Here is a 57,671-nt window from a genome sequence, read left to right as displayed (position 1 = left end):
TTAATGTTTACGTGATCGACAGCCTCAATAGCCAGCATCGTTACAAAATCTGGGAACAAGAATACAAGAACGACCAACTGAATGGCGAATGGCGGCAGTATACCCTTCGCGGGACGCTGGCGATGCTGCGTACCTTTAAAAACGACAGCTTACACGGCATGGCCCGTGAATACAGGATCGACGGCAAGATCATAGAGGAGCAGGAATATCTGGGGAGTTCACGGGAGTATGTAGACCACATTCTCTATCCGAATGGCACACTCGAAAAAACGCTGCCCATACGAAATGGCCTGCTCAATGGTGTGGGGCGCCACTACTATCCCAATGGAAAAATCATGGAAGAAGTGACCTTCAAAGACGATGTTTTTCACGGCTCGAGAAAATATTTTCATCCCAATGGCCAACTCTGGATCGAGCAGATCTACAAAGACGGTCTTAGCTGGGAAGTAGTCTCCAACTTCACCGAGGATGGCAAACGCCGCGACGCCGGCACACTTCGAAATGGCAATGGCACCATCATTTCTTACAACGAGCACGGCAGCGTGCGAGAGGTTTCGACTTTTCGAAATGGCGTGGAGCAATAAACACTAGGCTTCCCGTAATCGCTCACGAGTTTGATTTTCTTTCAGGCCGTCTATTGATGAATTCGCTGCGGGAATTACAATTTCTTCTTCTTTTTGGCAAACTGCTCGTCGATCAGGGCGGCTTCGAATAACAGGGCCCGGACCTGTTGCTCATCGATGTCGTCCAGCTTTTTAAAATACATCATATAGACCTGTTTCCGTCCCTCGGCCAGCAACACCCCATCTTCATTGGCCATCAAATTTCCCTGGTTAAAACCGAGCGCCACACCTTTTGCCTTTCGCTTTTCCTGATTCGCGTTTGGTTCCCAAGCCGAAGACGGCGGCCAGATAAAACAGATGAGCCGGTTCCTGGTGTAGAACGGTAGGGCCTGGTCGTAGTATCCCTTTTCCGTTGCCTGGGGAATACATTCCGTGATGAGCGCACGCAGCCGCTTTACCAACACGGCCTCATCGCGTGGAAGGGTGGCGATCATTTGATCGATATCGGCGGTCCTTGCTGATCCCGGCATAGTATGTCAAATCTAGTGAGCCCTCCGGACATTTCGATTTGATCATTGGAATACTTGTCGTTAACTTGTACGTCACTGAATTCAAGTGCCTGATTATCAACAACGATCACCCGTCGTGTCGGGAAGTAAAAATTAATGCCATGAACTACCTATGATGTCAACGATCTTTCGAATCGCCTTGCGCCATGCGCGAAAATTCAAAACGTACACCTTGATCAACATCGGTGGGCTGGCGTTGGGACTTGCTTCGTCTATCGCCATCCTTCATTTTGTGGCGGAGGAATTTTCTTACGATAAATTTCATCGCGCTTCCGACAACGTTTATCGCCTCAACACGGTAACGCAAACCCCAACCGGAACACAAGTGCAGGCGGCGGGAACGCCCTTGCTCGCCCCCACCCTCATGGCGGATCTTCCGGAAGTGGAAGCTGCCGTCCGGTTGCGTCATGCGGATGATGTGTTGATTGAGATCGGTGATAGAAAATTCTACGAGACGAAAGTATTCTATGCGGACTCCAATTTTTTTAAGGTCTTGACTTTTCCACTCGCTCATGGGAATCCGAATACAGCGCTGAAAGAACTCAATACCGCGGTCATCACAACCGCCTTTGCCAAAAAGTATTTCGGCGACCAGGATCCAATAAATAAAACGATCAAAGTAGACAACCTGCTCGTGCAGGTCAGTGGCGTAACGCTTCCCGCCGGCAAATCGCATTTTGATTTCGACATGCTCATCTCGTTCGAGACATTTACGCCACCAAAACGCACTTTCGTCAGCCTCGCCAGCTGGGAGTGGACGTCCTTTCCAACGTATGTCAGATTGCGCGAGGGGTCAAACAAAGCTGAGGTGGAAGCAAAATTCCCGGCATTTATCCGGAAATACCGATCGCGTGAAGACGCCGGGAAAGTCAACTATCAATTGCAACCGATAAAAGACGTGTACCTGCATTCACGCAACATCCTGGAGCGCGACGGCATTTCCACGAAAGGAGACTACACCTACACGATCGGGCTGGCGGCAATCGCTTTTCTCATCATGGGCATCGCGGGTTTTAATTTCGCCAACTTATCCACGGCGCTCGCCGTCTACCGGGTAAAAGAAACCGGCATCAAGCGCTCCCTGGGTTCGAGTCGCATGGAAATTTTTTCTCAATTCATTTTCGAATCCATTTTTAACGCGGCGATCAGTCTTCTACTGGGAATGGTCATGCTTCAGGTGGGGATCGGCAAATTGGAAATCCTGTTTGGTACCGGCTTGTCCCTTACGATGGCCACGCACCGGGAATGGCTTCCCCTCTATATGGCTTTAGTCCTCGTCATCGGTTGTCTTGGCGGTTTACATCCAGCCATTTTTCTATCGGGATTGAAACCCCGGCTAGCGCTGAAAGGAACGAACGCATTTCACCAGCGAAGCGGCAGGCTCTCGTTTAAAAAATCGATCATCGTGTTCCAGTTCTTCGTGACGGCGGTGTTGATTGCCGGCAGCCTGAGCATTAAAAGGCAAATCGATTTTGTCCGGTCAAAAGATCTGGGCTATAACCAAGCGGGGATCATTGTTCTCCATGTTCCCGACGAGCAACTGCGAAAGCTTTACGCAACCTTGAGAGATAAACTCTCCGGGAATGCCAACGTGCTTGGCGTTTCCGCGAGCCGTGATCTTTTTGATGGCCAGCAAGGCATCACCGACGTTGAGGAAGTGGGGCGTTCGGAAGATCCGCGCATGATCAGTATGTTTCGAATGTATCCCAATTTCGTGGAGACCATGGGAATAGAGATGGCGATGGGAAGAACGTTCACCGAGCCGCTTCACGACAGCACTTCATTTATCCTGAATGAGGCTGCTGTGAAAATGTTCGGCTGGGATAAAAAAACGGTGATCGGGAAAAAGCTCTCGTCCTATGGCCAGACCGGTGAAGTCATTGGCGTGGTGAAAGACTTTCATTTCACCAGCCTTCATGCCGCGATTGCTCCGCTGATCTTGCTGGTCCCAAAAACAAAGGTCGAATATTTATACGTCAGAGTGGCCGCCGGCGACTTGAACAACACCCTCTCCTCTCTGGCGTCGGACTGGAAGGCCATTGCGCCCCATCTTCCTTTCGATTATCTGATGTTGGACGAACACGTGGGCCAGCTGTATCGCCAAGACGAAAGACTTTCCCAACTGATCTTTGTCTTTTGTGGATTGTCGGTTTTCCTGGCTTGTCTTGGACTCTATGGCGTGATGTCATTGATGGCGGAAGCGCGAACCAAGGAAATCGGGATCAGAAAAGTTCTTGGCGCCTCGGTATCGGCAATCACAGCTTTGTTGTCGGGAGAATTTATGGTGCTGGTCTTCATCGCCTCGCTCATCGCACTGCCCACCTCCTACTACTTTTTAGAGCAATGGCTCAATGCGTTTGCGTACAGGATTAGCCTTCCGATCGACCTCCTGATCCTTTCCGTGCTGTTATCGTCGGCCCTGGCTGGCCTGGCCGTGAGCTTCAGATCGATAAAAGCAGCCCGGGCAAATCCGGTTGATTCAATAAAGAGCGAGTAAGTTTGAATGTCAGGACCCAAATCCGTGAATTTGGTAGACAATCCAGTAATTTGTATAAGTCTCCAACCCTGGAACAGCCGCACCTTTGCAGTGTTAAAAGAACAAACAGGAATACGGCTATGAAACACAGAAAATTAGGAAAAAGCGGCTTGGAAGTGTCTGCCCTTGGTCTCGGTTGCATGGGGCTTAGTTTTGGGTATGGTCCGGCGACGGATAAGCAAGAAGCGATCAAATTGATACGACGCGCCTATGCGTTGGGTGTTAATTTCTTTGATACAGCAGAAGCCTATGGGCCCTTCCTCAACGAAGAAGTGCTTGGAGAAGCGGTTGCGCCCTTTCGGGACCAAGTCATACTGGCAACCAAATTCGGTTTTAAAGGAGGCATGCCAACAGTCGGCGTTGACAGCCGGCCAGAAAATATCAGGGCGGTCGCAGAGGCTTCGCTAAAGCGATTAAAAACAGATCGCATTGATTTGTTCTATCAACATCGCGTAGACCCGAATGTGCCGATGGAAGACGTTGCAGGCACCGTGAAAGAACTCATTGCCCAGGGAAAAGTGAAACATTTCGGCATGTCGGAGGCCGGCGTGCAAAGTATTCGCCGGGCTCATGCTGTGCAGCCCGTGGCAGCCCTTCAAAGTGAATATTCGTTGTGGTGGAGAGAACCTGAACAAGAAATATTGCCGACGCTGGAAGAGTTGGGCATTGGCTTTGTCCCGTTCAGCCCGCTGGGCAAGGGGTTCCTCACTGGCGCGATCAACGCCGATACAAAATTCGACAAGACAGATTTTCGCAGCATCGTGCCGCGCTTCGAAGAAGAGAATCGAAAAGCAAACCAGATCGTGGTCGATAAGGTCGGCGAGTTTGCAAAAAGAAAAGGCGCAACACCCGCCCAGGTGGCCCTGGCGTGGGTACTGGCCCAAAAGCCGTGGATTGTTCCCATCCCGGGCACAACGAAGATCCATCGCCTGGAGGAAAATTTGAAGGCGGAAGAGCTGGTCCTGTCCAGCGACGACTTGAAGGAGATCGGAAATGTATTTTCACAAATCCAGGTTCAGGGTGCGCGTTATCCGCAACACCTTCAGGCGCGTGTTGACCGGTAGGTCAGCATGATGTTGAAGCCGGTTCGATCATAACAAATACTGACTTGGAGAAGGCGACCCAATAGCGATTTTTACCCAACTAAACATGAGAAGCGCAGCGATTACCAAAATTTATCTCACTATTGTTTTCCTGTGGGCGCCATTTCTTCTCTCTGCACAGACGAGTAAACCGGGTGACCAGCCCCTGACACCACGGCAGCAAGCGATCGTGATGACTGCTGCCTTCACCGCGAACGGCGATCTGGATAGACTCAAAAGTGCATTGCATTCAGCCTTAGACGCAAAGCTTACGATCAATGAAACAAAGGAAGTTATTGTCCACGTTTATGCCTACGCTGGTTTCCCGCGAAGCATCAGAGGACTGCAAACATTAATGGCTGTTCTCGAAGAACGAAAGGCAAGCGGTATCAAAGATGACGTTGGCAAAGAAGTGACGCCCATTCCAAAGGGAGGCGATAAGTACGAAACCGGAAAGAAGACACTCGAGAAGTTAACGGGAAGACCCCAAGGTGAGTTAACTGGGTACAATGCCTTTAGCCCGGAGATCGACCGGTTTCTCAAGGAGCATTTGTTCGCCGATATTTTTAGCAGGGATCTTCTAACCTATGCTGAACGCGAACTGGCAACGGTAGCGGCGTTGATCAGCATCGGCGGCGTTGAGCCGATGCTTTCATCGCATATGCGTGTCGCGATCCGCCAGGGGATATCCGAAAATCAGCTCATAGAAATCATCTCTCTACTCGGCGAGTCGGTGGGTAAAACGGAAATTGAAACGGCAAGAAAAGTCTTTGGCGAAATATCGACCACCAAGCTACCGCCTGCCGCTGCGGACACAAAGGACCGTGAGCTCATCTTCCCCAAAGGTCAAACCGGTGTCAATCCCAACATGACCGGCACCGTTTGGGTTTACAACCTAGTGCGACAGGATTCGGTCATGACCAATAGCGTTGGGAATGTGACCTTCGAACCGGGCGCACGCACCCATTGGCATTCACACTACGCGGGTCAGATCCTGTTGGTGACCGACGGGGTGGGTTATCATCAACTAAAAGGAAAGCCCATTGAAATCATTCAGAAGGGCGATGTGATCAAATGTCCTCCAAATGTTGTGCATTGGCACGGCGCATCACCAACCCAATCCATGACGCATGTCGCCATTACGCAGAATACAGAAACTGGTCGCGTGGTGTGGCTTGAAAAAGTGACGGATGAGGAATACAACGCCGCGAACAAAAAGCAATAAACGCAAGAGCTCCAATTTATCTGAAAATCAATAAGTTACAATAAGCATCAAAACGTGGTGCCGGAATAGGGATGCCGTTACTTATAATTTTTTAACGTACCTTGCAACGTCTATACGTTTGCGAAGTTATGCGGTTAGCCCCCCTACTGTTATTGATTGCATTTCATGCTGTCGCCCAGAATAATCATGCGTTGCGGTTTATTGAGAACAAAGGCCAATGGAACAACGGCTCTGACTTTCAGGCGTTGGTTCCGGGTGGACGCTTAGGCGTCTCCGCCAAAGGTTTTTCGGTGTTGCTCCTCGACATGGAGGAAATCGAGCACCGGCACCTTGCTAATCACGAGGCTATCAATGAATCTGACGCACAATCGGCCAATGAGCCGATCGATGGACACTACTTCCAGATAAATTTTTTAGGATCGAACCCGCAATCCAAAGCCATTGTAGAAAACCCACTGAGTGGCTACTACAATTATTTCGTCGGCAAAGATGCCAACCGTTGGGCTAGTCATGCGCGGGCCTATGCCTCGATCCTGTATCCGGAGGTTTACGAGGGCATCGATTTCCGGGTCACGTCGGTTGGGAACAATTTAAAATACGATTTCATCGTCAAGCCCGGCGCCGACCCATCGCAAATCAGAATTGAATACAGTGGTGTCGACGGCATTGACAAATTTGATGACGAACTAAAGATCCGCACCCGGGTGGGTTCGCTGAACGAATTAAAACCATTTTCCTACCAGGGCAATGACACTAACAAACAGACCGTGCCCAGCGAATACCGGCTCCGCGACAACGTAGTTTCATTTTCCTTTCCTTCCGACTACGACACGCGCCAACCGCTGATCATTGATCCGCTCCTGATCTTTTCAACCTATTCGGGTTCCACCGCCGACAACTGGGGAAGTACGGCAACCCCGGGTGAACATGGCACCCTGTATTCCGCCGGCGTAACACGTCAGAACCTGGGAGGCTCGTTCCCGGCCACCGTGGGTGCGTTCCAGACCACCAACCACGGGAATTTTGACATGGCCGTCATCAAATATGATTCGGCAGGAACGAAATTTTTATATGCCACACACCTGGGCGGCGCAAACAACGACTCTCCTGAAAGCCTGGTGGTGGATAAAGCTACGGGCGATCTGATCGTGCTGGGCATTTCCAGTTCAACCGACTACCCAACCGCGGCCAGCGCCTTTGACAAAACGTTTAATTTCGGCACAACCATCTTTAATCGCGTGCTCGACACTAACGATCAGTGGGATCTTGTGATTACCCGTTTGTCGCCCACCGGCGATCGCCTGGTGGGGTCAACCTTCCTTGGCGGATCGGGCAACGACGGGCTGAACCAACCCAAACAATCGGGCGGTCCATTGGTCGTGAACTATGGCGATGAGATGCGGGGTGATGTGATCACGGATGAGACGGGGAATGTGTACATCAGTTCCGTCACGTCGTCCGCCGACTTTCCGATCGTGAACGGCTTCGACAATACTTTTAACAGCGGCACGACCGATGGGATCGTGGTCAAACTGGCCCCTGACCTGTCGTCCATTGTTTGGTCGAGCTACCTGGGAGGCTCCGGTTTTGATGCGGCCTATTCGATAAAATTTGACAATGACAAGAACCTTGTGCTGGCCGGAGGAACCACCAGCGTAGATTTTCCGGCCACAGTTGGCGCCTATCAAACGACCTTCAATGGCATCGTCGACGGCTGGATTGCGCGGCTCGCCGCCGACGGAAGCGCCATCATGCAGGCTACGTTCACGGGCACCGGTTCATTCGACCAGGTTTACTTTGTAGACCTCAATGCCAGTGGAAATGTGTTTTGTTATGGCCAGACCGCCGGCCACATGCCAATAACTCCCGGGGTATACAACAACCCCAACAGCGGCCAGTTTCTGCAAAAATTTTCATCCGATCTCAGCGCGTTGAAATTCTCTACCGTGTTTGGCTCGGGGTCTACCAACGGACTGGTCATCCCGAATATTTCTCCCACGGCATTCCTGGTGAACGACTGCGACAACATCTACATGGCAGGTTGGGGAGGTTTTGTGAATTCAAGCACCCAAACCGGTTTCTGGCAAAGCACCACCTTCGGGATGCCCATCACCAGCGACGCCTATCAGAAGAACACCTCGGGTTCTGATTTCTATTTCATGGTCTTGAACGGCGACGCCTCCACCCTGGTGTATTCGACTTACCTGGGTGGTAATTCTTCAAAAACGCACGTCGACGGCGGAACGTCGCGCTTCGATAAGTATGGCATCGTCTATCATGCCGTTTGCTCGGGCTGCGCCTTTGGAACGCCGAACGACTTGCCTGCTTCCGATTTTCCCACTTCGCCCAATGCCAAATCGCGACGGAACCTTAGCGCGAATTGCAATAATGCGGCCTTCAAGTTCGACTTGTCTTCGCTCAAGGCCATGTTCGATACGAACAATACTGCGCTGACCATGCCCGGGTTCAACAATGTTTGTTATCCCGATTCGATCGTCTTTCAAAATTTCAGCACCGGGGGAAAGACCATTGTCTGGAATTTTGACGACGGGACCATACTCAACCAGGTCGACACCGACCCCCGGAGTGTGATCCATCAATATCAACGGGCGGGTCAGTATAAAGTCAAACTGAAGATCACCGACCTGAGCACGTGTAGCCAGACCGATTCGACCACCAAGATCATCAACTATTTTAAAGACAACATTCAGGTAGAGGCCGACGGCCTGGTGTGTGAAGGGAACAGTTTTCAGCTCTCGGCAAGTGGGGGCGTTCAATACAACTGGGTCAGCGAAGATGGGACCTTCACTTCCGCTGACCGCGCTCCCGTGGTCCGGCCAACGAAGGCGACGACTTACTTTGTCAGGGTGGTGGATGCGAATGGTTGCTCCAAAAAAGATACACTAAACGTGGGCATCATCCCCAATGTTCATGCGTTTCTGGCAAACTTTGGCTCCGACAATGTTTGCTCTCCGGATGTTGTGCGGTTTAAAAACAAAAGTGTGAACGGCATTGATTTCACCTGGGATTTTGGTGATGGTTCAACGCCGATCCAGATCAGCGACACCGTTTCATTGATTCACGAATATCAACAGCCCGGCACCTACATCGTAAAATTGAAGGCCTCCAACGTGAACACCTGTAATAAGAATGATGCCGTCACAAAAACCATTCATTATTTCAGGGAACAAATTGAAGCCGGCGATGATGGTGAGATCTGCGCCGGCACGTCCTTCCATTTGATCGCCACCGGCGGAAGTGTGTATGCATGGTCTACGAAAGATCACAGCTATACTTCATCCGATCCTTCGCCATTTGTAAAACCCGCACAGACCACGCAATATTTTCTTTCCGCAACCGATCCACATGGCTGCGTCGGAAAAGACACCATAAACGTGACCGTGATCGACAGTGTTGCTTTGAAATGGCAGCATCGTCTCATCGACAATTGTGTTGATCGCCCATCCATTTATGTTCAAAACCTAAGCCCCCCGGAGGATGACGTAGTCTTTCGCTTCGACTTTGGTGATGGAACGAGTTCCACTGAAACCGAAGTGGAGCACCTCTATGAGAAAGATGGCATGTATTCGCTGAAATTCACGGCACAAAAGAGCATCTGTTTTTCCGAAGAAACGATAAAGCTGCCGGTGTACACGCTCATGGTCCCCAACGTGTTCACCCCGGATGGCTCACCCGGCTACAACGACAATTTCATGGTAAGCTTCGGCGCCGACAAGATCCCTCCCGGCGAGGTTGGTCTGCCCGTGCAATTGACCGTGGTCGACCGGTGGGGCAAAACGGTTTTCGAGTCATCCGATTACAAAAATGATTGGAATGGAAATAACCTGGCCACGGGCGTATATTATGTTCATCTCAAGATTGGAGACCTGGCTACTTGTAAAAATTGGGTGCACATCGTTAAGTGATATTTATGCATAGACTTCTACTCGTCATTTTCATCTGCTTTTTATCGGTTGGCCAGAGCATGGCACAGAAAAGCGCACGAACCACCCCTGCTTCCCTCGGGGTGTCGAACACTGGTACAGGCACCGCGTACTATGGCGGGCGGAACGAACCACCCCGCGCCATGGTGTTTAAGACGGGAACCGTTACGGCCTCGTCGTTCCTGGCTAACATCAATCAGTATTTCAACATACCAGCCGAATTCACGTTCGTGGAAGCCGAATCCAACACCGACGATCTCGGGATGCGGCATCGCCTTTTGCAACAGTATTATAAAGGCCTTTTGGTGGAAGGCATGGGCTACCGGTTGCATGAGAAAGGTGGCTTTGTAACGTCCGTCAACGGCAAAGCCGTTCGGAACATGAATCCCGACATGAACATCAGCCTCAACGAAGCGCAGGCTTTTCAACTCGCAACGAGATATCTCCAAACCAAGGACACCACCGTTAGAAGAGGTCAGAAGTTGATCGTCTCCAAAGACTTCACGCTCGCGCCCGAAAGTTTTGCCATCGCCTTCCAGTTCGACATCGATGTATCGCTCATCGAGCGTTGGAGGATCTCCATCGATGCGCGCAACGGGCAAGTGCTCAATAAAGTAAGCCTGGTAAACGCTTGCCGCGAAGACACCCCCCCTGAGCCCCCCCTGCCCTACATCACCGGAACGGGAATGACAAACTATTATGGACTTAAACCGATCCGGATCGAAAGCACCGGAAGCGGTTCGCAGATGGTCGGGCAAACTGCTCATGGGGGCATCATCGGAACGTACGATTTTGGAAACCGTTCCCTTCTGATATTACAACTGGGTATTCCGTTCAACCCGCCGGTATTCACTTCCTCGGGCACCGTCTATAACGATTACTATTCTCAACCCGCTGTATCGGCGCAATGGGCCGCCGAGCAAGCGTATGAATACTATTATACAAAGCACAACCGAAACAGTTTCGACAACCTTGGCGGTGCCATCAAGTCCTACGTACACGTCGATGTGGGTTGGGACAATGCCATGTGGACCGGCAGTCTGCTGGTTTTGGGAGACGGCAGCAACAACAACCCGTTGGTTGAACTGGATGTTGTGAGCCATGAACTGACGCACGGCGTGACGCAGTATGAAGCCAAGCTCCAATACAAAAATGAGTCTGGAGCGCTCAATGAATCGTTCTCCGATATTTTAGGGAAGGCCGTCGAGTTCAATGTCTTAGGCGGTGCCGCCACATGGCAAATCGGCCGGCATTTCCGTGATGGCGGTATTCGCGACATGAGTAACCCCAACGTTAAAAGTCAACCGGATACTTATTTCGGCGATATGTGGCAGACGGGTGCCGATGACTATGGCGGTGTGCACACCAATTCAGGCGTACAGAATTTTTGGTTTTATCTTTTAAGCAAGGGTGGCAGCGGCGTAAATGATCGCCAGGTAAACTATTCGGTCAATGCTATTGGCATGGACGCCGCAGTCAAAATTACGTATCGAAATCTGACGGAGTACCTGGCGCCCCAATCGGACTATCTCGATAGCCGGATAGGCTCCTTACTCGCCGCGACCGATTTGTATGGCAACAACTCCACGATCTATCAGGAAGTAGCCAATGCCTGGGATGCCGTTGGTGTGATCGACGAGCCTACGGTCACCAGCCTGGGTGTCTATGATATCACGGCCACCACCGTGAAGATCAACGGGAGCATGATCCCGAGGAGCAACGTTGCCACCTACCATTTTGAATACGGCACCACACCCGCTTATGGGAGCTCAACTGCAGAGTATCCCTACACGAATAAAGTGGAAGGGGTGATCACCGGGTTACAAAGTGAAACGAAGTACTACCTGAAACTGGTAGCCACCAACGAAAACGGCGTCTCGTCCGCTACAACCGAATTCACAACCATTTCGCTGGCACCACTCGTCAAACTCCTACGGAGGGTTGACATGACCGAAACAACGGCCACATGGTATGGCCAGATAAACCCCAACAGCCTTCCGACTTCATTTCATTTTGAGTATGGGCTAACGCCTGCTTTTGGATTGGTGACCCCCCCGACGTCTCTTCCCGGTGCCACGGAGTTCCTGGATGTTTCGGCAGCCCTCACAGGTCTTCAACCGCGGCAAACCTATTATTACAGACTTGTCGCCACCAACGGCTCGGCAACGTCGAAGAGCGAGTCGGCCAGTTTTTTCACGGGTGTGAGACCCGTTATCCTTTCTTACACGCCAACAACGGCCCCCATCGGCACCGAGGTGACGATTACCGGGCAGAACTTTAATGTAACACCTGAAAAGAACGTGGTGAGCTTTGGTGCCACCCGGGGCGCTGTGCTGTCTTCCAGTTCAACCGAAATAAAAGTTAAAGTACCCGCCGGAGCATCCCTTGGGCCGATCTCCGTGTGGGATGCCGAGTCGGGTCTGTCTGCCGAATCGGTAAAGGAATTTGTTCCCACGTTTTCGGGAGAGTTCAAAAAAGGCGACCTGCAACTCAAGATCGGTAGCACCGATTACATGTACCAGACCTTGGTGCAGGACATGGATGGCGACAACAGACCCGATATCGTTGTCCGCCACTATCTGGGTTTTTCGGTCTTTCAGAATGTAAACCAGGGTGGTGATATAACCGATGCCTCCTTTGTAAGAAACACATTCAACTCCGTCGATACGCCTCAGAAATTATTCCTGATCGATTTTGACGGCAACGGTCTTAAAGACATTGTAGGGAAGTACCAGGATGGTGTGCGGGTGTATCCGAACTTGTCTGTGCCGGGTTATATCTTCTTCGGGCCTCCCGTGAGTTTGTCCGTGGGCACTTCCTGGAATTTAGCCTTCAATGACTTGGATCAGGATGGCCGCGTGGATATTGCCGTGGCCGAAAATGTGGCGGGTATTGCTACGGTTAAAATATTCCGGAATCAGAATCCAAAAGGGCTCGTGTTGTCTGAAAATTTCGTCAATCAATTTTCAAAGTCGCTCGCCTATCCGGTAAACGACTTGTATAGCGAAGACCTGAACAACGATGGCAAGCCCGAATTGTGGGCCGATGCGAGCAATAAGATCTTTATTCCGATCCTCGTCAATAGCAGTCAGCCGGGTGTTTTTGCATTTGATGAATACACCGTTCAGGATGCCATGATCACCTATCCCAAATATGTTTCCCAGGATTTGAACCTGGACGGATGGAAAGATCTCGTTGCTTATTCGCCCTACCAGGGTGTGAACCTGGCCATCCTGGAAAACAAGAAAACCGCGCCCGGCGTCACCGTTGGAACGATGACCTCTGCCCTGACCGGCTATGAAGCATCCGTTGTTCAGCCCGCAGATCTCAATGGCGATGGCGCCGTCGATTTGCTGGTCGGCCTGGAAAATGGAAAGTTTTCGTTCTTAAAAAATAAAGGCGCTGCCAATACGCCTATCTCGGATGCCTCTTTTGACAAATCCCTGGAGTTTGGCGTGCTTAACGATGCCGTTGAGTCGATCCCCAATATGACCATCAATGATTTAAATGGAGATGGCCGGCCCGAAGTCATTAACATCATTTCTTACCACCAGTTTCCCCACGAAGGCTACCTGATGGAGATTTGGCAGAACTCGCCAAATAATTGTATTGATCCGTCGCAGGTAAGCGTCAGCGTATCGAGTTATGTGGCAACGATCACACTGCCGCCCAATACCACCCTGGATCAATTCGAGATCGACTATTCTTACGAAGGCACCTATTGGGGACGGGTTTCCTCGACCAGGCTGACCAACCTGTCGTATGGTCACACCTATCAGCTCAGGGCCCGGGCCAAATGCGGTCTTGGCTTCACCGATTACTATTATATCAACTTCACAACGGAGTGTATATACACCGATGGCTTCTCCATCGCCAGCATCGGCATCGATAACGCCACGCTCGATGAATCCGCCGGTCTTTATTATTTTGAAATGGCCTATTCCTTGGCCGGCAAAAACGAGTGGATCAATCAATATGGCAGTCAGATCAAAAATCTGTTGCCCGGCACCACCTACGACCTGCGTTACAGGGGACAGTGCAATCCACCCAGCAACTATAAGTATAAGCAGTTCACAACCCAGTGTCCTAAATTGGCTACGCTCACCGTCACGCCTTCATCCTACAACAGCGCCAACGTGCGCTGGACGAGCAACTACCCGGGCAATGCCGTTCTTGAATACAGCGCGGACAAAGTCACCTGGACATCGATCGGTGCCGACCTCACCTTGCATGCACTGGTTCTCGGAAAACAATATTTTGTAAGAGGAAGCATGGCCTGCACAAACCTCACTTCTGATTTTATGAACGCATCCTTTACGATGCCGTGTGCTAAAATCTCGAGGTTATCGGTCGATGCCGTTACGCCGTTCAGCGCGAAGGTAAATTGGGTGGACGAATCGGTGGCCGACAGCTATACCGTAGCGTATTCAGTTACCGGGGGCGCGGTAACCACCGTGACGACCAGCGCAACGTCTTTCATACTGGAGGGTCTCGCTCCTGGCACGCCCTATACCGTGACCGTTACCCCAAAATGTATGGCCACGGAAAACCCTTCCTCAACATCGTTTAGCACCTTTTGCTATGTGCCTTTTGATCTGTCCGCCGATGCCATAACACACACCACCGCGGAACTCTCGTGGAGCGATAATTTCGATGGCTATCCTTATGTGATTGACTACTCCATTTCGGGCAGCAAGGTCTGGCAGACGATAGAAACTGCCTCGACAAATTTATCGTTGACGGGACTGAGACCCGGCGCCGAATATGAAGTCAGGGTTCACATCCATTGTTCAAGCGAAACACTAGCCTTTGCCTCGCTGCGTTTCAAAACCGAACTCTACGACGAAACCACCTATTTCCCCAACCCGACAGATGGTGAAGTAACGATACATCCATCGAAAAACTTAATCGGGAATCGTTTCATCATTTGCGATAATGTGGGTAAAGTCGTTGCCAATGGTGAGCTTCCCGACTATACTATCGACTTGTCAATTTTAGCGCCAGGTATTTACACGTTGAAGATCGAAGGTGAAAATCTCTTGAAGATTGTTAAACGTTAAATGCATTTAATCCTATGAAATATCAGCGATCCTTAGCTTCCATTTCAATCTTCTCCCTTCCGTAATAATACGCCTTAGCGATAAACCAAAAAATAGCTATATGGAAGAAAACTCTGACCTTGAGCCAAATCCTGAGCAAACGCCGACGCCTACGCATGATGAAAGCGTGAAAAAAGAACAAGAAAAAGAATTGAAAAATTCCTTCATCAAGTGGAATGGTGAGATAAACTTCGGAAATGCATTGACGATCGTAACAATTTCTATTGCTGCAATAGCACTCTTCTATCAGAAAAAACTTGTAGACGCAAAAGTTGATGATTTGCAGATAGTTGTGAAAAATCTCGAAGATGAAAAACAAATCCGAGAGCTTCAAGATCTAAAACTTGAGGAAAAAAACCTTAACTCGTTCTCATCAAACCTCAGTTACACAACAAACCAGTTACGCGCATCTGATAAGCTCTACACATATGAATTTATCATGGTTCTATCAGAATTAAATAAACTCCTAAGCTTATCCCTCAAGCAAAAGGGAATATCAAATCTCGAAAAAGATAAGTTAAAAAAAATGATTAATCGCAATGCACTAAAAATTGAAATCTTTTCACATGGCGAAATTTATCAGAACAAAATAATTGAATTTGAAAAAAAATATAAGCCTTCTAAAGACAAATACAAAACAATTGATGACTATATCGTAGCGGAGAAAATTTACTCCGATACATTACAAAAGCACATTGAGATTTTACAACAGATACTCGATTCACTTCTTGCCGAGCCATCAAAAAAAATAAACCAATTGGGACTCGATTATTTAGAATATTCAAAAGAAAATAACTAGCAGCCAAAATACTTGGAATAGTTAGAATCGGATTGTCGATTAAAGTCCTGATTTTTTCTCAACTTTTGATCCCCTCCCATTAGTGACTCCCATGTATTCCAGGTAACGGGGTTCAGCCGTTAGTGTTTCTATTGTTCTTCTTCCAATTCTAAATGCTCTACGGGATCGCAAAAGCAAAATACCCTCCCTTGAAATTATTTTGCTGCTCGCCATTCACCGACACCACCACATACTGCTTGTTGCCAACGGCATAGGTAGACGGGATCGAGCTGGCCATGCCGGGCAACTGGTATTCCCATAGCACTTTGCCGGTCCGCTGATCAAACGCGCGAAGCATGTTGTCGTCTGTGGCGCCGATGAAGATCAGCCCGCCGGCGGTGGCAATGCCTCCCCCACGGTTGAACGTGCCGGAATTGGGGATGCCCATCTTTTTGAATCGCAGGTCTTCGCCGAGCGGCACCTGCCACACAATGGCGCCCGTGTTCAGGTCGATGGCGGTCATCGTACCGAACGGAGGGGCGATGGCCGGGTGGCCTTCGGGATCAAGATAAAAGTTGTATCCGTTGAAGCCATACGGTTCATTGTTTTCCGGAATGCCGGCGGTCTCGAAGGATGCTTGTGCGACGGTGTCCCTCACATAGGCGGAGATGGCCTCGATCTGTTGTTCGGACAAAAATTTAAACGAGGGCATGGGCGGAGCACCTTTCCTGAGGATGCTGGCAATCTGCGCGCTCTTGTAATTTTTCGCACGCGAGGTCAGATCGGGACCGGCGCCTCCTTTTTTATCCGCTCCATGACAACTGCTGCAGTAGGTCCTGTACAAGATCTCAGGATTGAGCTGGTTGGCTTCGCGGATTTTTTTCAGGTCGGTTAATTTCAGGATCCAGGGAATGTCGATGGCGTTGACGAATATTCTGTTCGTTTCCGGGTTGACGGTCGCTCCACCCCAGTTCGACCCGCCGTGGGCTGTGGGGAGAATGATCGATCCCTCCATGGAGGGCGGCTCGTAGATGCCGGTCTTGTATTTGTTTTTTGCGATCTCCGCTTTGATCCACGCAGCCGAACGGCCAAAGAACTTTTCCTCGTAGCCCTGGCGCGCAAAAGGCGGATTCACCGGGATGGGTTGTGTCGGCCACGGCTTCTCTCCCGGCATGCGGCTGACGGTGTCGACCGGTACTTCATTTACCTCAAAGAGCGATTCGCCTGTTTCGCGATCGAACAAAAACAGGAACCCCATCTTCGTGACGAGCGCCACGGCGTCGATTGCTTTTCCATCGCGCTTGATCGTCACCAGGTTGGGAGGAGAACCGTTGTCGCGGTCCCAAAGGTCGTGGTGGGTGGTCTGAAAATGCCAGATGCGCTTGCCCGTTTTTGCATCGAGCGCCAGCAGGCAGTTGGCAAAAAGATTTTGACCCGGGCGATCTGCTCCGTAAAAATCAAATGAGGGCGACGCTGTCGGCACGAAGACGATGCCTCGCTTTTCGTCCAACGCCATGCCGGCCCAGCAGTTAGCGCCGCCGTTGCGCTGGCGGGCGTTGGCGCTCCAGGTGTCGGCACCAAACTCGCCGGGTTTGGGGATCACATGGAAGACCCATTCCAACTTGCCGGTGTTGATATTGAACGCCCGGATATCCCCCGGTGTCGACGGAAGTTCATCTGGCACCTTACATCCCACGATAAAGAGATCGTTATACACCACGCCCGGTGCGTTGCTGGACACGGGCACCTGCGCACGCATGGCGTCGGGCACTTCCAGACCTTCATAGAAATCGACGCGGCCATTGTTGCCAAAGTCCTTCATGACGGCACCGGTCTCCGCGTTGATGGAATACAGCGTGCCCCCGGAAATGAGAAAGATCCGGTCAGGACTCCCGGCATGGTAGGTCATTCCCTTCGACCAGTTCGAGATGTCCGACGAGTCTGGAGCAAATTCCCACAACCGTTTTCCGGTAGCGGCATCCATGGCCACCAGTTTGTTGGACGGCATCAGACCGATGACGCGGTTGTCCATCATCACAGGGTTGAAATAGACCCCGCCCCCTTCGGTGCTGTCTTCAAAACGCCAGGCTTCCTTCAGCTGCGCGACATTCGAGGTGTCGATCGCGGTGAGCGCAGAGAATTTGGTGTTGGAAACATCGTGACCGAATGTGGGCCATGTGGCGTCGGTGTTTTGTTTGTCGGGAGAGCAACCCCAAAGCATGGCCCATACGAGGCAGCAGAGCAGTTGTTTTATGCGGGAATTCGTCATGGATCTTATAGCCGTTCAAATTTGCCGGTGCAGAACCTTCAAGGCTGGCATCAGCAAAAATCAAAGTAACGGAGATCGGGGCAGGATGGCTACATCTAATCTTTTCAAAACCGATACTTTTCTAACATCACGTTTTTGGTTGCATCGCCGTCTTCGAGTGGCGCTCATCCCAAATCAAGGCACCACCGTAACGATCACCCGTTTATACCGCGTCAGCGCAGGAGAACCTTTATCGGAAACCTTGAGGATGAAGTGAATCGTTTCGGGCTTGCTCACCACGGGGGCGGTCACGGGGAGTCGATATAAATTGGGGGCATAAGGTCTGAAGCTCACGGTACCCCTGTACGTTCCCGCTTCCGGATAGCAGAACCAGAGATAGCTCATGGAGTCACCATCCGGATCTTTCGAGCCTTTTGCGGAAAGGTAAAATTGCGCCCCTGATTTCACGGTGACTTTATCGCCGTGTTCGAGCTTGACTATGGGCGGATGATTGCATGCACTCCCTTCTTTGAACGTCCAGCACATCCTCGCGGCAAAATCGTTTTGATATTCATCCCGCCATCGCCAGATCGTTTCGCGGTTGCCGAAATGAACTTTCTGATCGATCTGAGAAAGCACAGAGTCGGAGGCGTTTGTCCAGATGGGACGGGTTTCGGGCTCATCCTTTGGCCAGTTGGCCCGTTTGAATGGGCCCGTGTTCGAGTCGACAAATGCGGGAAGATAATACTCGTAGCGTCCCCCCCAGCCTCCGAAATCCGGGTGCTCGGGATCGCTCAAACCATTGTCGATCAGGTTGAGAAATGCAGGCGTGTCGCCCTCCATGCCATAGGCCACATCGGGGTAGGCGGCGCCCAGCGGGCCATGGCCTTGTTGAATATTTGCGGCCAGCCACTTCGGGGAGGTGACTTCCGCGTTACTTCCCGGCGAAGGAAAGGCCATCCCAAGCCAAGTGGCATGGGTGTAATTGTATCCGGGTGTGACGACATAAAAAATATCGGGGAAATTCTTCCGGATCCACGGCCCGCTGTCGTCCTGATCCGAGATGGTATAGACACGGACTTTTTTGAAGATCCGCGAGGCCTCCGGGGACTTTTTCTCCGCTTTGATTTTCCAGAGCGCCTGCGCGAGCGTGTTGGGGCCGCCCCAAACCGAGAACCAAACGGGGTCGTTGTCTGGCCGCTCAAGCACTTTTACGATCCAGTCCGATCCGGGCGAATCCTTACCTTGCCCAACGCCCGCCATACCGTACACCGGCAGCCCGCTTTTTATCTTCGCGATCAGCGCCTCGTATGGCGGAAAGCCTGCCTCATGTTTTGTGAGATTGGGCTGCACTTGTTTGTAGACCTCCAGAACGGCTCCTATGGATTCGGGAGCGACGTATGTTTTTTGGTGGATGGACGTCGTGGCGATCAAGCCTTCAACATTCCATTGATTGGAATACAGGAGAAACCGGATCAGCGACTGCGTGTCATCGGGATCGGCTTCGATGTCGGTCAACACGATGACGTTGGCTTTCTTTTGGGGTTGCTGGCACCACGCGGTGTCAACCAAAAATAGCACAGACAGGCTCAGCAGCAGCGTAGTTTGCTTTCTCATAACACAGGGGCTTGATCCCAAAATAAGCAATTTGGGGCAGACTATCCGCGCCTTCCTGTGGGGGTCTTCGCTACGCGCTCAGAAGCCTGAAGCGATTTAATTCCTTCGATCGCGGTCTCTGATCTTCAAACCTTAACCGTCTTCCATTTTCCCTTGGAAAAAAGCCACAGCGTGAAGAGTCCAACCGAAGTCTCCGAAACGAACACGCCCCAGAACACGCCCGAATGTGCCCAATGAAGTTTGACGGCCAACAGGTAGCACAATGGGATCTGGATGAGCCAGAAGAACACGATGTTGATCTTGGTGGGTGTTTTCGTATCGCCCGCGCCGTTAAAGGCCTGCACGGAAACCATCCACCAGCCATAGACAAAATAAGAATAGGAAAGAATCCGCAGCCATTCCGCCCCGATGCTGATCACCTTGGGGTCGTCGGAGAAGATCTTCACCAATGGTTCGTTGTAAAAAAAGTAAACCGCCGACACGCACACCAGGAACACCATGTTATACCCGCCGATCTTCCAAACGGAAGACTCGGCTCGGTCGGCATGGCCGGCGCCCAGGTTCTGGCCCACGAGCGTTGCTGCCGCGTTGGACAAACCCCATGCGGGCATCAGCGTAAACATCATGATGCGCAGAGCGATCGTCGAACCCGCAACGGCCTCGCTACCGACATCCGAAAGGATCCGCATCAGGAAGATCCACGAGGTCATGCTGACGATCATCTGCCCTACGCCACCCAATGAAGTTTTTACAATGCCCAGCGCTACTTTCGCATCCCAGTAGACTTGTGAAAGTTTAACCTGGATATGTTTACCGCTACGAAAGAGCGCCCATAGCTGGATGATCACGCCCGTTCCACGACCAATGCTGGTGGCGATCGCTGCTCCTTGTATGCCCAGGGCAGGGAAAGGTCCAAGCCCGTTGATCAGGACGGGGACCAGGATAATATTGATACCGTTGGCAATCCAAAGCACGCGCATGGCAATCGCCGCATCTCCGCCACCGCGAAAGATGGCGTTGATCACAAACAACAACACGATGATGGCGTTGCCTCCCAGCATCCATTGCGTGTAGCGATACCCCTCTTCAATCGCCCATGCATCGCCTCCCATGAGTTTCAACAGATCTTTGGCAAAGAAAAGGCCCGCGATCGAAAAGGGCACCGAGCACAACACCGCCAGAAAGATGGATTGAACGGCAGACTTTCCCGCTTCCTCTTTATTCTTCTCTCCTATTCTCCGCGCAACGATGGCGGTAACGGCCATGGCCAGCCCCATGGCAATGGAATACAACAAGAACAAATAGGTCTCCGTGAGTCCTACAGTGGCAACGGCCGAAGCCCCCAGCTTGCCAACAAAATAGATATCCACCACAGCGAACGTAGATTCCATGACGAGTTCCAGGATCATGGGAACCGCCAGCAAGAGGATGGCTCGTTTAAGGGGAATGGCCGTATAGTCCGCCTCCGATCCCGCGACCGCATCTTTTAGTGCTGCCCAGAAAGACTGGGCGGGCGGCGGTGGCAATTCTGCGCTGATGTCCTTTTGCATTTCCATGGTGGCTCGAAATTAAGTCTACGATCTTTTATACAAACTTAGCCTCAAAAACCGAGTCGACGATGGGACGAATGCGACATTATGTGGGGGGATTGCGTCCGGGGATCTCTGATGGCACTAATCTTCTAATCCCTTACCCTTGAGAATTTGCGGCATATACTTTTCAATCCTTGCCTCCCGGGTTTTCGCTTGCTTGGCCGACGAAAAATAAAGCAGGTATCCTCTTTGCCGGCCGGGCGTGAGGGCATTGAATGCTTTCTTCAAGGCAGGGGTCTCATCCAAAACGTTTTTAAATTCTTCCGGCATTTTAAATTCCGAAGTCTTTTTTAAGGGCGCTTTCACACCGGCTTTTTCCAATTTAATGGCTTCCTTAATATAGGATTTCAAAGTAGACTCCAGGTGCACGATCTCTTCGAGATCGGTGAACCGGATCTGGCGCGCCACCTGCACGTTTTCTGTTTGTTGGATCAGAATGCCTTTGGCATCTTTTAACAACGCGCCCTTCATAAACAGCAGGGCACAGTATTCTTTAAATCCATGGATCAAAACGATATTGTTACCCTCGAGCGTGTAACAAGGGCAACCCCATTTCAATTCTTCGGTGAGCCCGCAGTCGAGCACAATGGTTCTTAGTCTATCAAATTCTTCCTGCCACTTTTTGGCTTTGTTAAAAAACCAGTCAACTTTAGGATTCATGTTTCCTTTTGCCATAGGATCGTGTTGTTTGTAGTGAAAAATTTAAACTCTTAACGCACCACGGAACCCCCGGGCGGCATAATAAGATTCGGCGCCGTTGTGATACAGGAATACCGTGTCGTAGCGGCGATCACAAAAAACAGCACCGCCGAGTTTTCTGATATCGGCAGGTGTCTTTATCCAGCTCGATGTTTTCGTATCGAAATCGCCAAGTTTCTGCAGATCGCGATACTGCTCTTCCGTTAAGATCTCGATGCCCAACTCGGCCGCCATCTGAATCGCGCTGTTGCCCGGTTTATGTTCTTTCCTGGACTCCAGGGCTTCGTGATCGTAACAAACACTTCTACGGCCTTTGGGACTTTCCGCTGCGCAATCATAAAAAATATACTCGCCCGTCTTTTTATCCTGGCCAACAACATCCGGTTCGCCGCCGGTTGTTTCCATTTCGTTGAGTGACCAAAGTTTTTCAGCATTCCCGTCCAGTTTTGCTTCTACCTTGGCCCACTCAAGACCCTTATGACGTTTCATGTTTTTTTCAAAACGCTCTCTCAAGGCCAAGAGTAGTTCTTCGCGTTCCTCGGATGACAACTTCTTTTTAGGGCTCTTCATTGGTTTATACTTTTAATATTATTGAACACGTACGCCAAGTTTTACTGTTGCTTTTGGTTTCACTTAAATATACACCAATCTTGGAAATCACTCCAGCGTCACCAGGATTTCGGTTGCATCGCGATCCATTGGTTGCCATCCGGGTCGTTAAAAGTAAGCCACTTGACCCCTGATCCGGGACCGTACAGATCATCATTGATCCCGCCCGCCAGCGTAACGCCTTTTTCCGTGAGTTGTTTGTGGGTCGCTTGAATATCCGGAGTGGAGAGATACAGCTTCATCGTCCCGGGCTTCATGTTTTCGTGAGCCGTGGTCAGGGTGATCGTCATTCCGCCACCTAAGTCGAGCGATACCCACCAATAGTTATCATTCTGGCGGTGGTCCGAAGTGATCTTGAATCCAAGTTTATCCGCATAAAAATCCCTGGCGGCGACCATGTCCTTTACCGCTACGCTGAACATGACAAGTTTATCAAATGTATGCATACCTTATATTTTTAAATTGTTTACGAATTAACTGAGGGCAACTTTTCTATCGGCAGGTCTGAAATACCACGACACCACCGTCAGGACGATCAGGAGCATCGGTCCAAAAAACTCCTTGCCCGCGCTTCCACTGGCGATGTGCGAAAAAACAGCGCCCGACATGGCAAAAAAGAATCCCGCATAGGCCCATTCTTTCACGACGGGAAATTTAGGGATCAGCACGGCCACCACACCCAACATTTTCCAGGTGCCCAGCAGGGTGAGAAAATAGACGGGATACCCCAGCGACTGGGTGACCTTCTCTACTTCTTCTTTTGATTTTAACAATTGTACAATTCCGGTAGCTATCATTCCCAACGAGAGCCAGAGTGTAGCAACCCAATAGATGATCTTATCTCTTTTTGACATAGTGTGTTATTTTTATGTGTTGACGATTTCTTATTTGTTGACGATTTTCAATTTGTTCAGGATGTCCTGGATCCGGTTGTGGGCCATGTTGATGCCTTGCGTGAAGGGCAACTTCAGCACCTGGTCTCTTTGCGCGACCGATTCATAGATGACGTGCATCTGGAGTCTGCAGGTGTCGTCGGTGAGGGCTTGAAACTCCAGGACCTCCAGTTGGACACCAAACGGCGTGTTCTCCATCTCGAACGTCCGCGTGATCTTTTGATTGGGAACAAAAGCATGAATGGTTCCATTGAATAAGTGTTTGTTTCCCTTCGGATCGGTCGTTTCAAATTGATAGCCACCGTGCTTTTTGTTTTCCAGTTTCAGCACCTTTGTTCCCATCCATTGCTCGACGATTTCGGGTTCGACATAGGCTCTGAAAAGCAATTCAAGGGGCAGCTCAAACTCCCGGGTGATCACCAACTCCTGTTTGCCGTCTTCGGCATGGACTTTTGTCTTTGTCTCCATGGTGTTTTTATTTGTTTGGTTTATACTTCTTCATGATGGCTTCCAATTTGTTAAATCGCTCGTCCCACATTTTGCGGAAGGGTTCGATGAACTCGGCTACTTCTTTCATTTTTTTTGCATTGATGAGGTAATAAATTTCCCGGCCGCTTTGCTCCTGTTCGAGCAGTTCGCATTCGGTAAGGATCTGTATGTGTTTTGAAATGGTTTGCCGCGACGATTTGAAATTGTCGGCAATCGCTCCAGGCGTTAAGGCCTGTACCGCAAGCAGTGTGAGAATGGCCCTCCGGGTGGGGTCTGCAATGGCTTGGAATACGTCTCTTCTCGATTTCATTGTGCAGTTATTTGACTGCAAATATATGTGCAGTTACTTGACTGCACAATACTTTTGTGATTTTTTTTATTCAAGCGCCAAATATCAAGGCAAGCTTTCCTTACCCGATGGCTTGAATTCCGGTGAGTATTCCAAAACACAACCTGATTAATTTGTTGATGTTCAGCTTGTTATAATCCATTCCATCAAAAATGCAGCACACCGTCCAGACCCCCATGCAACCTGTTGACCCGCTTCAGCGTCTAATGCATAAATCACTTATGTATTGATCTCATATGCATTCACCTGAACTGTTAAAAGGCACGCTTCAAACCATCGTACTGAAAGTCCTCAAGGACCATGGCAAGATGTATGGTTATGAAATCACCCAGCGGGTGAAGGAACTCTCCGACGGGCACATCCTCCTCACCGAAGGCGCCCTCTACCCTGCCCTTCACAAACTGGAAGCGGAAGGCTTGCTCAGCACCGAGACCGTCAGCATCGGGAAGCGGATCCGAAAATATTATGCGCTGACCTCCCCCGGCAAAGTCCAGGCAAAAGAGCGCGTCGCAGAATTTGTGGACTTTATTCAAACGATGGGCAGCGTGCTGCAAGTAAAGCTGAATTGACACCCCTCACCGTATGGCTGAGTTGACAAAAGACCATATCGATTATATCATCAAGGATCTCCACTACCGGGGCATCGTGCTGGAAGGTTTTGAGGACGAGATCATCGATCACATCTGTGCCGGCGTGGAAGAGCAGATGGCTTCGGGAAAAAAGTTCGTCGAAGCCTACGAAGCCACGGTGGGGTCTTTCGGCAACACCGATGGGCTACTGGAAACACAAAAAAAAGTCATTCAAATACGAACAAAAACATCGACTATGTTCAAGAGCTACTTCCTCCTCGCCTTGCGCAATCACATCCGGAACAAGTTCTACACCACCATTAACGTGGCAGGACTTGCCGTCGGCATTGCGTCGTGTATCGTCATCATGCTTTTTGTCAAGCACGAACTTAGCTATGACAACTTTAACGAAAAGGCCGATCGCATCTATCGCGTCAATACCGCGTTGCGTTTTGGTGCGGTGCAGAAGCGGCTTGCTTTGGGAGCGGCACAGCTGAACGACCTTTTCCACCAGAACTATCCGGAGATCGAATCCACTGCCAGGCTGTGGGATTGGGGACCGCGCACCGTTCGCCGTCCGGATCGCGACGACCACGTCCAGGAAAAGATCGCGTGGGCCGACAGCACCTTGTTCACGTTCTTCACCCTTCCCCTGCTGGAAGGCGACGCCCGGACTGCGCTCAAAGAACCAAACACCGTCGCCATCAGCCGTACGATGGCGGCGAAATATTTCCCCGAGGGGAATGCGGTGGGCAAGTCCCTGCTCATCGACGACAATGTGAACCATCGCGTCACCGCGGTCTTTGAAGACCTTCCCGAAAACAGTCACTTTCACTTCGACATGTTCCGGTCTTTGGTCGAGCTGCCCGAAGCCAAGAACATGAGTCTCATCGGCGGGGGTTGGATGAATCTCTACCTCCTGCTGCGTGAGGGCGCCGATCCGCACCAGCTCGAAGCCAAGTTTCCCACCTTCATCGAGAAGTATGTAGGGCCACAGTTGGCCGATGCCCTTCAGGGAGATTTCACCATGGACAAATTCAAGTCGCAGGGAAACTCGTGGTCCTACTGGCTCACGCCCCTCCGCGACATTCACCTTCACTCCGACCTGGAAGGCGATCTGGAGGCGAACGGGAACATCACGTATGTTTATCTCTTTTCGGCCATTGCCGCCTTCATCCTCATCGTGGCCTGCATCAATTTCATGAACCTCTCCACCGCGCGTTCGGCCAACCGCGCGCGTGAAGTGGGCATCCGCAAAGTGATGGGATCGCTGCGGACGCACCTGGTGCGTCAGTTCCTTACCGAGTCGTTTGTTCTCACCTTCATTTCCTTTGTGCTGGCCCTGGCCATCGTCTGGCTGTCGCTGCCGGTGTTCAATGACCTTGCGCTCAAAAAACTTTCCGTGCCCTTTGATCAACCGTCGTTCTACCTGGCGTTGGTTGCTGCGATCGTGATCGTCGGTTTTCTGGCCGGTTTGTATCCTTCGTTCTTTCTCTCGTCGTTCAAACCAGTCAACGTGCTGAAAGGAAAACTGGCGCTCGGCACCAAAAGCGGCATCGTGCGAAGCAGCCTGGTGGTGTTTCAATTTGTCATCTCCATATTCCTCATCGTGGGCACCATTGCCATCCAAAAGCAACTGCATTACGTGCAGCATAAAAAGATCGGGTTTCAAAAAGACCAGGTCATCATCGTGCACCGTGCCAGCTTCCTGAAGAATCACATCCAGGCCTTTAAGGACGAGCTTCTTCAGAATACGTCGATCACGGCGGGCACCATCACCGGCTACTTGCCCGTGACCGGCACATGGCGCAACAACAATACCTACTGGCCCGAGGGCAAAGTTCCCACCGGCGACGACGTTGAAGATATGGTGTCGATGGAGAGTTGGAACGTAGACTACGACTATGTGACTACCTTGGGCATGAACATAAAGATCGGCAGGAATTTTTCACGCGAGTTTTTATCCGATTCAACCGAAAGCGTTGTGCTGAACGAATCGGCCGTCGAAAAATTCGAGATGGGTCCGAACCCCCTGGGCAAGAAGATCAGTTCCTTTACTGCCAACCGGCCCGATGGATCGCCGGATCCCAACTCGATCAAGTCGCGGACCGTGGTCGGCGTGGTGGAAGATTTCCACTTTGCCAACATGCGTGAAAACATCGCGCCGCTGGCCTTGTTCCTGCAACGCTCCAACGGCTATGTAGCCTTCCGTTTCAAAAGCAAAAGCACACAGGCCGTGCTGGACAAGATCGAGACGCTTTGGAAAAAACTTGCTCCTGAAAACGCGTTTGAATATTCTTTCCTGGATGAAGACTATGGAAAAATGTATGACGCCGAAAAAAGACTCGCGAGCATCTTCGCGGTGTTTGCCGGTTTGGCCATTGTCATTGCCTGCCTGGGCTTGTTCGCGCTGGCGGCTTTCACGGCCGAACAACGCACCAAGGAAATCGGGATCCGGAAAACCCTGGGCGCGTCCGTCAACAGCATCGTGTTCCTGCTCTCGCGGGAATATGGCAAGCTGGTGCTCATCGCTTTTGTGTTGAGTACGCCGGTGGCATGGTATGGGGTGCAGTGGTGGATCCAGAGTTATTCTTACCGCGCCACCATTGGCGTGAGCGTTTATGCGCTCGCGGGAGGCATTGCCCTGGCGATTGCGCTGTTGACCATTGGCTACCAATGCATCCGCGCGGCGATGATGAATCCTGCGAAGTCGTTGCGCAGTGAGTAGTTGGGCCCGAACGGCAACGATACTATCTCCTTACACCACAAGCAAGGTGAACCGCTACGAATTTAAATCCATTCTTCAGGTACACCTTTTGTGCTGTATGGTTATTGAAATCCGTATCCAGCACCACGGCGTCTTTATTACTTGAGATGGCAATCGATTTGATATAGTCCAGCAGTTGGGAAGCCAGGCCCTTCCCTCTATGCGATTCCAGTGTGCAGAGATCGTCGATGTAAATTATATTGCCGCTGTGCAACGAGGTCATGGCGCGGTAGCCGGCAAAGGCTACAAATTTGTCGTCGTCCATAATGCCTGCGATACTGTATTTTTCATTTTGCATCATTTCCAAAATCATGGAGGACCAGTTGGCCTTCTTCAGGTGCGGTCGCAACAAAAAAGCAACTTCCCAACATTGTTGAATTTCCAATTCCGTCGTGACGATTTTAATCTGATATGCCCTATTCATACTTTTTTTAAACAAAATTAAGGTAACGACAGGGCGGCGAAATATCCCAGTTTCAAAATAAAGGGTAGTCCAGTAAACTCAGCGCACGACCTTCTTCAGGATCCCGAGCGCTTCCACCATTTTGTTTTCCTCCAGTGATGCAAAGCCCATTCTCAACGCGTTGGTAACAAACGACTCGTTCTTATAAAAACTTCCATTGGCGATATAAAGGCCTTTCCGGGAGGCGTTTTCTGACATCTTGAGCAAGTCGATCTTTTTATCAAAATTCGCCCACACCGCCAGTCCTCCTTCCGGGGTTTTGAATTCTATCACCTCATTAAAATCAGATTTGAGTATCTGACAAAAAATGTTTCTGCGCTGTTTATAAATTTTTAATGACTTCCGGAAATGTCGATCCATCTCGCCATTATTAAACAGCACGGCAAATGCCTCTTCCAGTGGGGTGTCGCCTTGTTTGTCGATCAGCTGTCTTAGTGAAGCGGCAGCTTCAACAAATGCCGGGGGGCCTGTCATAAAGCCGATGCGCAACGCTGGGGCGAAAGTTTTCGAAATCGAGCCAATATAAATTACGCTTTGATGGTGATCGATACTGGCCAAAGGCAGGTAGGGCTTATTCTCGTAGTGAAAATCAAAATCATAATCGTCTTCAATAATCGCAAAATGATATTCCTTGGCGAGATTTAATAGTTTTAACCTCCGCTCCATGCTCATGGTCACCGTTGTTGGAAAGTGATGGTGCGGCACGATGTACACCGCTTTTATTTTCTTGTGTCGCAACGCCTCTTCGAGATAGTCGACATCCATTCCTTTGCCATCCACGGGAATGCGCAAAAGATTTGCACCGGCATGTCTGAACGTGTCATCCGCAAAGCCATAGTTTGAAACGCCAACGGCGACGGTATCCGAAAGGTCAAGCAGCAGTTGCGCCGCCAGGTAGATTCCCATCTGGCTGCCTTTTGTGATGACCATATTTTCGGCAGCGACCCCCAGCCCTCTGCTCGTGGAAAGGTAGTTGCCAATGGATATGCGAAGATGTTCAGAGCCCTTGGCACTGCCGTATTTCAGAAAGTTTCTCCCATAAAATTTTCTGGAGAGACTTCGATACTCGCGCATGAGCTGATCGATCGGTGCCAGCCGCACATCGGGAAACCCATCATCGATCGCGAGAGTCGTTTTCTGAAGGTTTTCACTGGGCGTCGCATTTTTAAACTTATTGGTCCATCGGAAGGCCTCCCCGGAGTTATCGCTTTTGGGTTTGCTGGTTTCCGACGGTTTGGTTTTGGAAAGTGCCGGCAGCTTGGAAATGACAAACACGCCCTTGCGCCCAAGCGATTCGGCCCAGCCCTGACTGATCAATTCTTCATAGGCCAACTTCACGGTGTTTCGGTTAATCCCAATCAAGGTTGCCAGAACACGAGAGCTCGGCAAGAGATCCGAGGGCTGTAACATACCCTTCGTGATCAATGCAATAAAGACATTGCATACCTGGATGTAGAGCGTTACAGGCGACTTTCGATCGATCTGAATCAATGATTTGTAGGGCAACATCTGGGCTGTGGTCTTTATACAAACTGGTATACAAATATAGCCCAGGCACGGGATACTTTTGTATAAACAAAATCGAAATGAAAAAAGTATTGGTCATTAACTCAAGCGCCAGAACGCGGGTTTCGCTCAGCAGAAAACTTACCGACGTATTTGTCGATCACTGGAAAAGCATCCACACCAACCCGGTGATTCGTTTCCGCGAATTGGGGAATACAGACGTGCCCCACGTCAATGAAAATTGGATTGCTGCAGCGTTCAAACCCGAAGCAGCAAGGTCTGATGATGAAATTGAAACCTTGAAAATAAGCGATGCCTATATCTCCGAACTGCGGGAAGCCGATGTCATTGTGGTGGGTTCGCCCATGTACAACTGGTCGATTCCCAGTACGCTCAAAGCCTATCTCGACCAGGTTCTCCGGGTGAATGAAACATTTAAGGTCGACCCAACCGAGGTGCAAAATCCGTATGTCGGTCTGCTGAAAAACAAAACCGTATTTCTTCTGCTTTCGAGAGGTGAACAGGGCTATGAAAAAGGAGGCTATAACGAACACCTGGACTTCCAGAGTACCTATTTAAAGACCGTGTTTGCCATTATGGGTATCCGCCACATCCACGTGATTGCCATCAGCGGAAAATCGCCCGATGCGGAGAAACTTAAACAGTCCATTGACACTGCACACCAAAGTATAAGAGATCTGGTGGAGATGGAATTGGCGGATACCCTACAGCCATGAAAAAAAATATCGTTAAAGGAAGCATTTTTGTTGCGCTGGGAGCCTCCAGTTATGGGTTGCTGGCCACCTTTGTAAAGATGGCCTACCGTGAAGGATTCACTACGGCGGAAGTAACGCTCTCGCAGTTCGGTCTTGGATTTGCCGGGCTCTGTATTTTAGTCCTGATCCGTAAACCGGAGTCGGAGCCCAGACCAAAAACAACGGGTATAAAAAGCATTGTTAAGCTCATTGCTGCGGGAACATCCCTGGGATTAACCAGCATTTTCTATTACATGGCGGTCCAATATATCCCGGTAAGTGTTGGCATTGTGTTGTTGATGCAAACGGTATGGATGGGCGTCATCCTCGAATCGATTTCGCGTAGAAAGGCACCGGGTCCCGGCAAGATCGTGTCGGTTTTCATCATCCTGGCCGGGACCATACTCGCCACCAATTTGCTTGGCCAATCCACAAGCCTCCCTTGGGCTGGATTGGGTTGGGGAATGATGGCTGCGCTCTCTTACACGGCATCTATGCACGCATCGAGCAGTCTTGAACTTCATTTTCCCCCATTGAAAAGAAGTCTTTATTTGATCCTGGGCGGTTTGATCATCATTTCCATTATTTTTCACGCATCGCTCAATCAAGCGTTTTCACATGCCATATTTCTGCGCTGGGGGCTCCTGCTCTCTGTGTTTGGGACAATCCTCCCGCCGCTGCTGCTCACGCGCGGAATTCCGCTAACGGGCGTAGGGCTCGGCGCCATGATTGCCTCTGTAGAAATTCCCGTGTCCGTATTCATGGCACGCTTGCTGTTGAACGAACCGGTGAGCTATCTTCAATGGATGGGGGTTGTTCTTATTCTTTGTGCCGTCGTAGGGATGAATATCGGAAGATCAGGACCGGCACAGCCGGCATCTAAATATTTAAATATCTAAAAAACAAAGAGGCTGTCTCAAAAGGGCAGCCTCTTTTGCTGAAGCCTTCGCCGTTAAAGATTGCCGCCAAGAACGGTGCGGCCCATTTGGGCGGGTCGAACATGCTCCGATCATATCAGACCGGGTTTGTGAAGTACATATTCCCCTTACTCGTTGAAGAACGTCTTCAGTACACGGGCCATGACTTCGGGGGCGACGACGTGTCCCTGCCCGTCGAGCGTGTGTCGTTCGGTCTGGGGGATGGCAGCGGTTATCGCTTTCGCGGCGCGGTCGAAGAAGTCGGTCGGGAGGGCTGCCATCTGGGGCTCGGTGATCGGACCCTCGATGGTCACCAGGACCGACTGAGTGATGCGGGCAAGTCGGTTCGTGGGGATCTTGTAGCCATTGAGGACCATGGCGTCCTTGACGAGCGTGTGGGCGAGCGCGACGGACGAGGCCCAGAGCGGGTGCTGTTTGCCAGCCGCGATGTCCGCGTCGGGTCCGCCGGTAAGCCTCATGAACAGTTCCAGGAGCTCCTCGTCCCGGCCGGCTTTGTATGCCTCGTGGGTGTCCGCGATGTACTGGTTGAACCTCGGCCACAGGTCGTCTCCGATCACGTACGGCACATCCCACACCGCGATCTTGTCGATAGCCGAACCTGCCGCTGCTGCCTCCAGCGCGAGGGCGCCGCCAGATGAGGCGCCGTACACGTGAGCTGAGCCGCCGGCTGTCGCAATCAGCGCGTCGAGGTCTTCCACCTCCCGCGCCACGGCGTACGGCGGTGTATTGCCGCTGGCGGCCCGGCCGCGTCGTGCGTAATTGTAGACCGTGAAATGGTTGGCAAGGAGCCGGGCCAGCGGCGCGTTCTCAGTGCCGTCGTCTAGGGTGCCGCCGACGAGGATCACCGCCGGGCCAGTGCCTTTCCGGTCGTAGGCGATCCTCGTACCGTCGGCGGACGTCACACGAAGTGTCATCTCGTTCACTGCTTTCGAGGGTGGAATGTTCTCTTTCATAGCATCAAATTTAGATCGTTTGTGAATTTAATAAGTTAATGGCAGGGCCATAAAAAAGAAGAGAACCGTAGTTCCCTTCTTGATGCAAGGCTTTATCTTGCTTTTGTGCTAACTAAAACAAAAGTAGTTTTCAAAAACTACACTCCCAACCAGGTGATGATACTTCCGCCAAGTTTGGAAGATCTCATCGACAAGAACCATCCGGTTCGTATTGTAAATCAGGTAATTGACAGGATAGACATTGATCCTTTGCTGAAAAAATTCAAGGGTGGAGGTAGCTCTAGTTACCATCCGCGAATGCTTCTGAAGGTGTTGGTGTATGGCAATCTGAATAATACTTACTCCTCTCGTAGGATGGAATCAGCTTTGAAAGAGAACATTCACTTTATGTGGTTGGCAGGCATGAACAAGCCAGATCACAATACCATTAATCGTTTTCGCAGTGAACGGCTGAAGGATGTATTAAAGACTGTATTTGGGCAAGTGGTGGAGTTACTAGTTGAAGCCGGTCATTTAAGTCTCAAAGAGATCTATACAGATGGGACCAAACTGGAAGCGCAGGCCAACCGCTATACATTTGTATGGGGCAATGCGATAAAAACCAGTAAAGCCCGCATGGAGGAGCAGCTGAAGGAGTTGTGGGCCTATGCCGAAGGTACTGCAGCCGAAGAGTTAAAAGATGAAACTCCTGAAAGCTTCGCCCCTGTGAGTGCAGAACAAGTAAAAAGCACCATTGATCGGATCGACCAAGCTTTGGAGGGCAAGGAAATATCTAAGAAAAAACGTCAGCAACTCAACTATGCGAAAAAGACCTGGCCACGTAATGTAGAACGCTATACCCAGCAGAAGAAAATCTTAGGCAAGCGCAACAGTTATTCGAAAACAGATCCGGATGCCACCTTCATGCGCATGAAAGAAGACCACATGAAGAATGGACAGTTAAAACCAGCTTACAATGTTCAATTTTCCAGCAATAATCAATACATCGTCAATTACAGCCTCCATCAAAACCCAACTGATACAACTACTTTAAAAAAGCATCTTGAAAGTTTTTATGGCTTATATAAGCAAAACCCTGTAGTATTGACAGCCGATGCCGGGTATGGATCGGAGAGAATTATTTACTGCTGGCAAAACGCAAAATTCAAGCCTATGTAAAACATAACCAGTTCGACCGGGAACAACACGGCAAACAAACCGACTGGTTTAAGAACGAAAACCTGGAATACGATAAAAAGAAAGACATTGTATATTGCCCGATTGGTGAACCGATGAAACGCATCGGTATGTCTACACGCAAAACAGCCAATGGGTTTACTCAAAAATTAACAACGTATCAGGCTTCCAAATGCAATGGATGCCCAATTAGAGATGTATGTCATAGCCAGAAAGGCAATAGAATCGTGGGCATTAACCATCGGCTAAGAAAACTCAAGGATCAGGCAAATGCCAGGTTAACCTCCGAGCTTGGCGTCCATTATCGCAAAAAGCGCCCAGCCGATATTGAACCGGTCTTCGCCAATATCAAACACAACAAAAACTTTAAACGATTTATGCTTAAAGGGCTTAATAAAGTAGAAATTGAGACTGGTTTGCTGGCTATAGCGCACAACCTGGCTAAACTGGCAGCCTGATTCTTCCCCAAGAATTTTTTCTTACCAATCTCTTTTAAAATCCCCTTATAGCCATCAAAAAACGAAAAAGCCGCCTCTTTACTTTTGAGACGGCTTCTTTTCATTTCAATCTCACCTCCACTATCACGGTTAGGCAGGCATGAGCTTGGTGGCAATGCCGATCCTGTTCCATGCGTTAATCGTGATAATGGCCAGAATCACCTGTGCCAGGTAGGTCTCGTCCAGCACCCTTGCGGCTTGCGCATAGGTCTCATCGCTTACATGGTTGCTAATTCGTGTAACTTCCTCGGTCAGGGCCAATATGGCTCGTTCTTCCTCTGAAAAGAGGGTCGTATCGCGCCAGGCATTAAGGGCATAAATGCGCTGTTCTGTTTCGCCGGCGTTGCGGGCTTCTTTGGTGTGCATGTCGATACAAAAAGCACAACCGTTTATTTGGGAAGCTCTGATTTTAATCAGGTCTTTATGCCTTCGGGTCAGCGGTGTGCCTTCAATAAATTTCTCCAGCCCCAGCACGGCCTTGTATCCCGAGGGTTCTACTTTGTCAATTTTAATTCGCGTTTTCATGTACTGATAATTTTAAGTGATTTTTTATGATCACAAAATTACAGCAGCGACAGGGGTGCTAAATATACCAATTACAAAATAAAGGGTAGTCCAGATGGGCTTGCTTGGGCCGGATGTTTTAGGGGCCAGGTTATAAGAAATCTAACGCAACAGGAGCTTATGGGTGTCGCTCGCCAGTGTCACGCCTATTCATCCTGATCCACAGGAATTGGCTTCGGCAACTCCGCCGGCACGGGCACAACGGAAGCGGGTAGTGCGATCGTGAAAACAGATCCTTCTCCATATGTCGAGGTCACTTCGAGCGTGGCGTCAATTTTCTTTGCGGCTTCGCGGGCGATATAGAGACCGAGGCCTGAACCATCGGACCGGTGACTGCCCCGAAAAAACATATCGAAGATCTTATGTTTCAGTTCAGGCCTGATTCCTTCACCGTTGTCTTCGATAGAAAACATCAATTTCTCTGCCTTCACCTGTGTGGACAACCGGATGAATGGCTTGCCCGTTTTATTTCTGAATTTGATGGCGTTGCTCAAAAGATTTTGCAGGATCATTTTCAACCGGCTGCGGTCGCTGATCACCCACTCGTGTTTTATCGCTGCATCCTCGAATGCAATCTCGTTAAAGCCGTCCGCGAACTGCAGGTTTTGAAAAACTTCCTGCGACAGGTCTTTCAGGTTCACCGGTTCGTGTGCCCCCTCCGTCCTTCGGTTCCGCGAGTAGTCCAATACCTCCGCCACAAAGGCCTCCAGCTTGTAGGCGCTTCTTTCAATCAGATCAAAATGGTGCCGGTGCTCGTTTTCCACCGTGGTCAGCCGGCTGATGGACACCAGGCCGAGGATAGATTTTAGTGGAGCGCTCAGGTCGTGCGACACGCTATAGACAAACCGGTCCAGTTCGCTGTTCATTTGATTGAGCTCATTGTTTCGCTCATTCAACCGTGCTTCGCTGAGTCTCATGTCCGACACAAGCCGGCCGGTGATGATCGTGAACACATACAAAAGCGCCGTGCCCAGTTGTGTTCTCAGCATCTGGCTCTCGGCAAAATGGGGAAGATAACCGTGGTGGATGGCCGCCGGGACCATGTAGGTGATGATGAGCATATAGGAATTCATCAGCACCGTGGCGCCAAAACCAAAACGCATCGCTACGTAGAGCGACAGTATTCCATTCAAAAACCAGTAGTCTATAAAATCCAGGAACAGGTTGATGACCGAGGCAATGATGGCAACCGTGAGAAATTCCAGCCATTGCACTTTCCGGAGTCGTGAATACTGCGACAGGTGTTCAATTTTTTCGCGATGAAGAAGTAATTCGCGCTTTGCCATCCATGGCGTAAGAAAGTGAAGCAACGGCAGCGACACGCAAAACGTAGATATAAAATCTCCGAAACCTGTCGTGATCAGCAGATTCCAATAGTTCTCCACCGGAGCGTCGCCGGCCAACATGAAAATGCTTTCCAGCATGAACTTGTAGATCACCAGAGGGATCATGATCCCGGTAATGAGGAAGTAGATCATTTGCTTGGTATCGGGCAACCAGATTTTTCCCGAAATGATCTTTACGAAAAACAACCAGGAAAGAGCGACAAAAACAGTTTCCGGCAAACCGTATACGGCCCAAAGCTCTACCCGGCTCAGACCCCACAGGCCTGCACAAGCGCTTGCATTGAGATAGAATGCCGGCAACACTCTCGGCCCCCACCAATACGCCAACGTTAAGCCAAAGGCCAGCGGGAGGTAAAGCAGCGATGTGCCGGTAGTGATTTTTGCTTCCAACGAGATCAGCGTGCCGAGGAAAAAAATCGGTAACGGTACTACCCAGGTCCACCAGGATAGTCTTCGATCGGAAGTTCCATTTGACGCCTCTGTTAATGACATACAGCGAGATCGAAAATATACTGTAAAATAAGCGATACAAGCTCCGCTTCCGAGGAATTGCGAGAAACTTTCCGGTGTCAGGTCTTCAACACCAACCCCCTAACGCAGACGGCGTTAATTGCGGCTTTTAGGCCCCTTTAACACGATTCCTTGTTCGCAAAATCACTGGATACAGGCTTGAAAAAATTCGGCCAGAGTCTTTATTTGCTATCTTTCCAACGTATGCTGATCGAAGAAAACGCACTCAAACATTGGATCGACAATTTTTATGGCTATGGGTCCTGGCAAGCCCGGTTCTGGTTTGTCGGCTATGAAGAAAGTGGCGGCGAGGTGCCCGAGGAAGTCGCCGACAAGGTCAACTATTTTAACCGTGTCCATGCGTCATCGGACGGCGCGCTCTGCGACATCCGCGAGCTCTACCGGCACGTCGCCATCCAGTGGGACGGCCCCAAAAAGAATTTGTTCACCAACCGTTATGAATACCGCTTCGATACAAACGCCATTCAACATGGCGTCTGGAAAAATCTCATCGCCTTCGAACACGGCTACCGGGGCGAGAAAGTTCCCGACGTTCTTGCCTACCAGAAAGATGCATTCGCTTCGCCAGCGACGCACAAGGAAGCATTGATCCCGCTCTATCCGTTGCCGAGTCCCCACAACCATGCGTGGTACTACAGCTGGCTCGACATGCCACAACTCGGTTTTTTAAAGAGCCGCGCGCTTTACCAGGAACATGCGTATCAACGACGCATGCAACAGATCCTCTCGAACATCAGCGCCTACAAACCCGAACTGGTATTGATGTATGGCATGGATAATATCATCACCCTGAAAAAAACCGTGCAAGCATTCTTCCCGGATGCGCAGTTCAAAATGATCAAAGCCATAAAACTACAAATCCCGCAGCACCACCGGGCCGACCTTCACGGAACGACGTTGCTGATCACCACACAAATCCCGGCGCTGCGGCATAACCGGATCGAAACGGGTTTTGATTGGGAGGCGTTTGGAAAAAGTGTGAGCCTTTGATCAAAGCCCCTGGGCACTTTGTCCAATTTAGCCCGCGACAATGTCCACTTTACACCCGCGCCCGAGGCGTAGGGTCGAATACATTTGCCTGGTAATCTTATAATCAATCACTCGCAAAACACCAGAAAGATGAAAGACCAGGACGAAACGACCCGTGTGACGGGGAATGCCACAACGCAGCTGAATGATTACAAAAAATTCCACGCTTTACACCACCAGGCAAAGCCACTGATCCTGGCAAATGCCTGGAATGCAAAAAGCGCGCAGCTCATAGAGCAAAATGGTTACGATGCCGTGGCGACATCCAGCGGCGCCATTGCCGATTCGCTCGGTTATGAGGACGGTGAAAAAATTCCGTTCGTTGAATTGCTCTATATGCTGCAGCGCATAAAATCGCGAACGACCATTCCACTGTCCGTTGATTTGGAGAGAGGATACGCCGATGATCTGAACGCCTTAACCTCAAACATTCAGAAACTCATCGACATCGGCGTTGTGGGCATAAACCTGGAAGACCGGCAAGGGGAAGAAATCTATTTGAAAAAATTAAGCAGCATTAAAAACTACCTGGAGAAAACCAGTCAGAAGCTTTTTATCAATGCCCGAACCGATGTTTTTTTAATGAAGCTTCCTTCACCACTTGAAACGACCTTGCGAAGAGCAAAACGCTATGCGGATGCCGGTGCCGATGGCCTGTTCGTTACCGCGGTTGCCGATGCGACGATCCTTAAAGAAATCACTGCTGCTACTCCCCTCCCAGTCAATGTCGTAGGCACGCCACAGCTTTCCTCGATCGAAACCTTGACGGAATGTGGCATCAAACGGATCAGCATGGCGGTGTTCTTATACCGGGCAACGTATCATCAATTGGAGAATGTCGTGAAGAATATCGGAACACAACATTCTTTTGCGCCGTTATTTTAGGTTCTTTGCCCAACCTACGCCATCCATAAACGTTGTTGTAAAATCTAAGGCGCATAAAACTTATATATGAAGTCCATACAACTAGAACAGTTTGACATCGCTCACCTGAAGCTTCGGGAGATCCCTACTCCCACCGTTGGGGAAAATGAAGTGCTGGTGAAGACCACCGCCGTATGCCTCGAGTTTCATGACCTGATCGTCGTGGAGAACAGGATCCCTTTTGGCATCCCGCTCCCCCACATTCCGGTTTCCGAAGGCGTGGGCATCGTGGAAAGCGTGGGGCACAAAGTGACCCGTTGGAAAAAAGGCGACCGGGTCATCATTCCGTTTATTTCCCGTTGGGAAGCCGGAAAAAATACGCCCTATAACGATCAGCTGCGAACCGGCTTTTCGCTTCCCGGGCTGTTGGCTGAATACAGCGTGCAACCCGAAAACACGTTGGTGAGAACCCCTGACAATCTCACCGATGAAGAAGCAGCCCCACTGTCGGTTGGCGGGCTAACGGTGTGGACATGCCTGGTTGAACAAGCCAACATTCGCGCCGGACAAACTATTTTGGTCCAGGGCAGTGGTGGCGTTTCCCTGTTCGCACTGCAGATCGCCAAGATGTTTGGATTAAAAGTGATTGCCACCACCGGGAGCAAGGAAAAGGAGCAGAAACTGAAAGACCTGGGAGCTGATGAAGTGATCAACTACAATGCATTCCCCGAATGGAGCACCGAAGTGAAACGCCTCAATGGCGGCATTGGGGTGGACGTTACCCTGGATGTGGCGGGCACCGATACCATTGAGCAGAGCATCCTCTCCGTGAAGCAACATGGCTTTGTGGGATTGATCGGCCTGATGACCGGCACGAAGCTGACGATCGATTTGGTTCCACTCATTACAAACTATGTTCGATTACAGGCGTATTCGGTTGGGAATGCACAGGAGTTGAATGATTTCGTAAAGGCTATCGAGAAGAACAATATCAAGCCTGTGGTGGATAGTGTTTTTCCTCTTGAGAACGTTCAGGATGCTTTTTACAGGTTTAAGTCGGGTAAGGCTTTTGGGAAGGTGGTGGTGGCGTTTGAGCGTTGAGTCGGTCCCCACATAGTCTCCTGCTTCGACGGCTGGACATAGTCCCCGCATAGTCTCCTGTCTCAGGGACTATGCGGATTCAAAAAAAGCTAAGCCCCCGAGGCGGGAGACTCAGCTTCGGCGGCGGGAGACTTATCTTCGGCGACTCACAGTTTCGGGTTGTCGGGCTTTATCGGTTTTTCAAAATTATTAGCCCCTTTCACTTTCAGCTTTCGCTTAAATACCTTGTCGTGGCAGGTGACATAGAGTATATCAAAATCAGGGCCTCCGAAACAGAGATTGGAGGCCTGGCCTTTTGTTTTGGGGATGGGGAGGATGGCGTTCACCCGGCCCAATTGATCCATCACCTGGATGCCGCTGAGGCTGGTGACGTAGATCCGGCCGGCCCGGTCGCATTTCAAGCCATCGCTCCAGGCATTTTCGTCTTCGTCGCGTACGTGAAGCCAGCCGTATTTTTGTTTGTGCGATAAGGTGCCGTCGGGTTGGATCTGGTAAACCCATACCCAATGGGTTGCCGATTCCGTTACATAGAGTTGCGTTTGATCGGGCGAGAGACAGAGGCCGTTGGCAAGTTTCAGCCCTTCATCAACGATGCTCTTCTCGCCGTTGGGTTTGATGAGATACAATTTACTGGGACGCTCCCGGCCGTCGGGCGACGTGACGTATAGGTTCCCGTTAAACGAAATCGAAACATCGTTGCCCGGCGTTTCCGCAGCCACCACGGTGTAGCTGCCAGGTGTCTTATACAGATGGACTTCTTTTGTGGGCGGTTCCGACCATCCGCCCGTGATGGTGATCATGTCGCCGGCCGTGGAGAACGTTGTGCCGCTGGCCTTTTTTGAATCGGCGATGTACACTTCGGGTTTGCCATTGGGACCGATCTTATACGTTTTTGCATTGGGGATGTCCTGAAAAAATACCTCGCCCTTTGCATTCACCGCGATGCCCTCGGTGAATCCGTAGTTCTCACCCACCAACTCCCAGCCTTTGTCCTCGGCCAGGATGTCTACCAGGAATTGATTTTTGCTTTGCCCCGTACGGATCGGTTTGGGATAGTCTCTCCACAGCCAGCGCATCGCTTCCGGAAAGACGGAGGTGCCCTGCTGGCCATTGTGCCCGCCGTTGCCCCAGACATGGTTAACGTCGTAGCCCGCAAAGGTCAACGCCCGTTCCATCGATTCGTTGGCTTTCCACCAATCGCCTGCGTAGATATTGAGATCGCTGGCCCCATCCTGCATAAAGATGCGTATGGGCTTGGGTTCGTGTTTTCTCACCAAGATATCATAACGGTCGGCGCCACGCAGTCCAACATATGTACCGATGGCACTGAATACTCTTGAAAACTCCTCCGGCAACGTCCACGCGGCCGTGAACGCACAAACGGCCCCGCTGCTGGACCCGCCGATCGCCCGGTCGTTGCCGTTATGCGAAAGGCGCAACGGTCTGCCATCGGTTGCTTTCTGACGCTCGACAAATGGAAAAACCTCATCCAGCAAAAACCGTCCGTACTTGTCCCCTAGCCCATCATACTCAAAGCTTCTATTGAAACGGTCAAGCGCTTCATTGCTCTTTGCCAATACTTTTCCGGGCGTTACAAAAATGCCAATGGTCACGGGCATTTCGTTCTTTGCAATGAGGTTATCAAAAACCGTAGGCGCCTTCCACTGGATGCCATCCTGGTTCACATAAACACAGGCGGGTTTATCGCCTTTGTATTGAGTCGGTATGTACACGCTGATCTCGCGCGTCGTTCCCGGAAAGATCCTGGATTCTTCAAATGTGAACTTCAGAATCTCCCCTTTTGGCACGCCGGCTTGTTCTTCGGAGGCCGGGTCGACCGGATAGGTTTCCGGAGTGGATTGTGCCAGGACGCGTCCGGCAAAAAGAAAAAGCAGGATGAATAATGTTCCTTTCATGATATAAGCTTTCAAACTTTAGAGAATACCCTTCTACAATTTACACAAAAGGAGTACAGGTTACGCCGGAGGTGAATGGTGCACGTTGATGATGCTTCTTCCGACGCTCGTTCACGAGAGGGCATCCCTGGCAGACTGGCGCGCCGGGCCAATGCATCATCCGATTCCAGCTTTCCTTGACTTTGGGTATGCGTAACCCGGGCGTTGTGTCTCTGGGTGGAGCTCGCCCCTGTTGCAGGTCAACCCTGCAACGACCGTACCCCCCAACCTATGTGAGTTTGCCGTGTACAGGCCAACAACGCTCCCGAACCCGGAGACTATGTTATGACGATTTGTTATCTTCATCACACTCAATAAAACCATCGGATCGTATGGGAACACTATTGAACCTCGGCCGCATTTTCTATGGCATCGTCATCATGGAGATGGGGTTACATGTGCTCTACTATCATGATTTCCCCTACATGCTCTTGCCTCCAAAACATTCCGGGATGCCCGGCCTGGCCGTGATCGCCGCGGTTTCCGGCATCCTGCTGGTTTTGGCTGGAGCTTGCATCGTGTTTGAAAAAAAGACCCGGCCCGCTGCGCTCCTGCTGGGAAGTGTGCTGCTGTTGATCTTCTGTTTTTACTTTATCCCCTATCAACTTATGGTCAGCCCAAACTACATGCATTTTGGAGATTGGGAGAATGCCGCAAAAGAACTGGCCTTGTGCAGTGGCGCCTATGTCATCGCCGGCGGCTACCCGCAAAAAGGTGAAAGCCCACTCTTCCGGTTCCTGGCGAAGCCCATTCCTTTCGGGTCCATGCTGTTTGCCATAACCATCATCAGTTTTAGCTTCGATCATTTTCTTTATGCCAACGAGGCAGCAGACTACGTTCCATCGTGGGTGCCCGCCCACGTGTTCTGGATCTATTTCACCGGCCTGGCACTACTCGCCTCGGGCATTGCTATTATTCTGAACATAAAACGCAAACTGGCCGCCACCCTTTTAGGCGCGATGATTTTAACATGGTTCGTGATTCTCCACATCCCCAGGATCGTCGTATCTCCCCTGCCTTACCTGGCGAGCGAGATCACCAGCGCCGGCATTGCCCTCGCCTACAGCGGCATCGCGTTCATCGTCGCAGCGAAGTCTCCCGCCTCGGGGACTTCGCTGCTTTGAAGTTTCACAATACGTAATGTGGCTTGCCTCTTAGTCCGCATGGTCCCTGAGACAGGAGACTATGCGGGGACGGACTATGCGGGGACCATAGATAGAACCTATATGCCAATAAAAACCATCGATTTGATTTATGCCCCATGGGGTGGTAATATTGTTCGGATTCTAAAAACAACCCTACATAAAGCAATGGAAAACAGAACATCGACTACATCGAAAGTATTGAATGTCAACGACAGCGAAGCCAAGTGTCCGTTTCATGGTGGAGCACTCCAGAAAACCGCTGGCGGGGGAACGAGAACCCGCGACTGGTGGCCCAACCAGTTGAAGTTGAACATTCTTCGTCAACAGTCTTCTTTGTCCAACCCCATGGACAAGGCGTTCAATTACGCGAAAGAATTCAAATCGCTCGACCTGGCTGCCGTAAAGAAAGACATCTTTGAACTGATGACCACATCGCAGGACTGGTGGCCTGCCGATTACGGTCACTATGGTCCCCTGTTCATCCGGATGGCCTGGCACAGTGCCGGTACGTATCGCGTCGGCGACGGTCGTGGGGGTGCCGGGGCGGGACAGCAACGCTTCGCGCCGCTCAACAGCTGGCCCGACAATGCCAACCTCGACAAGGCCCGTTTGCTGCTCTGGCCCATCAAACAGAAATACGGCAAGAAACTTTCGTGGGCCGACCTGATGGTGCTTGCCGGCAACTGCGCGCTCGAATCCATGGGCTTCAAGACCTTCGGTTTTGCCGGCGGCCGCGAAGATGTCTGGGAACCACAGGAAGAAGTGTATTGGGGTTCGGAGACCACCTGGCTGGGAGACAATCGTTATACGGGCGTGCGCGAGCTTGAAAATCCGCTTGGCGCCGTTCAGATGGGGCTCATCTATGTGAATCCACAAGGCCCCAATGGAAAACCCGATCCGGTAGCCGCCGCACGCGACATTCGCGAGACCTTTGGCCGGATGGCGATGAACGACGAAGAAACCGTCGCCCTTATTGCCGGTGGCCACACCTTTGGTAAAACGCACGGCGCAGCTGATGCCGAAAAATATGTTGCCGTAGAACCCGCAGGAGCAAGCATCGAAGAGCAAAGCACCGGCTGGAAAAATTCGTTCGGCACTGGAAATGGTGTTCACACCATCACCAGCGGCCTGGAAGGCGCCTGGACCACCACGCCCACCAAATGGAGTAACAACTTCTTCGAGAACCTATTTGGGTTCGAATGGGAATTGGCAAAAAGTCCCGCCGGTGCATTCCAGTGGAAACCGAAGGGCGGCGCCGGTGCAGATACCGTACCGGATGCGCACGACAAGTCGAAGCGACATGCCCCCACGATGCTCACCACGGACCTAGCCTTGCGCGTGGACCCGATCTATGGCCCGATCTCCAAACGTTTTTTCGAAAACCCCGCCGAGTTCGCCGACGCTTTCGCACGCGCGTGGTATAAGCTTACGCACCGCGACATGGGACCCCGCGCCCGCTACCTCGGACCGGAAGTGCCCGCAGAAGTGTTGATCTGGCAAGACCCGCTTCCGGCAGTCACACACAAACCGATCGATGCCAACGACATCGCTACACTAAAAACCAAAATACTGGCCTCGGGGCTGACGGTATCGCAACTGGTATCTACAGCCTGGGCGTCGGCATCGACGTTCCGTGGCTCGGATAAACGCGGCGGTGCCAATGGCGCGCGCATTCGTCTCGCGCCACAGAAGGATTGGGAAGTTAATGACCCTGCCCAATTGGCGATGGTGCTCAAAACGCTGGAAGGCATCCAAAAGGACTTCAACGGTGCGCAGTCGGGTGGCAAGAAGGTTTCTCTTGCCGACGTGATCGTGCTCGCCGGATGCGCGGGTGTTGAGAAGGCCGCGAAAAATGCCGGTCACACGGTGACGGTACCCTTCACGCCGGGGCGTGTTGATGCATTGCAAGAACAAACCGACGTAGAATCTTTTGAAGTGCTCGAGCCGGCGGCCGACGGATTCCGCAATTACCTGAAGGAAAAACACGTTGCCTCGGCCGAGGAATTGCTGGTCGACAAGTCACAATTGCTGACGCTGACCGCTCCGGAGATGACCGTCCTGGTGGGTGGCCTGCGCGTGCTGAACACAAACTACGATCATTCCCAACACGGCGTGTTCACCAAGCGCCCGGAAACCCTTACCAACGACTTCTTTGTGAACCTGCTTGATTTTGGCATCACCTGGAATGCCTCTTCGACCTCTAAAAACGTGTTTGAAGCGCGTGATCGCAAGACGGGCAAAGTGCAGTGGACCGGCACACGTGTGGATCTCATCTTTGGCTCTAACTCAGAACTGCGCGCCATCGCGGAAGTTTATGGATGTCAGGATTCGGGCGAGAAGTTCGTACAGGACTTTGTAGCGGCTTGGGCGAAGGTGATGAACCTGGATCGTTTTGATCTGGCGTGATGTCAGGATCGTATTTGAAAAAATGTTTAGAGGTGGCCTGGCAACGGGCCACCTTTTTTATGTGATGAACGGTCTGCCTACATTTCCTTCCAGCAAGGCACTCTCAATTCAAAGTGGCAAAAACAGATGACGAACATGATTATTGAATTATATTTACTGCAACGTTCTATTCGCCGTACCCAGACCAGAGATCATGATGCGAAACCCTGTTATTTTTGCCGTTTGGCTTTTGGCCGCCCTTCTCCCCTTTTCCGTCCACGCTCAGAAAGCGGAAAAAATTGAACGACTAAAATCAGAACTTAGCCGGGCCGCTTCCGATACGGCAGAAATTGGAATTCTGCTCACCCTGGCGATGACCTATGAGGGCTACCAGATGGATTCCGCCATGGCGTATGCACTGGAATCACTCGAAAAGTCGGAACGGATCAACTACACGAAAGGCCGTGCCGACGCCATGCTCCACATCGGACGGCTCAAGCGCGACCAGAACAAAGAGGTGGAGGCGCTCGGCCACATGTTCGATGCCCTCAAGCTCTATCGTGAAATCGGCGACAACGTTCAGATCGCCAATTCGCTCAACGACATCAGCATCATTTATGCGAACTCGGGCGACTTTAAAAATTCACTCGACTATTTCAAGCAAGCGCTGGAGATCTTCAAACAAACCGGTGATGAAAAAGGAGAATCGTATGCGCTCAATAACATTGGCATCATCTACCAGGAAATGAAAGATGAGGCTTCGGCCAAGGACTACTTTATCCAGTCGCTGAATATCAAGATCAAGCGCAAAGATCTCTATGGCATTTCCAGAGGCTACACCAACCTGGGCTCGATTGCCGAAACCCACCAGGCTTGGGATGAGGCGATGGGTTACTATAAAAAAGCCGACAGCATCTATCGCCTCACAAACGACAAGCAAGTCCAGGGACCGAACTACCTGGCCATGGCCCGGGTGAAACAGGGTGAGGGAAAATTCGCCGAGGCGCGAAAACTCGCATTACGGGGTTTTGAAATATCAAAAGAGATCAACGAACTGTCTACCATGTCGCGCTGCAGCAAGCTCATTGCAGAGCTCGACGAGCACGCCGGGAATTACAAATCTTCGCTTGCCTATCAAAAAATATACAACCAGCTGGCCGACAGCCTGAACAACAAGAACCATAAGGCTACATTGGAGGAGCTCAAGGGAAAATTCAACGTAGAGGAAAAGGAACGCGAAATCGTCCTGCTCAAAAAAGACAAGGAACTTCACGAGGCCAGGGCGAGAAACAACGCACTCGTCACCTACACGCTGTCGGGCAGCATTGTGTTCCTGTTGCTGATCCTGGGGCTGATCTACTATGCCTATCGCACCACCAAGACGGCCCGCGACAGTCTCGCCAACAAGAACAAAGAGATCGAACAACAGAAAGATGATCTCGACAAACTCAACAAGGACAAGGACCGGTTCTTCTCCATCCTGTCGCACGACCTGCGTTCGCCTTTAAATTCACTGAAAGGGCTTTCGTATCTCTTGTTCAACCACGCCGACAGCCTGACCGCCGATGAAACAAAAGACATCAAGAAGAAAGTGGATACGTCGCTTGACAACCTCACAGAATTGATCAACAACATCCTGGAATGGTCCATGACCACCTCCAAGAAAAGGATGTGGACCTTCGACAAGCTCAATACTTCAACGGTGATTCAAAAGAACATCTCCCTGTATAAATCTATTGCTGAGAGCAAGGGCGTAAGGCTGGTTCATCCCACAGGCGATGAGGTTTTTGGCTACGCCGATTTTCAGGCGATCGATACCGTGATCCGGAATCTGATTTCCAACAGCATTAAATTCAGTCATCCGAACAGCGACATCACCGTGAAGGCAGCGGTGAACGGAGACACCGTATTGATTTCCGTGCGAGACCAAGGCATTGGGATGCCCGCCGATATCCAGGAGAAATTGTTCACCATGAACCGATCAAAAACACAAGCCGGCACGAAAAATGAGAAGGGCACCGGCATTGGGTTGCTGTTGTGTAAAGAACTCATGAAAGAAAACAACGGCGATATCTCCGTGAAAAGCAGCCCGGGAGAAGGAAGCGAGTTCTTTGTTTCGTTCCCGGTGTTTGTCGGATAGTACTTCCGTGAATTTTGTATCAGAGGCTAATTCGTAAAACCGGCAATTCTGGAGATTGTTTATCTTAGCCTAATGGACAAAGTGAAATCGGCGTACCCTGGCGCCCGTAAAAAAACATTTTTGCTTCTGACCGCTGTTGTGCTCCTGGTGGTTGCCGTGACGGGTTACTTTTATTTGAAAAATTCAGGACGTCCAAACCGGCCACAAGAACCGACAGGTCCATTTCCCTACCGGGCCGAAGAAATTTCCTTCAACAATGCGACGGCTCATATCACGCTTTCCGGCACGCTGACTGTCCCCGATAATGCGAGTCAAAAATACCCGGCCGTGATACTCATCTCTGGCTACGGACCACAAAACAGGGACAGTGAATGGATAGGACATAAACCGTTTTTCATCTTGGCCGATCACCTGACCCGCCTCGGAATTGCTGTGCTCAGATACGATGATCGCGGTTTTGAAAAGTCAACCGGGGATTACCCATCAGGCACCTCGCTGGATTTTGCCACTGACGTGGAGAGCGCTGTTCAGTTCCTGAAATCAAGAAAAGAGATTGATGCTGAAAATATCGGATTGATAGGCCATAGTGACGGCGCCATGATTGCGCCGATGGTTGCGACAAGATCAACTGACATCCGTTTTATCGTCATGCTGGCAGGACCGGGTATCCCAGGAGGCGAACTGTTAGCGAAAAGGCAAGAATTGCTTGAACGGAAACTGGGAAAGCCCGAAAGCGAGATTCAGAAATCAAAAAAATACATGGAGACGCTAACGGGGCTAATCGTCAACTCGGAAGATGAAAAAAGCCTCAGCATCGCGTTGCAGAAATTTGCCCTGGAAACTAAAGATCAGATTCCGGCCGATCAGTTACCGGCCGGCATGACGAAAGACGAATTTATTTCACGCCAGATCACTATGTTGACAAGCCCTTGGTTCAAATATTTTTTGACCTATGATCCAAAAGCAACTTTGGAGAAAGTGAAATGCCCGGTGCTTGCCCTTACGGGCGATAAGGACGTTCAGGCACCATCCGTTGAAAATCTACAGGCGATTGAAAGCGCGCTGAGGTCGGGAGGAAATACTGACGTTAGCGTAAAAGAGTTACCGGGTCTGAATCACATGTTTCAAGAATGCCATACCGGAATGATTGACGAATACGTGAAAATAGAGCAAACATTTTCACCAAAGGCATTGGATGAAATATCCCAATGGATCATACACCATGTCAAACGATAGTCACCACTAACAATCATCCCCCAAGACTGGGGAGCAAGCACAAAGCTTTTTTTACCGCTCAGAACGAATGGGCAACAAACCTTTTCGACAAACGTAAATATTGCCGGAACGAAACCGAACCGACAACAGAGACCGCGTAGCACCAATCAAAAAAAGCAGTATGATGAGATTTGTCAGGCGCTTCAAGGATTTGGGGATGGAAGGCGCACAAGTGAATTACTACGACAAGATTTCCCGCGAATACCGGATCCGGGAAATAAAGGAGGAGGCAAAAGAGGTAGCCCGGCATATCAAAGATGGCGATGCCGTGCTGGAAGTAGCCCCGGGGACGGGCCATCTTTCCATTGAACTAGCCAAGTTGGGAAAATATAAGATCACAGGCATGGACATCAGCAAGGACTGCGTGACCATCGCCTCCGACAACGCAAAGCAAGCCGGTGTTGCCGTTGATTTCTTACAAGGCAGTGCGTCGGCGATGCCTTTCCATGACCGCACCTTCAATTTCATTATTTGCGTGCTGGCCTTTAAAAATTTCAAGGAACCGATAAAGTGTTTGAATGAATTCAACCGGGTGTTAAAACCCGGCGGCACCGCTTTGATCATGGACTTGAACCGGAATGCTTCGCGGGAAGCGATGAAAGCGTTTGTAAACAATTTTGGACTCAAGGGCATTAGCGCATCCATCGCCAGTGTGATCCAGCGGAACGGGGCTTACACCCGAAAAGAATTTGAAGCCTTTATCTTGCAAACCGATTTTAAGGAATATAGTATAAAGGATTCCAGTATGGGGTTTTCCATATACTTAAAAAAATAGAATTCACCGCAGGTCAACCGCGAGCCGTATCACTGACGTCTAACATCGGCTTCCCCTTCACAGCAAATGTGCTTCGAAAAATCGGCTCGCTCAAAGCCGTTGATCTTCCTGATTGTCATCAAGCCACTTTCGCCGCTAAGGCGTTCGCCCGGGCCAGCAAACGAGGCTCCCCTATTTTTGTCGTGAGCTCAGCGAAAGCCGCTGTGGGGCCAAGCCAACGGAGTTCATCGACATCGCTAAAGAGTGTTGCATCGGTCCTCAGCGTGGCGAGGCGTTTGAACAGCAAGGCCTGTTCGCGTTGTTCGGCCAGCACCTTTTCCGGGAAAACCTCGATGGGACCATATTGGTTCAACAGCTGCGCCGCGCCGGTCTTTCCGATGCCGGTGATGCCGGGATAGCCATCGGCACTGTCGCCGACAAGCGCGAGAAAATCGGGAATGAGTGATGGAGGCACACCAAACTTTTTGCGCACCGCGTTGGCGTCCCGGATCGCTTTGGCCCGCCGATCGATCTGCACGACCCGGTCTTCGCGTACGCATTGGGCGAGATCCTTATCGGGTGTCCAGATGCAAACTTTCAAAACGCGGGGATCGGCCGCCGCCAGGTGCGCTGCAGAGGCCAGCGCATCGTCTGCCTCCAGCTCCACCATCGGCCATACCACCACCCCCATCGATGCCAGGGCTTTCTCCAGGGGATGGAATTGCCTGACCAGCGCCGGCTCCATGCCTTCGCCGGTTTTATAGTCGGGCCAAAGATCATTGCGAAAGGATTCGATCACGTGATCGGTGGCGACACCCACGTGGGTCGCTCCCTCGTCGATCATCTGCAACACACCATTCAACACACCCGCCATGGCGCCAAAGGATTTGTCCTTGCCTTTGTTGAAGCTGCGCAGGCCGTAGAAGTGGCGGAAGAGCTCGTAGGTGCCGTCAATGAGATGAACAATCATGGCGTAATTAGGTGTATCAATTTTGAAAAAACCATTTCCCGCCCGATAATTGCGGATTACTTAATCAATTTATTGGAGCCTCACATTGTAATTTATGGCATTATATCACCAGATCTTCAAAAATAACAGCAAGTGGATCACAAATAAAAAAGCGGCTCACCCCGATTTCTTTAAAAATCTGGCGGAGGGACAAGCACCGGAAATCTTATATATCGGTTGCAGCGACAGCCGTGTGGGCGCCGAAGAACTCACGGGAACCCAGCCCGGGCAAATGTTCGTGCACCGGAACATCGCCAACCTGGTCCCGAACAATGACAATAGCTCGCTGGCCGTTGTTGAGTATGCCGTGGTGCATCTGAAGGTTAAGCACATTGTGGTGTGTGGCCATTATTTTTGTGGCGGTGTGAAGGCGGCCATGCAAAGCAAAGACCTGGGTGTGCTCAACCCCTGGCTCCGAAATATCAGGGACGTTTACCGGCTGCATAAAAATGAATTAAATCAAATTACCAACGTTGATGAGCGCTACAACCGGCTGGTCGAACTAAATGTGCAGGAACAATGCATAAATGTTATTAAAATGGCGACCTGGCAAAAATCGTACATCAAGAATAAATCTCCATTGATCCACGGCTGGGTTTTTGATGTTTCTACAGGCAAGTTGATCGACCTGAAAATCGATTTCCCGAAAATACTTTCCTCTATCCAGGAGATCTATGATCTGACCAAAGAGGTTTAGCGCACATTCTTTACTCATCTATACATTAGCCTCCCATTGAAGGATTTTCCAACGATGGGCCTAAGCTGTCCTTTTGGCGCAACATCGAAATGGTTTTGTTGCAGCCCTTGGTGGAAACTGGATTAGCCGACGCCGTGACCCTCGATTAACCCTGTCATGCTGTAGCAATTGTAGACGACATTTCAGAAATTGCAACAAGCAATGACCTTCTTAAAACACCTATACCACAAACTGCGCCACATCGTTTTGTACGGCGCGCTCATGGCCCTCCTGGTGTTTGCCCTCAAGTGGCTTCAATGGAAGTACCTGATCACGGACAATGCGTCGGATGTTTATGTTGGTCTGATCGCCATTTTTTTTACGCTCCTGGGAATCTGGGTAGCCCGGCAGCTGATCAAACCCAAAATACAAACCGTCGTTGTCGAAAAGGAGATCTACCTGAGCCAACCCGTTGATGCCAGCATTAACGAAACCGAGCTGGCGAAATTCAACCTGACCACCCGCGAATACGAAGTACTGCAACTCCTGACACAAGGCTCCACCAATGCGGAAATTGCGGACAAACTAAGCCTCTCCCTTAGCACGATCAAAACCCATGTGTCGAATCTGTTTGTAAAAATGGATGTAAAAAACAGGACGCAGGCACTTGAAAAAGCTAACCGGTTGAAAATCACGCCCCAGGCAAACTCATCCTTTGGTATGAATTCGCCAAAGACGGGAAACTTTGGTACTTAAGTATGAAGCCGCCCGGTGCCCGGGATTGTAGGTTTGTTTAAAAAACAAGATACCATGAAACGAAACGTCTTCATTTTTGGATTGATCCTCGGAACAATCATAACCGGGCACATGGTCTACATGGTCAATGTGATCTGTAACAACCCGGATTTTGAAAGCAACGATGTGATAGGCTACACGGCCATGGTCGTTGTTTTTTCACTGACCTTCTTTGGAATCCGGAACTACCGCAACCAGGAACTCTATGGTGTGATTTCCCTGGGCAGGGCGTTTAAAACGGGCGCGTTGATTGCTTTTGTGGGCTCGACCATGTATGTGGTGGTTTGGCTGTTTTACTACTACCTGTTGATCCCCGACTTTTTGGACAAGTACACCTTACATGTCATCCACCAAGCCACTAGAAACGGGGCCACGGCTTCGGAGTTGGCGGACAAGGCGAAAGAATTGGAGCAGTTCAGAGAGATGTATAAGCGTCCGGTGTTTGTCGTTTTGATTTCTTATGCTGAAGTACTGCCCATCGGGCTGGTGGTGGCGTTTGTTAGTTCACTGATTTTAAAAAGAAAACCTCCGACCGTTCCGGTCGTCGAAGCTAAATAGCACCATAGCGGGATAAAGCCATAGTCGTTATGGCGCTGGTGCAAATCTTAAAACTGACTGCAAATGAATTCAATAGGTTGACGAATGGATAGAACACAGTTCGTTCAGTTGGAAGGCTTCGTTTGGAGCAAGCGTTACGTTTTACAGGTATACTCCCTATCCCGGTTCAGGGCTAAAGCCCTGGCGCTATAGTAAGTCGTAACCTCCAGCCTAAAGGCTGGGGTTACTAAATTACAATTTCAATTTTAAAACAAAGCCTGCGACCGCGGATGGGTCTGTCCCACAGCCTGGATAACAAAAAAACGGGGACGTAAATTATCCACCGTCACCCCTACAACTTTTTTACATTTTTATACTATTTTTTTTGAGGGCTCCACTCATCCCCTATGGGCGCGTTTTATTTTTCTAGCCGATCAATGCACACGTTTGTTTACTTCTTCATAACATTGTTGACTTAATCACAACATTGCTTTAAATTCCGTAACACATTCGTTTCATTCATTTGTCGAAATTTTAGCCCGTGTCCCAAAAGCCTAAACCATCGATAGCGTTCAAGCCATCATCTTTTGGGCGGAGCCAAGCTAGAAATCCACTTCAAGCATTCCTAAGAAAACTACAAACCAACAATTTAACTATGCATAATACATTTACATTTCCCCCGCTAAAGGGTCTTGTCCTTTTAGCTGTAGCGGGGCTGTGCAGTTTTGCCACCCGGGCCGACAGCTTCGAGACAAGAACGCCCGTAGCCACAGAGACCGCTGTCGCGAACATCAGCGGTAAAGTATTGGATGAGACCGGTGCGCCCCTACCCGGCGCCACGGTGGTCGTGAAAGGCACCAACAACGGTACCGTTACCAACAGTGATGGTGCATTCACACTCGAAGCCGACATGGGCAGTGTGCTGGTAGTTTCGTTTGTGGGATATGCCAGCCAGGAGATCACGATCAACAGCGCAACGCTGGAAGTAAAAATGTTAGCCGATGCTTCAACCCTCGAGGAACTGGTGATCGTTGGTTATGGCGATCAAAAGAAATCGGATGTTACCGGGTCGGTAGCACAACTCACCTCTGAGAATTTTCGTCAGGGTATCAACACCTCGGCCGACAACCTGATCCAGGGGAAGATCGCCGGTGTACGCGTCGTGAACAGCAGCGGTGAACCCGGGGCTGGGATGGACGTTGTGATCCGGGGTGTCGGATCCATCCGCAGCGGCAGCACGCCCCTCTTCGTGGTGGACGGTGTGCCCCTCTCCAACGACAACGCGAGCCCTACCGGCGACAACATCGGCTTCGGTGCATCGGCCGCCAAAAACCCGCTCAACTTTCTGAACACGACCGACATCGAGTCGATCAACGTGTTGAAAGACGCTTCCGCTGCCGCCATCTACGGCGCCCGAGGTGCGAACGGCGTGGTGATCATTACCACCAAAAAAGGCTCGAAGGGAAAAGGCACGTTGACTGCCGACAGCTATGTGGGCTTCTCGACCGTGTCTAAGAAACTCGACCTGCTTTCGGCCGACGAATATCGCGGTGTCATCAAAGATCCCAACTTCGATCACGGAGGCAACACCGACTGGCAGGATGTGATCATGAGAAAAGCCGCGAGCAACAACCAGTCGTTGTCGTTCGCCAAGCAAACCAACTCCGGCAACTACTACGTGTCGCTGGGCCGCATGGAGCAGCAAGGCATTGTAGGGAACAGCAACTTCTCGCGCCTTTCGGCTCGTATCAACGCATCGGAGTCTTTCCTGGACGATGAACGCTTGAAGATCGCCGTGCACCTCACGGCCAGCCAGACCCGTGACCGTGCGATCCCTACCAGCGACGATGGCGGCTCCAACGGACAGATCATCACCCAAATGCTGATGGCCAATCCCACGTACCCGGTATATGCCTCCGATGGCACCTACACCAACTTCAAAGCCAACGCCTACTACAATCCCTCCTACCTGTTGAGCCTGTACGACGATGTGACCAAGACCACGCGCGTACTCGGCAACATTGAAACTTCCTTCCGCATTGTTAAAGGACTGGAATACAAATTGAACGTCGGTATCGATCGCTCCTTAGGGGAGCGGAACGCAACGCTCTATCCCAACATCATCGACATCAATCCTACCGGGCGTTATTCACAAAGCAATACCGAGTCGACCAACACCCTGCTCGAGCACTACCTGACCTATAACACTTCCTTGGGCAAACACAAGTTTGACGTGCTGGGTGGTTTTTCCTACCAGAAATTCGACCGGTCCGGTGGCACCTGGGGCTTAGCGGGCATCGCGGCACAAGGTCAGGGTGTTCCTCCCGAATATAACCCCGGCTACAAGGGCACTCCCCTGCCGCCTACCGGCTATAGCCAGGAGAATGAGCTTCAGTCCTATTTCGGTCGCGTGAATTATTCATTCGACGACAAGTACCTTTTCACCGCTTCCATGCGCGCTGACGGTTCCACGCGTTTTGGAACAAACAATAAATACGGTTACTTCCCTTCGTTCGCCGCGGGCTGGAATTTCACTCACGAGAATTTTATGTCGAACGTGACGTGGCTTTCGACCGGCAAACTTCGTGCAAGCTGGGGACAGACCGGTAACCAGGACGTGCAGAACAAGATCACGCAGGCCAGCTATTCCTTATCGGGCGCCGACGGTTACTACCTCAACAGCGACCTCGCGCTGGTCAACGGTTTGTCGATCACGCGTACACCCAACCCGAACCTGAAGTGGGAAGTGTCTACACAAACTGACTTCGGTCTTGATTTTGGTTTCCTAGACAATCGCCTCTATGGAACCATCGACTATTTCAATAAGACCACGACCGATGCGATCCTCTACATCCCCTCCCCCGTGCTCAGTCCTACACCGAACGTGTGGGTGAACATCGACGGCAAGATCGTGAACACCGGTGTTGAAATGATGCTCGGCTACCGGATCCTGAACACCAATAAGATCACGTGGTCCGTGGATGTGAACGGTGCTACGCTGCACAACGAGATCAAGGACCTTCCTGTATCGCAGATCTATTCCGGTATTGTTTCGGGTACCGGTCTGACCGACGTGTGGGCCAACATCTACAAGAGTGGCTATGCCGCCGGTTCATTCTACCTGCTGGAACACGATGGCTTTGATGAAAACGGAAAGGATAAATTCAAAGACAAGGACGGCGACGGTGTCATCACCAACAACGACCGTTCGATCTTCCACGGTGCACTGCCGACTTTCTCGTACGGCCTCAACTCGCAATTGAAATATCTCAATTTCGATTTGTCGCTCTCCTTTATCGGCCAATCGGGTGGCTCGCTCATCAACAACACCGCGGTGGGTGCGATCAACGTGAACAACCTGAATTCGGACCGGAATACAAGCCGCGACTACGCCCATTCGGGTGCTAACATCACCAACCCGCCACGCCTTTCCACTTTGTATATGGAGAGCTCCAACTTCTTCCGGTTGAACAGCGCGCGCCTGGGCTATACGTTCAGAACAGCAAAACTCAATTGGCTTGACAACGCCACCCTGTATGTGACAGGCCAAAACATCTTTACGATCACGAACTACACCGGCTTCGATCCCCTGATCAACAGCCCGAAAGCGCTCAGTGGTAACCAGTCGCTGGGTATCGACTACCCTCGCTATCCCACTGCCAGAACATTCACTGTAGGTCTATCCATAAAAATCTAACGACATGAACTTTAAAAATATATTCAGATCCAAATCCGGACAAATCATTACCGCCACGCTGCTGCTCAGCGCCTTCTCGTGTACCGACCTCAACGAAGAGGTACGCGATGAAGTGTTGGGTGGTCAAGCCCCGAGCATGGAAAGCACACTGGTTGCTGCCTATGACCGTCTCGGCGACGCAACCTTCACCGACAACACCGGCATGATCTCCATGCAGGAATACGCCTCCGACATTGCCGTCCTGGCCACACGCGGTAGCGATTGGGGTGATGGTGGCAAGTGGCGCGAAATGCACGAGTTCACCTGGACAGCCAACAGCCTCATCCCGAGCGACCAGTGGAACCGCCTCACCAACGGTATCTCCCGTTCGCTGACGGCCATCCAGACGATCACCAATTCCGACGGAGACAAGAAAGCGTTGTATCTCGCCGAAGCACAAGGGTTGTACGCCTTCTACATGTTCAACACGTTCGACCTGTATAACCAGGCGCCTTATCGCGATCCCCTGGATATCAATGCACCCGTCATCGCAAAGCAGGCACCCGAAGGCATCGACGAGCTCATCACACTGGTGGAATCGCTCATCCCCAACCTGGCTACCCTGGGCGAACAATCCACCCACACCGGACGCTTCACAAAAGAAGCGGCCTACGCCCTGCTGGCCGACATGTATTTGAACCGCGCCGTGTTCAAAGATCGCTTCAACGCTGCATCGGACTTCAAATACACCGAAGCATCGCTCACTACGGGACAGAACGATATGGACCGTGTGATCTACTACACCTCGATGCTCATCAACAACAGCAAGTTCCAATTGGCCAGTAACTATTTTTCGAACTTTGACATCACCAACTCCGGCGCACCGGAGCACATCTTTGCCATTGTTCAAAAGATCGATGCCTTCCGGGCCGGCGATAACGACCTGGGCTATGTGAACCAGGAACGCAACCAACGCCCGTCACCGGCGAACCGCGGCACCAACGCAGCGTGTATGACCACCGAATTCTTTCACAGCTGGGATGGTAACCAGGACGATCCCCGCTTCTCGCGGAAGTATCAATACGGTGATGGAACGTGGTTCATGAACGATGGCACCGACACCAGCGTGCCTGCCAGCGACGTCGTGGCCGGAACAACCCAACCCTGGTTCCATTTCAACCGCGGCATCATCTATGGCCAGCAATACGGTCCGAAGCTCAACGACAAAGGAGGATTTGTCATGGACGGCTCGCGCATCGCGGTATTTCCCCTGGTGATGGAAAAAAACACCAACACCCCGATGAACTTCACGCCCGACCTGGCGTTCGACAACCCGGCGGCGGCTGTGCTGACTTCCAACCAGCTGAACCAAGGTGCGCGGATCTTCAAATTTGAATTTGACCCCGCCGGCGTATCCGGCCCCGACAACGGCGTGAGTGGCGTAGACGTTCCGCTTTACCGCCTGGGTGGTATTTACACCATGCGCGCCGAAGCCTACTTCCGCAAAGGCCAGATCACCGAAGCCTTGGCCGACATCAACATCCTGCGCACCAGCAGAACACGCGAAGCGCTCTACGCCAATGCACCCGGCAAAGCCATTGCAACGCTCGACGCCGACATCCTGCTCCGCGAACTCGGCTTCGAGCTCTACTGGGAAATGAAGCGCCGTCCCCAGTTGATCCGCTTCGGCAAGCTCGACTCGCCCTTCACCGCCAAGCCCGCCACACCCCCTACCCGTCGTGCCTACCCGATACCCCAATCGACCATCGACGTGAACAAACAATTCCAACAAAACAGTGGCTATTAAAATTGGCTAGATCTTAAAAAAGGATGTAGCCAGACATCTGCATCCATAACCACACCCGCATATTGAACAAGCCGTCTCAAAATTCTGAGACGGCTTTTTTATTTCCCCACGCCCATTTTGTTGGTGTCCCACCAACAAAAGTTAGCCGCCAGACACATGAAACAGC

General features: G+C 50.9%; 41 protein-coding genes and 1 pseudogene (1 of these 42 only partly in view). 25 read left to right on the top strand and 17 right to left on the bottom strand.

Features of this window, described 5'->3' with window-relative positions:
* Positions 1 to 584 carry the 3' portion of a toxin-antitoxin system YwqK family antitoxin gene (locus BUB30_RS01295; RefSeq protein WP_084137835.1) on the top strand. Its footprint begins 280 nt before the window's first position, so the window shows 584 of its 864 coding nt (coding positions 281-864); its start codon lies beyond the left edge, outside the window; its stop codon occupies positions 582 to 584.
* 74 nt (positions 585 to 658) lie between these two features.
* Here BUB30_RS01295 and BUB30_RS01290 read toward each other — a convergent pair whose 3' ends face one another.
* A complete protein-coding gene (locus BUB30_RS01290; protein ID WP_073130178.1) occupies positions 659 to 1,093 on the bottom strand; it encodes a DUF1801 domain-containing protein in 435 nt (144 codons plus the stop codon).
* Between the two features lie 151 nt (positions 1,094 to 1,244).
* On the opposite strand from BUB30_RS01290, the gene BUB30_RS01285 reads away from it, so the two are divergent.
* The 6 genes from BUB30_RS01285 (at position 1,245) to BUB30_RS01260 (ending at position 15,817) form a co-directional block, all read left to right on the top strand.
* Positions 1,245 to 3,629 (top strand): ABC transporter permease, encoded by a 2,385-nt coding sequence (locus BUB30_RS01285; protein ID WP_084137834.1) that lies wholly within the window; start codon positions 1,245 to 1,247, stop codon positions 3,627 to 3,629.
* A 119-nt stretch (positions 3,630 to 3,748) separates the two neighbouring features.
* A complete protein-coding gene (locus tag BUB30_RS01280) occupies positions 3,749 to 4,732 on the top strand; it encodes an aldo/keto reductase (protein WP_073130172.1) in 984 nt (327 codons plus the stop codon).
* 85 nt (positions 4,733 to 4,817) lie between these two features.
* Positions 4,818 to 5,975, top strand: coding sequence for a carboxymuconolactone decarboxylase family protein (locus tag BUB30_RS01275; protein WP_084137833.1), 1,158 nt, complete (start codon positions 4,818 to 4,820; stop codon positions 5,973 to 5,975).
* 128 nt (positions 5,976 to 6,103) lie between these two features.
* The gene (locus tag BUB30_RS01270) at positions 6,104 to 9,901 is read left to right on the top strand and encodes a DUF7948 domain-containing protein (protein ID WP_084137832.1); all 3,798 of its coding nucleotides are present in this window, start codon (positions 6,104 to 6,106) and stop codon (positions 9,899 to 9,901) included.
* A gap of 5 nt (positions 9,902 to 9,906) precedes the next feature.
* A complete protein-coding gene (locus tag BUB30_RS01265) occupies positions 9,907 to 14,979 on the top strand; it encodes a M4 family metallopeptidase (RefSeq protein ID WP_084137831.1) in 5,073 nt (1,690 codons plus the stop codon).
* A gap of 100 nt (positions 14,980 to 15,079) precedes the next feature.
* Positions 15,080 to 15,817 (top strand): hypothetical protein, encoded by a 738-nt coding sequence (locus BUB30_RS01260; protein WP_073130166.1) that lies wholly within the window; start codon positions 15,080 to 15,082, stop codon positions 15,815 to 15,817.
* A 157-nt stretch (positions 15,818 to 15,974) separates the two neighbouring features.
* Here the strand turns inward: BUB30_RS01260 and BUB30_RS01255 are convergent, their stop codons facing one another.
* The 9 genes from BUB30_RS01255 to BUB30_RS01215 all read right to left on the bottom strand — a co-directional run bounded on the left by BUB30_RS01255 (position 15,975) and on the right by BUB30_RS01215 (position 24,253).
* The gene (locus BUB30_RS01255) at positions 15,975 to 18,065 is read right to left on the bottom strand and encodes an outer membrane protein assembly factor BamB family protein (RefSeq protein WP_073130164.1); all 2,091 of its coding nucleotides are present in this window, start codon (positions 18,063 to 18,065) and stop codon (positions 15,975 to 15,977) included.
* Between the two features lie 174 nt (positions 18,066 to 18,239).
* A complete protein-coding gene (locus tag BUB30_RS01250; protein ID WP_073130161.1) occupies positions 18,240 to 19,661 on the bottom strand; it encodes a DUF1593 domain-containing protein in 1,422 nt (473 codons plus the stop codon).
* A 125-nt stretch (positions 19,662 to 19,786) separates the two neighbouring features.
* Positions 19,787 to 21,217 (bottom strand): MATE family efflux transporter, encoded by a 1,431-nt coding sequence (locus tag BUB30_RS01245; protein ID WP_221408652.1) that lies wholly within the window; start codon positions 21,215 to 21,217, stop codon positions 19,787 to 19,789.
* A 117-nt stretch (positions 21,218 to 21,334) separates the two neighbouring features.
* Positions 21,335 to 21,913: a YdeI/OmpD-associated family protein gene (locus BUB30_RS01240; protein ID WP_073134631.1), complete on the bottom strand. Its 579-nt coding sequence runs from the start codon at positions 21,911 to 21,913 to the stop codon at positions 21,335 to 21,337.
* A 42-nt stretch (positions 21,914 to 21,955) separates the two neighbouring features.
* Positions 21,956 to 22,522, bottom strand: a complete 567-nt coding sequence (locus tag BUB30_RS01235; protein WP_073130157.1) for a DUF4256 domain-containing protein — start codon at positions 22,520 to 22,522, stop codon at positions 21,956 to 21,958.
* Between the two features lie 98 nt (positions 22,523 to 22,620).
* Entirely contained in the window at positions 22,621 to 23,007 is a 387-nt protein-coding gene (locus tag BUB30_RS01230; RefSeq protein WP_073130154.1) for a VOC family protein, read from the bottom strand.
* A gap of 27 nt (positions 23,008 to 23,034) precedes the next feature.
* On the bottom strand, positions 23,035 to 23,415 hold the full coding sequence (locus tag BUB30_RS01225) for a DoxX family protein (protein ID WP_073130151.1): 381 nt from the start codon (positions 23,413 to 23,415) through the stop codon (positions 23,035 to 23,037).
* Positions 23,416 to 23,445: 30 nt separating this feature from the next.
* Positions 23,446 to 23,922, bottom strand: coding sequence for an SRPBCC family protein (locus BUB30_RS01220; protein WP_073130148.1), 477 nt, complete (start codon positions 23,920 to 23,922; stop codon positions 23,446 to 23,448).
* Between the two features lie 7 nt (positions 23,923 to 23,929).
* Complete coding sequence (locus BUB30_RS01215) at positions 23,930 to 24,253, bottom strand: ArsR/SmtB family transcription factor (RefSeq protein ID WP_073130145.1); 324 nt, start codon at positions 24,251 to 24,253, stop codon at positions 23,930 to 23,932.
* 275 nt (positions 24,254 to 24,528) lie between these two features.
* Here BUB30_RS01215 and BUB30_RS01210 point away from each other — a divergent pair, with 275 nt between their 5' ends.
* Positions 24,529 to 24,861 carry a PadR family transcriptional regulator gene (locus tag BUB30_RS01210; RefSeq protein WP_073130142.1) on the top strand — a complete coding sequence of 111 codons (333 nt, stop codon included), beginning with the start codon at positions 24,529 to 24,531 and terminating at the stop codon, positions 24,859 to 24,861.
* A gap of 13 nt (positions 24,862 to 24,874) precedes the next feature.
* Entirely contained in the window at positions 24,875 to 27,589 is a 2,715-nt protein-coding gene (locus BUB30_RS01205; RefSeq protein ID WP_084137830.1) for an ABC transporter permease, read from the top strand.
* 22 nt (positions 27,590 to 27,611) lie between these two features.
* On the opposite strand, the gene BUB30_RS01200 is transcribed toward BUB30_RS01205, so the two are convergent.
* Together BUB30_RS01200 and pdxR are read right to left on the bottom strand one after the other, a co-directional pair.
* Positions 27,612 to 28,052 (bottom strand): GNAT family N-acetyltransferase, encoded by a 441-nt coding sequence (locus BUB30_RS01200; RefSeq protein WP_073130139.1) that lies wholly within the window; start codon positions 28,050 to 28,052, stop codon positions 27,612 to 27,614.
* A gap of 78 nt (positions 28,053 to 28,130) precedes the next feature.
* Positions 28,131 to 29,600 carry a MocR-like pyridoxine biosynthesis transcription factor PdxR gene (gene pdxR / locus BUB30_RS01195; protein ID WP_073130136.1) on the bottom strand — a complete coding sequence of 490 codons (1,470 nt, stop codon included), beginning with the start codon at positions 29,598 to 29,600 and terminating at the stop codon, positions 28,131 to 28,133.
* Between the two features lie 77 nt (positions 29,601 to 29,677).
* Between pdxR and BUB30_RS01190 the strand changes: the two genes are divergently transcribed.
* On the top strand, positions 29,678 to 30,334 hold the full coding sequence (locus tag BUB30_RS01190) for an FMN-dependent NADH-azoreductase (protein WP_073130134.1): 657 nt from the start codon (positions 29,678 to 29,680) through the stop codon (positions 30,332 to 30,334).
* Complete coding sequence (locus BUB30_RS01185; RefSeq protein WP_073130131.1) at positions 30,331 to 31,251, top strand: EamA family transporter; 921 nt, start codon at positions 30,331 to 30,333, stop codon at positions 31,249 to 31,251. The genes BUB30_RS01190 and BUB30_RS01185 overlap by 4 nt, the downstream gene beginning before the upstream one ends.
* A 146-nt stretch (positions 31,252 to 31,397) precedes the next feature.
* Here the strand turns inward: BUB30_RS01185 and BUB30_RS01180 are convergent, their stop codons facing one another.
* Positions 31,398 to 32,243 (bottom strand): alpha/beta fold hydrolase, encoded by an 846-nt coding sequence (locus BUB30_RS01180; RefSeq protein WP_221408651.1) that lies wholly within the window; start codon positions 32,241 to 32,243, stop codon positions 31,398 to 31,400.
* A 156-nt stretch (positions 32,244 to 32,399) separates the two neighbouring features.
* On the opposite strand from BUB30_RS01180, the pseudogene BUB30_RS01175 reads away from it, so the two are divergent.
* Positions 32,400 to 33,877, top strand: a pseudogene (locus tag BUB30_RS01175) (IS1182 family transposase).
* A 129-nt stretch (positions 33,878 to 34,006) separates the two neighbouring features.
* Here BUB30_RS01175 and BUB30_RS01170 read toward each other — a convergent pair.
* Positions 34,007 to 34,441: a carboxymuconolactone decarboxylase family protein gene (locus BUB30_RS01170; RefSeq protein ID WP_073130129.1), complete on the bottom strand. Its 435-nt coding sequence runs from the start codon at positions 34,439 to 34,441 to the stop codon at positions 34,007 to 34,009.
* Between the two features lie 185 nt (positions 34,442 to 34,626).
* Positions 34,627 to 36,318 carry an ATP-binding protein gene (locus tag BUB30_RS01165; protein ID WP_084137829.1) on the bottom strand — a complete coding sequence of 564 codons (1,692 nt, stop codon included), beginning with the start codon at positions 36,316 to 36,318 and terminating at the stop codon, positions 34,627 to 34,629.
* 222 nt (positions 36,319 to 36,540) lie between these two features.
* Here BUB30_RS01165 and BUB30_RS01160 point away from each other — a divergent pair, with 222 nt between their 5' ends.
* The 3 genes from BUB30_RS01160 to BUB30_RS01150 all read left to right on the top strand — a co-directional run bounded on the left by BUB30_RS01160 (position 36,541) and on the right by BUB30_RS01150 (position 39,351).
* Positions 36,541 to 37,347: a hypothetical protein gene (locus BUB30_RS01160; RefSeq protein WP_073130124.1), complete on the top strand. Its 807-nt coding sequence runs from the start codon at positions 36,541 to 36,543 to the stop codon at positions 37,345 to 37,347.
* A gap of 129 nt (positions 37,348 to 37,476) precedes the next feature.
* Entirely contained in the window at positions 37,477 to 38,271 is a 795-nt protein-coding gene (locus BUB30_RS01155; protein WP_084137828.1) for an isocitrate lyase/PEP mutase family protein, read from the top strand.
* 66 nt (positions 38,272 to 38,337) lie between these two features.
* Positions 38,338 to 39,351, top strand: a complete 1,014-nt coding sequence (locus BUB30_RS01150) for a zinc-dependent alcohol dehydrogenase family protein (protein WP_073130121.1) — start codon at positions 38,338 to 38,340, stop codon at positions 39,349 to 39,351.
* Positions 39,352 to 39,497: 146 nt separating this feature from the next.
* On the opposite strand, the gene BUB30_RS01145 is transcribed toward BUB30_RS01150, so the two are convergent.
* On the bottom strand, positions 39,498 to 41,267 hold the full coding sequence (locus BUB30_RS01145) for an SMP-30/gluconolactonase/LRE family protein (RefSeq protein WP_073134622.1): 1,770 nt from the start codon (positions 41,265 to 41,267) through the stop codon (positions 39,498 to 39,500).
* A gap of 371 nt (positions 41,268 to 41,638) precedes the next feature.
* Between BUB30_RS01145 and BUB30_RS01140 the strand changes: the two genes are divergently transcribed.
* The 5 genes from BUB30_RS01140 to BUB30_RS01120 all read left to right on the top strand — a co-directional run bounded on the left by BUB30_RS01140 (position 41,639) and on the right by BUB30_RS01120 (position 49,026).
* On the top strand, positions 41,639 to 42,430 hold the full coding sequence (locus tag BUB30_RS01140; RefSeq protein WP_073130119.1) for a DoxX family membrane protein: 792 nt from the start codon (positions 41,639 to 41,641) through the stop codon (positions 42,428 to 42,430).
* Positions 42,431 to 42,616: 186 nt separating this feature from the next.
* Positions 42,617 to 44,857 carry a catalase/peroxidase HPI gene (katG, locus tag BUB30_RS01135; protein WP_073130116.1) on the top strand — a complete coding sequence of 747 codons (2,241 nt, stop codon included), beginning with the start codon at positions 42,617 to 42,619 and terminating at the stop codon, positions 44,855 to 44,857.
* Positions 44,858 to 45,050: 193 nt separating this feature from the next.
* Positions 45,051 to 46,976, top strand: coding sequence for a tetratricopeptide repeat-containing sensor histidine kinase (locus BUB30_RS01130; protein WP_073130113.1), 1,926 nt, complete (start codon positions 45,051 to 45,053; stop codon positions 46,974 to 46,976).
* Between the two features lie 72 nt (positions 46,977 to 47,048).
* Positions 47,049 to 48,212, top strand: coding sequence for an alpha/beta hydrolase family protein (locus BUB30_RS01125; protein ID WP_084137827.1), 1,164 nt, complete (start codon positions 47,049 to 47,051; stop codon positions 48,210 to 48,212).
* 160 nt (positions 48,213 to 48,372) lie between these two features.
* A complete protein-coding gene (locus BUB30_RS01120; RefSeq protein ID WP_073134618.1) occupies positions 48,373 to 49,026 on the top strand; it encodes a class I SAM-dependent methyltransferase in 654 nt (217 codons plus the stop codon).
* A 118-nt stretch (positions 49,027 to 49,144) separates the two neighbouring features.
* Here the strand turns inward: BUB30_RS01120 and BUB30_RS01115 are convergent, their stop codons facing one another.
* Positions 49,145 to 49,975 (bottom strand): 5'-3' exonuclease, encoded by an 831-nt coding sequence (locus tag BUB30_RS01115; protein WP_073130110.1) that lies wholly within the window; start codon positions 49,973 to 49,975, stop codon positions 49,145 to 49,147.
* Positions 49,976 to 50,069: 94 nt separating this feature from the next.
* On the opposite strand from BUB30_RS01115, the gene BUB30_RS01110 reads away from it, so the two are divergent.
* The 5 genes from BUB30_RS01110 to BUB30_RS01090 all read left to right on the top strand — a co-directional run bounded on the left by BUB30_RS01110 (position 50,070) and on the right by BUB30_RS01090 (position 57,505).
* Positions 50,070 to 50,711: a carbonic anhydrase gene (locus BUB30_RS01110; RefSeq protein ID WP_073130107.1), complete on the top strand. Its 642-nt coding sequence runs from the start codon at positions 50,070 to 50,072 to the stop codon at positions 50,709 to 50,711.
* 201 nt (positions 50,712 to 50,912) lie between these two features.
* Positions 50,913 to 51,446, top strand: a complete 534-nt coding sequence (locus tag BUB30_RS01105; protein WP_073130104.1) for a response regulator transcription factor — start codon at positions 50,913 to 50,915, stop codon at positions 51,444 to 51,446.
* Positions 51,447 to 51,500: 54 nt separating this feature from the next.
* Complete coding sequence (locus BUB30_RS01100) at positions 51,501 to 52,043, top strand: DUF4199 domain-containing protein (protein WP_073134615.1); 543 nt, start codon at positions 51,501 to 51,503, stop codon at positions 52,041 to 52,043.
* A 634-nt stretch (positions 52,044 to 52,677) separates the two neighbouring features.
* On the top strand, positions 52,678 to 55,719 hold the full coding sequence (locus BUB30_RS01095; protein WP_073130101.1) for a SusC/RagA family TonB-linked outer membrane protein: 3,042 nt from the start codon (positions 52,678 to 52,680) through the stop codon (positions 55,717 to 55,719).
* Positions 55,720 to 55,723: 4 nt separating this feature from the next.
* Positions 55,724 to 57,505, top strand: a complete 1,782-nt coding sequence (locus BUB30_RS01090) for a RagB/SusD family nutrient uptake outer membrane protein (protein ID WP_073130099.1) — start codon at positions 55,724 to 55,726, stop codon at positions 57,503 to 57,505.
* Positions 57,506 to 57,671 lie beyond the last annotated feature (166 nt).

Origin of the sequence: Chryseolinea serpens, assembly GCF_900129725.1 — a bacterium.
Classification (GTDB): Bacteria; Bacteroidota; Bacteroidia; order Cytophagales; family Cyclobacteriaceae; genus Chryseolinea; species Chryseolinea serpens.
This window is presented reverse-complemented; position numbering and strand designations above follow the sequence as displayed.

What these genes read in the sequence shown, in the direction of transcription:
- BUB30_RS01120 (WP_073134618.1), top strand. Translation starts at nt 48,373, where the DNA reads ATGATGAGATTTGTCAGGCGCTTCAAGGATTTGGGGATGGAAGGCGCA.
- BUB30_RS01265 (WP_084137831.1), top strand. Translation starts at nt 9,907, where the DNA reads ATGCATAGACTTCTACTCGTCATTTTCATCTGCTTTTTATCGGTTGGC.
- BUB30_RS01270 (WP_084137832.1), top strand. Translation starts at nt 6,104, where the DNA reads ATGCGGTTAGCCCCCCTACTGTTATTGATTGCATTTCATGCTGTCGCC.
- BUB30_RS01210 (WP_073130142.1), top strand. Translation starts at nt 24,529, where the DNA reads ATGCATTCACCTGAACTGTTAAAAGGCACGCTTCAAACCATCGTACTG.
- BUB30_RS01280 (WP_073130172.1), top strand. Translation starts at nt 3,749, where the DNA reads ATGAAACACAGAAAATTAGGAAAAAGCGGCTTGGAAGTGTCTGCCCTT.
- BUB30_RS01150 (WP_073130121.1), top strand. Translation starts at nt 38,338, where the DNA reads ATGAAGTCCATACAACTAGAACAGTTTGACATCGCTCACCTGAAGCTT.
- BUB30_RS01250 (WP_073130161.1), bottom strand. Translation starts at nt 19,661, where the DNA reads ATGAGAAAGCAAACTACGCTGCTGCTGAGCCTGTCTGTGCTATTTTTG.
- BUB30_RS01180 (WP_221408651.1), bottom strand. Translation starts at nt 32,243, where the DNA reads ATGAAAGAGAACATTCCACCCTCGAAAGCAGTGAACGAGATGACACTT.
- BUB30_RS01190 (WP_073130134.1), top strand. Translation starts at nt 29,678, where the DNA reads ATGAAAAAAGTATTGGTCATTAACTCAAGCGCCAGAACGCGGGTTTCG.
- BUB30_RS01130 (WP_073130113.1), top strand. Translation starts at nt 45,051, where the DNA reads ATGATGCGAAACCCTGTTATTTTTGCCGTTTGGCTTTTGGCCGCCCTT.
- BUB30_RS01165 (WP_084137829.1), bottom strand. Translation starts at nt 36,318, where the DNA reads ATGTCATTAACAGAGGCGTCAAATGGAACTTCCGATCGAAGACTATCC.
- BUB30_RS01200 (WP_073130139.1), bottom strand. Translation starts at nt 28,052, where the DNA reads ATGAATAGGGCATATCAGATTAAAATCGTCACGACGGAATTGGAAATT.
- BUB30_RS01260 (WP_073130166.1), top strand. Translation starts at nt 15,080, where the DNA reads ATGGAAGAAAACTCTGACCTTGAGCCAAATCCTGAGCAAACGCCGACG.
- BUB30_RS01100 (WP_073134615.1), top strand. Translation starts at nt 51,501, where the DNA reads ATGAAACGAAACGTCTTCATTTTTGGATTGATCCTCGGAACAATCATA.
- BUB30_RS01095 (WP_073130101.1), top strand. Translation starts at nt 52,678, where the DNA reads ATGCATAATACATTTACATTTCCCCCGCTAAAGGGTCTTGTCCTTTTA.
- BUB30_RS01220 (WP_073130148.1), bottom strand. Translation starts at nt 23,922, where the DNA reads ATGGAGACAAAGACAAAAGTCCATGCCGAAGACGGCAAACAGGAGTTG.
- BUB30_RS01090 (WP_073130099.1), top strand. Translation starts at nt 55,724, where the DNA reads ATGAACTTTAAAAATATATTCAGATCCAAATCCGGACAAATCATTACC.
- BUB30_RS01160 (WP_073130124.1), top strand. Translation starts at nt 36,541, where the DNA reads ATGCTGATCGAAGAAAACGCACTCAAACATTGGATCGACAATTTTTAT.
- BUB30_RS01255 (WP_073130164.1), bottom strand. Translation starts at nt 18,065, where the DNA reads ATGACGAATTCCCGCATAAAACAACTGCTCTGCTGCCTCGTATGGGCC.
- BUB30_RS01155 (WP_084137828.1), top strand. Translation starts at nt 37,477, where the DNA reads ATGAAAGACCAGGACGAAACGACCCGTGTGACGGGGAATGCCACAACG.
- BUB30_RS01290 (WP_073130178.1), bottom strand. Translation starts at nt 1,093, where the DNA reads ATGCCGGGATCAGCAAGGACCGCCGATATCGATCAAATGATCGCCACC.
- BUB30_RS01185 (WP_073130131.1), top strand. Translation starts at nt 30,331, where the DNA reads ATGAAAAAAAATATCGTTAAAGGAAGCATTTTTGTTGCGCTGGGAGCC.
- BUB30_RS01225 (WP_073130151.1), bottom strand. Translation starts at nt 23,415, where the DNA reads ATGTCAAAAAGAGATAAGATCATCTATTGGGTTGCTACACTCTGGCTC.
- BUB30_RS01140 (WP_073130119.1), top strand. Translation starts at nt 41,639, where the DNA reads ATGGGAACACTATTGAACCTCGGCCGCATTTTCTATGGCATCGTCATC.
- BUB30_RS01235 (WP_073130157.1), bottom strand. Translation starts at nt 22,522, where the DNA reads ATGAAGAGCCCTAAAAAGAAGTTGTCATCCGAGGAACGCGAAGAACTA.
- BUB30_RS01275 (WP_084137833.1), top strand. Translation starts at nt 4,818, where the DNA reads ATGAGAAGCGCAGCGATTACCAAAATTTATCTCACTATTGTTTTCCTG.
- BUB30_RS01170 (WP_073130129.1), bottom strand. Translation starts at nt 34,441, where the DNA reads ATGAAAACGCGAATTAAAATTGACAAAGTAGAACCCTCGGGATACAAG.
- BUB30_RS01245 (WP_221408652.1), bottom strand. Translation starts at nt 21,217, where the DNA reads ATGGAAATGCAAAAGGACATCAGCGCAGAATTGCCACCGCCGCCCGCC.
- pdxR (WP_073130136.1), bottom strand. Translation starts at nt 29,600, where the DNA reads ATGTTGCCCTACAAATCATTGATTCAGATCGATCGAAAGTCGCCTGTA.
- katG (WP_073130116.1), top strand. Translation starts at nt 42,617, where the DNA reads ATGGAAAACAGAACATCGACTACATCGAAAGTATTGAATGTCAACGAC.
- BUB30_RS01115 (WP_073130110.1), bottom strand. Translation starts at nt 49,975, where the DNA reads ATGATTGTTCATCTCATTGACGGCACCTACGAGCTCTTCCGCCACTTC.
- BUB30_RS01125 (WP_084137827.1), top strand. Translation starts at nt 47,049, where the DNA reads ATGGACAAAGTGAAATCGGCGTACCCTGGCGCCCGTAAAAAAACATTT.
- BUB30_RS01205 (WP_084137830.1), top strand. Translation starts at nt 24,875, where the DNA reads ATGGCTGAGTTGACAAAAGACCATATCGATTATATCATCAAGGATCTC.
- BUB30_RS01240 (WP_073134631.1), bottom strand. Translation starts at nt 21,913, where the DNA reads ATGAATCCTAAAGTTGACTGGTTTTTTAACAAAGCCAAAAAGTGGCAG.
- BUB30_RS01285 (WP_084137834.1), top strand. Translation starts at nt 1,245, where the DNA reads ATGATGTCAACGATCTTTCGAATCGCCTTGCGCCATGCGCGAAAATTC.
- BUB30_RS01215 (WP_073130145.1), bottom strand. Translation starts at nt 24,253, where the DNA reads ATGAAATCGAGAAGAGACGTATTCCAAGCCATTGCAGACCCCACCCGG.
- BUB30_RS01110 (WP_073130107.1), top strand. Translation starts at nt 50,070, where the DNA reads ATGGCATTATATCACCAGATCTTCAAAAATAACAGCAAGTGGATCACA.
- BUB30_RS01105 (WP_073130104.1), top strand. Translation starts at nt 50,913, where the DNA reads ATGACCTTCTTAAAACACCTATACCACAAACTGCGCCACATCGTTTTG.
- BUB30_RS01145 (WP_073134622.1), bottom strand. Translation starts at nt 41,267, where the DNA reads ATGAAAGGAACATTATTCATCCTGCTTTTTCTTTTTGCCGGACGCGTC.
- BUB30_RS01230 (WP_073130154.1), bottom strand. Translation starts at nt 23,007, where the DNA reads ATGCATACATTTGATAAACTTGTCATGTTCAGCGTAGCGGTAAAGGAC.